At 34.5% G+C, this 47,840-nt stretch carries 45 protein-coding genes; 10 read left to right on the top strand and 35 right to left on the bottom strand.

Translation table 11 applies throughout. From position 1 onward, the window contains the following. Window positions 1-136: 136 nt before the first annotated feature. The gene (locus DOK76_RS10870) at window positions 137-1,489 is read right to left on the bottom strand and encodes a glucose-6-phosphate isomerase (protein WP_206967690.1); all 1,353 of its coding nucleotides are present in this window, start codon (window positions 1,487-1,489) and stop codon (window positions 137-139) included. A 122-nt stretch (window positions 1,490-1,611) separates the two neighbouring features. Next, entirely contained in the window at window positions 1,612-2,961 is a 1,350-nt protein-coding gene (gene gdhA, locus DOK76_RS10865; protein ID WP_206967688.1) for an NADP-specific glutamate dehydrogenase, read from the bottom strand. A gap of 139 nt (window positions 2,962-3,100) precedes the next feature. On the opposite strand from gdhA, the gene DOK76_RS10860 reads away from it, so the two are divergent. Then, the gene (locus DOK76_RS10860) at window positions 3,101-4,375 is read left to right on the top strand and encodes a BaiN/RdsA family NAD(P)/FAD-dependent oxidoreductase (RefSeq protein WP_206967686.1); all 1,275 of its coding nucleotides are present in this window, start codon (window positions 3,101-3,103) and stop codon (window positions 4,373-4,375) included. A gap of 82 nt (window positions 4,376-4,457) precedes the next feature. On the opposite strand, the gene ybaK is transcribed toward DOK76_RS10860, so the two are convergent. Genes ybaK through DOK76_RS10845 form a run of 3 tightly spaced genes read right to left on the bottom strand, consistent with a single transcriptional unit; the run spans window position 4,458 to window position 6,932 of the window. Then, window positions 4,458-4,943: a Cys-tRNA(Pro) deacylase gene (gene ybaK, locus DOK76_RS10855; RefSeq protein ID WP_242542290.1), complete on the bottom strand. Its 486-nt coding sequence runs from the start codon at window positions 4,941-4,943 to the stop codon at window positions 4,458-4,460. Then, entirely contained in the window at window positions 4,921-5,718 is a 798-nt protein-coding gene (aroD, locus tag DOK76_RS10850; RefSeq protein ID WP_206967682.1) for a type I 3-dehydroquinate dehydratase, read from the bottom strand. Before aroD ends, ybaK begins: the two co-directional genes overlap by 23 nt. Window positions 5,719-5,750: 32 nt before the next feature. Further along, the gene (locus DOK76_RS10845) at window positions 5,751-6,932 is read right to left on the bottom strand and encodes a class I SAM-dependent rRNA methyltransferase (RefSeq protein ID WP_206967680.1); all 1,182 of its coding nucleotides are present in this window, start codon (window positions 6,930-6,932) and stop codon (window positions 5,751-5,753) included. A 216-nt stretch (window positions 6,933-7,148) separates the two neighbouring features. Between DOK76_RS10845 and DOK76_RS10840 the strand changes: the two genes are divergently transcribed. The 4 genes from DOK76_RS10840 (at window position 7,149) to DOK76_RS10825 (ending at window position 11,326) form a co-directional block, all read left to right on the top strand. After that, window positions 7,149-9,296, top strand: coding sequence for an LTA synthase family protein (locus DOK76_RS10840; RefSeq protein WP_206967677.1), 2,148 nt, complete (start codon window positions 7,149-7,151; stop codon window positions 9,294-9,296). 98 nt (window positions 9,297-9,394) lie between these two features. Further along, entirely contained in the window at window positions 9,395-10,189 is a 795-nt protein-coding gene (locus DOK76_RS10835) for a hypothetical protein (protein WP_206967676.1), read from the top strand. Beyond that, window positions 10,186-10,737, top strand: coding sequence for a hypothetical protein (locus DOK76_RS10830; RefSeq protein ID WP_206967674.1), 552 nt, complete (start codon window positions 10,186-10,188; stop codon window positions 10,735-10,737). The genes DOK76_RS10835 and DOK76_RS10830 overlap by 4 nt, the downstream gene beginning before the upstream one ends. 145 nt (window positions 10,738-10,882) lie before the next feature. Continuing rightward, entirely contained in the window at window positions 10,883-11,326 is a 444-nt protein-coding gene (locus DOK76_RS10825; RefSeq protein WP_206967673.1) for a MaoC family dehydratase, read from the top strand. 37 nt (window positions 11,327-11,363) lie between these two features. On the opposite strand, the gene rlmD is transcribed toward DOK76_RS10825, so the two are convergent. Genes rlmD through pcrA form a run of 7 tightly spaced genes read right to left on the bottom strand, consistent with a single transcriptional unit; the run spans window position 11,364 to window position 21,360 of the window. After that, window positions 11,364-12,740 carry a 23S rRNA (uracil(1939)-C(5))-methyltransferase RlmD gene (gene rlmD / locus DOK76_RS10820; protein ID WP_206967671.1) on the bottom strand — a complete coding sequence of 459 codons (1,377 nt, stop codon included), beginning with the start codon at window positions 12,738-12,740 and terminating at the stop codon, window positions 11,364-11,366. A 20-nt stretch (window positions 12,741-12,760) separates the two neighbouring features. After that, entirely contained in the window at window positions 12,761-13,783 is a 1,023-nt protein-coding gene (locus DOK76_RS10815; RefSeq protein ID WP_206967669.1) for a diacylglycerol kinase, read from the bottom strand. Window positions 13,784-13,808: 25 nt separating this feature from the next. Continuing rightward, a complete protein-coding gene (gene gatB / locus DOK76_RS10810; RefSeq protein ID WP_206967668.1) occupies window positions 13,809-15,239 on the bottom strand; it encodes an Asp-tRNA(Asn)/Glu-tRNA(Gln) amidotransferase subunit GatB in 1,431 nt (476 codons plus the stop codon). Next, window positions 15,239-16,708, bottom strand: coding sequence for an Asp-tRNA(Asn)/Glu-tRNA(Gln) amidotransferase subunit GatA (gene gatA / locus DOK76_RS10805; RefSeq protein ID WP_206967666.1), 1,470 nt, complete (start codon window positions 16,706-16,708; stop codon window positions 15,239-15,241). Before gatA ends, gatB begins: the two co-directional genes overlap by 1 nt. Next, window positions 16,708-17,013, bottom strand: coding sequence for an Asp-tRNA(Asn)/Glu-tRNA(Gln) amidotransferase subunit GatC (gene gatC / locus DOK76_RS10800; RefSeq protein ID WP_206967664.1), 306 nt, complete (start codon window positions 17,011-17,013; stop codon window positions 16,708-16,710). Before gatC ends, gatA begins: the two co-directional genes overlap by 1 nt. A gap of 49 nt (window positions 17,014-17,062) precedes the next feature. Next, the gene (gene ligA, locus DOK76_RS10795; protein WP_502361286.1) at window positions 17,063-19,084 is read right to left on the bottom strand and encodes an NAD-dependent DNA ligase LigA; all 2,022 of its coding nucleotides are present in this window, start codon (window positions 19,082-19,084) and stop codon (window positions 17,063-17,065) included. Between the two features lie 14 nt (window positions 19,085-19,098). Then, window positions 19,099-21,360, bottom strand: a complete 2,262-nt coding sequence (gene pcrA / locus DOK76_RS10790; RefSeq protein ID WP_441006655.1) for a DNA helicase PcrA — start codon at window positions 21,358-21,360, stop codon at window positions 19,099-19,101. Between the two features lie 151 nt (window positions 21,361-21,511). On the opposite strand from pcrA, the gene DOK76_RS10785 reads away from it, so the two are divergent. Further along, entirely contained in the window at window positions 21,512-21,907 is a 396-nt protein-coding gene (locus DOK76_RS10785) for a DUF4430 domain-containing protein (RefSeq protein ID WP_206967662.1), read from the top strand. Continuing rightward, complete coding sequence (locus DOK76_RS10780) at window positions 21,894-22,400, top strand: ECF transporter S component (RefSeq protein WP_242542289.1); 507 nt, start codon at window positions 21,894-21,896, stop codon at window positions 22,398-22,400. The genes DOK76_RS10785 and DOK76_RS10780 overlap by 14 nt, the downstream gene beginning before the upstream one ends. Before the next feature lie 42 nt (window positions 22,401-22,442). Here the strand turns inward: DOK76_RS10780 and DOK76_RS10775 are convergent, their stop codons facing one another. The 7 genes from DOK76_RS10775 to DOK76_RS10745 all read right to left on the bottom strand — a co-directional run bounded on the left by DOK76_RS10775 (window position 22,443) and on the right by DOK76_RS10745 (window position 28,774). Next, complete coding sequence (locus DOK76_RS10775; protein WP_206967660.1) at window positions 22,443-23,063, bottom strand: YgaN family protein; 621 nt, start codon at window positions 23,061-23,063, stop codon at window positions 22,443-22,445. 95 nt (window positions 23,064-23,158) lie between these two features. Beyond that, window positions 23,159-24,997, bottom strand: a complete 1,839-nt coding sequence (gene typA / locus DOK76_RS10770) for a translational GTPase TypA (protein ID WP_206967658.1) — start codon at window positions 24,995-24,997, stop codon at window positions 23,159-23,161. A gap of 137 nt (window positions 24,998-25,134) precedes the next feature. After that, window positions 25,135-25,899: an inositol monophosphatase family protein gene (locus DOK76_RS10765; RefSeq protein ID WP_206967656.1), complete on the bottom strand. Its 765-nt coding sequence runs from the start codon at window positions 25,897-25,899 to the stop codon at window positions 25,135-25,137. After that, the gene (locus tag DOK76_RS10760; RefSeq protein WP_206967654.1) at window positions 25,899-26,183 is read right to left on the bottom strand and encodes a UPF0223 family protein; all 285 of its coding nucleotides are present in this window, start codon (window positions 26,181-26,183) and stop codon (window positions 25,899-25,901) included. Before DOK76_RS10760 ends, DOK76_RS10765 begins: the two co-directional genes overlap by 1 nt. Before the next feature lie 100 nt (window positions 26,184-26,283). Next, window positions 26,284-27,717: an ATP-binding protein gene (locus DOK76_RS10755; protein WP_206967652.1), complete on the bottom strand. Its 1,434-nt coding sequence runs from the start codon at window positions 27,715-27,717 to the stop codon at window positions 26,284-26,286. Further along, window positions 27,717-28,439, bottom strand: coding sequence for a winged helix-turn-helix domain-containing protein (locus tag DOK76_RS10750; RefSeq protein ID WP_206967650.1), 723 nt, complete (start codon window positions 28,437-28,439; stop codon window positions 27,717-27,719). The genes DOK76_RS10755 and DOK76_RS10750 overlap by 1 nt, the downstream gene beginning before the upstream one ends. 2 nt (window positions 28,440-28,441) lie before the next feature. Next, on the bottom strand, window positions 28,442-28,774 hold the full coding sequence (locus tag DOK76_RS10745; protein ID WP_206967648.1) for an SdpI family protein: 333 nt from the start codon (window positions 28,772-28,774) through the stop codon (window positions 28,442-28,444). 244 nt (window positions 28,775-29,018) lie between these two features. On the opposite strand from DOK76_RS10745, the gene DOK76_RS10740 reads away from it, so the two are divergent. Further along, a complete protein-coding gene (locus DOK76_RS10740) occupies window positions 29,019-29,174 on the top strand; it encodes a hypothetical protein (RefSeq protein ID WP_206967646.1) in 156 nt (51 codons plus the stop codon). A 93-nt stretch (window positions 29,175-29,267) separates the two neighbouring features. Here DOK76_RS10740 and DOK76_RS10735 read toward each other — a convergent pair whose 3' ends face one another. The 11 genes from DOK76_RS10735 to DOK76_RS10685 form a co-directional block, all read right to left on the bottom strand. Next, the gene (locus tag DOK76_RS10735) at window positions 29,268-29,774 is read right to left on the bottom strand and encodes an FUSC family protein (RefSeq protein ID WP_206967644.1); all 507 of its coding nucleotides are present in this window, start codon (window positions 29,772-29,774) and stop codon (window positions 29,268-29,270) included. A 120-nt stretch (window positions 29,775-29,894) separates the two neighbouring features. Further along, window positions 29,895-30,245 (bottom strand): DUF2200 domain-containing protein, encoded by a 351-nt coding sequence (locus DOK76_RS10730; RefSeq protein WP_206967643.1) that lies wholly within the window; start codon window positions 30,243-30,245, stop codon window positions 29,895-29,897. 2 nt (window positions 30,246-30,247) lie between these two features. Continuing rightward, window positions 30,248-30,538: a DUF1905 domain-containing protein gene (locus DOK76_RS10725; RefSeq protein ID WP_206967641.1), complete on the bottom strand. Its 291-nt coding sequence runs from the start codon at window positions 30,536-30,538 to the stop codon at window positions 30,248-30,250. Window positions 30,539-30,543: 5 nt separating this feature from the next. Continuing rightward, window positions 30,544-30,993: a DUF1801 domain-containing protein gene (locus DOK76_RS10720; protein WP_206967639.1), complete on the bottom strand. Its 450-nt coding sequence runs from the start codon at window positions 30,991-30,993 to the stop codon at window positions 30,544-30,546. 102 nt (window positions 30,994-31,095) lie between these two features. Continuing rightward, complete coding sequence (locus tag DOK76_RS10715; RefSeq protein WP_206967637.1) at window positions 31,096-32,118, bottom strand: DUF1002 domain-containing protein; 1,023 nt, start codon at window positions 32,116-32,118, stop codon at window positions 31,096-31,098. Window positions 32,119-32,296: 178 nt separating this feature from the next. Then, complete coding sequence (locus DOK76_RS10710; RefSeq protein WP_206967635.1) at window positions 32,297-33,373, bottom strand: WxLIP family cell surface protein; 1,077 nt, start codon at window positions 33,371-33,373, stop codon at window positions 32,297-32,299. Between the two features lie 129 nt (window positions 33,374-33,502). Next, window positions 33,503-35,836 (bottom strand): WxL domain-containing protein, encoded by a 2,334-nt coding sequence (locus DOK76_RS10705; RefSeq protein WP_206967633.1) that lies wholly within the window; start codon window positions 35,834-35,836, stop codon window positions 33,503-33,505. 290 nt (window positions 35,837-36,126) lie between these two features. After that, window positions 36,127-37,233 carry a non-hydrolyzing UDP-N-acetylglucosamine 2-epimerase gene (gene wecB, locus DOK76_RS10700; RefSeq protein WP_206967631.1) on the bottom strand — a complete coding sequence of 369 codons (1,107 nt, stop codon included), beginning with the start codon at window positions 37,231-37,233 and terminating at the stop codon, window positions 36,127-36,129. An 84-nt stretch (window positions 37,234-37,317) separates the two neighbouring features. Continuing rightward, window positions 37,318-38,064 (bottom strand): prolyl oligopeptidase family serine peptidase, encoded by a 747-nt coding sequence (locus tag DOK76_RS10695; protein WP_206967629.1) that lies wholly within the window; start codon window positions 38,062-38,064, stop codon window positions 37,318-37,320. 16 nt (window positions 38,065-38,080) lie between these two features. After that, window positions 38,081-38,614: a GNAT family N-acetyltransferase gene (locus DOK76_RS10690; RefSeq protein WP_206967627.1), complete on the bottom strand. Its 534-nt coding sequence runs from the start codon at window positions 38,612-38,614 to the stop codon at window positions 38,081-38,083. A gap of 18 nt (window positions 38,615-38,632) precedes the next feature. Next, complete coding sequence (locus DOK76_RS10685) at window positions 38,633-39,535, bottom strand: Gfo/Idh/MocA family protein (protein WP_206967625.1); 903 nt, start codon at window positions 39,533-39,535, stop codon at window positions 38,633-38,635. Window positions 39,536-39,687: 152 nt separating this feature from the next. Here DOK76_RS10685 and DOK76_RS10680 point away from each other — a divergent pair, with 152 nt between their 5' ends. Together DOK76_RS10680 and DOK76_RS10675 are read left to right on the top strand one after the other, a co-directional pair. Then, window positions 39,688-40,368 (top strand): DUF2238 domain-containing protein, encoded by a 681-nt coding sequence (locus DOK76_RS10680; RefSeq protein WP_206967623.1) that lies wholly within the window; start codon window positions 39,688-39,690, stop codon window positions 40,366-40,368. 78 nt (window positions 40,369-40,446) lie between these two features. After that, window positions 40,447-40,623 carry a hypothetical protein gene (locus tag DOK76_RS10675; RefSeq protein WP_206967621.1) on the top strand — a complete coding sequence of 59 codons (177 nt, stop codon included), beginning with the start codon at window positions 40,447-40,449 and terminating at the stop codon, window positions 40,621-40,623. A gap of 135 nt (window positions 40,624-40,758) precedes the next feature. Here DOK76_RS10675 and pulA read toward each other — a convergent pair whose 3' ends face one another. The 5 genes from pulA to DOK76_RS10650 form a co-directional block, all read right to left on the bottom strand. Further along, window positions 40,759-43,848 (bottom strand): type I pullulanase, encoded by a 3,090-nt coding sequence (pulA, locus tag DOK76_RS10670; protein WP_206967619.1) that lies wholly within the window; start codon window positions 43,846-43,848, stop codon window positions 40,759-40,761. Window positions 43,849-43,999: 151 nt separating this feature from the next. Further along, window positions 44,000-44,461, bottom strand: coding sequence for a GNAT family N-acetyltransferase (locus DOK76_RS10665; RefSeq protein ID WP_206967617.1), 462 nt, complete (start codon window positions 44,459-44,461; stop codon window positions 44,000-44,002). 355 nt (window positions 44,462-44,816) lie between these two features. Beyond that, the gene (locus tag DOK76_RS10660; RefSeq protein WP_206967615.1) at window positions 44,817-45,257 is read right to left on the bottom strand and encodes a universal stress protein; all 441 of its coding nucleotides are present in this window, start codon (window positions 45,255-45,257) and stop codon (window positions 44,817-44,819) included. An 81-nt stretch (window positions 45,258-45,338) separates the two neighbouring features. Further along, window positions 45,339-46,094 carry a hypothetical protein gene (locus tag DOK76_RS10655; RefSeq protein WP_206967613.1) on the bottom strand — a complete coding sequence of 252 codons (756 nt, stop codon included), beginning with the start codon at window positions 46,092-46,094 and terminating at the stop codon, window positions 45,339-45,341. Window positions 46,095-46,413: 319 nt separating this feature from the next. Next, the coding region (locus DOK76_RS10650) for a hypothetical protein (RefSeq protein WP_206967611.1) at window positions 46,414-47,840 on the bottom strand (1,427 nt) is incomplete at its 5' end.

The following is a 47,840-nucleotide window of genomic DNA, read 5'->3' as shown; positions in this document are numbered from 1 at the left end:
CATGCAGGGCACACCAAAAAGACACAGTAAACCAAAAAGATTTACTGTGTCTTAGTTGTAGTACCAAATGTACCACCACGATCATTTTAATGCCTACATGTTTTGATTACCATGAAACCAAAATACATGCTGAAATCTATTTACCTAGGCGTTCGTTTAATTCTTTAGCTAATTCTTCAAATCCTGGTTTACCAAGTAAAGCAAACATATTTTTCTTGTAAGCTTCTACTCCTGGTTGGTCAAATGGGTTAACACTATTTAAGTAACCTGAAATACCTACTGCAATTTCAAAGAAGTACATTAAGTAACCTAATGTATAAGCGTTTGTTTCAGGAATTGTAATAACAAAGTTTGGTACATCGCCATCTGTATGAGCTAAAAGAGTTCCTTCAAATGCTTTTGTATTAACAAAGTCAATTTCTTTTCCTTGAATGTAACCTAAACCATCTAAATCTAATTCCATTTCAGGAATCGTTAAGTCATGACGTGCTTTATCTACTTTAATAACTGTTTCGAAGATATTACGACGACCTTCTTGAATGTATTGACCTAATGAATGTAAATCAGTTGAGAAGTTAGCGCTTGATGGGTAGATACCTTTTTGGTCTTTACCTTCAGATTCGCCAAATAACTGTTTCCACCATTCAGAGAAGTACTGTAAGCTTGGCTCATAGTTAATTAATAACTCAGTTACTTTTCCTTTACGGTATAACACATTACGTAATGCTGCATATTGATAAGCTTCATTTGTTGCTAAATCATCTGAACTATAAGCTGCACGTGCATCTGCTGCACCTGTCATCAAGTCATCAATGTTAGCGCCAGTTACAGCGATTGGTAACAATCCAACAGCCGTTAAGACTGAGAAACGTCCTCCAACATCATCAGGAATAACAAAAGTTTCCCAATTTTCAGCATCAGCTTCTACTTTTACTGCTCCGCGTTCTTTGTCAGTAGTTGCGTAGATACGTTTGTTTGCTTCTTCTTTACCATATTTTTTAACGAGTAATTCTTTAAATACTCTAAACGCAATAGCTGGTTCAGTTGTTGTACCTGATTTAGAAATGACGTTAACTGAGAAATCACGATCACCAATGATGTGAATTAAATCAGTTAAGTATGAAGAACTAATACTGTTTCCTGCAAAGAATACTTGTGGTGCTTTTCTTTCTTCGTTATCTAATAAATTATAGAAAGAGTGGTTTAGAAAATCGATAGCAGCTTTTGCTCCTAAGTAAGATCCTCCAATACCAATGACAACTAATACTTCTGAGTCTGATTGAATTTTTTCAGCGGCTGCTTTGATTCGGCCGAACTCTTCTTTGTCATAATTAACAGGTAAATCGATCCATCCTAAATAATCACTACCTGCTCCTGTACCCTCTTTTAATGATTTATGCGCTGCACTAACTTCAGCTTGCATGTATCCTAACTCGTGTTCACCAACGAATTTACCGATGTTAGAATAGTCAAAACTAATATGTGACATAGCCATCCTCCTATATTTTATGTGTTTGTTCATAATAATACATCAACATTCTACCATTATTTCAGAGTTTTCACATCAAATTTTCTGAAATAATTCAATTCTGTTACTTGTAACTAACTTATCTATACCAATCCTTGACTAACCATTGCTTCTGCCACACGTGCAAAACCAGCAATATTAGCTCCTGCGACTAAATCAAATTCGCCCACATATTCTAATGATGTTTGACGAGATGTTTCGTAAATATTTTTCATAATTTGATTCAGTTCTGCATCAACTTTTTCAAAAGTCCAAGGTAAACGTTGTGCATTTTGAGCCATTTCTAAAGCTGAAACCGCAACACCACCAGCATTAGCTGCTTTACCAGGGCAATAGATAATTTTGTTTTCTTTTAAGACTTCTAAGGCTTCTAAAGAAGTTGGCATGTTAGCTCCTTCTGCAACAATTGCCACACCATTTTTAACCAATTGATTAGCTAATTCTTTTGAAATTTCATTTTGAGTTGCACAAGGTAGAGCCACATCATAATCAAACTCTATGTCCCAAATATTTTTACCTTCATAAAACTTAGCATTCGGATGTTGTTCAAGATATGTGTTGATTCGCTCTCTTTTAACTTCTTTAATGTCTTTGATTAAATCTAAATCAATGCCATCTGGATCAATTAAGCTACCTGATGAATCAGAACAGCCATAAACACTAGCACCTAATTCTTGTGCTTTTTCAATAGCATAAATAGCCACATTTCCGCTACCAGAAACTAATACTTTTTTACCTTTGATGCTATCATTGCAATCATTTAATAAATGTTCCACAAAGTAAACTAAGCCATAACCAGTTGCTTCTTTTCTGGCTAAACTTCCCCAATAAGCTAATGGTTTTCCTGTCAGAACGCCTGCTTGGTAACCATTTAGACGTTTGTACTCACCAAACATATAACCAATCTCTCTTGCTCCAACCCCAATGTCTCCTGCTGGAACATCTTCATTTGGTCCAATGTATTTTTGTAATTCTCTCATTAAACTTTGACAAAAACGCATGATTTCTCCGTCTGATTTTCCTTTAGGATCAAAATCACTTCCGCCTTTTCCTCCACCAATTGGTAGAGAGGTTAGACTATTTTTGAAGATTTGCTCAAATCCTAAGAACTTAATCACACTTTGATTCACAGTCGGATGGAATCTCATACCACCTTTGTATGGTCCAAGAGCAGAGTTATATTGAACTCGGTAACCTGTATTGATTCGCCAAGCACCTTTGTCGTCCATCCAAGGAATTCGAAACTCAATGATTCTTTCTGGAATTAAAAGCATCTCTAAAATATTTTTTTCCATAAATTCAGGATGTTTTACTAAAAAAGGCTCCACAGTTCCTACGAACTCTGCAACAGCCTGTAAGTATTCGGGTTGATTAGGATACTTTTCCCTTTGATTTTCTTCTAATTTAACTAAATACTCTTTGACATTATTCATTGCATCACGCCCTTTATTTTTAATAGATTCAGTATAGCCTAAAATTTTCAAATATCAAGAATTTTTCTTAGAAGCTTTTTTCTATTTTTATGATTAAACTGTGATAGAATAAGAATCGACTAAACAAGGAGGCTTATAGATGACAGATTTTGATGTGATCGTGGTAGGTGGTGGAACAAGTGGTATGATGGCTGCTGTTTCTGCTGCAGAAAACGGGGCAAAAGTTGCCATTGTAGATAAAAACAGAATGCTAGGTAAAAAATTACGACTAACAGGTGGTGGACGTTGTAACGTCACAAATAATCGCCCACCTGAAGAAATCATCGATTTCATTCCTGGTAATGGGAAATTTTTATATAGTGCTTTTTCTCAATACAATAATTATGACATTATGGAATTTTTCGAATCAAATGGTGTCCCTTTAAAAGAAGAAGATCATGGTCGTTTATTTCCTGTAGCCAATCAATCTAAAGCCATTATTGAAGGCTTACAAAAAAAACTAAAAGCACTTGGTGTGACGTTTATTATGAAATCAACTGTGTCGGCGGTTTCAACAGAAACTGGACAAGTTACAGGCGTGGTGACGACTGAGGGACAGGCTTATTCTTCTCATTGTGTAATTTTAACAACTGGTGGAAAAACGTTCCAATACACAGGCTCTACAGGCGATGGCTATAAATTAGCAAAAGCATTAGGGCATACAGTTACGCCACTTTTCCCTACTGAATCCCCTATTAAATCAAGAGATTCTTTTGTCCAACAAAAAACTCTCCAAGGCCTTTCTTTAAGAGATATTAGACTCTCTGTGATGAATCAAAAAGGCAAAGAAATTGTCGGACATGAGATGGATATGTTATTTACTCACTTTGGTGTATCTGGACCAGCCGCATTAAGATGTAGTATGTTTGTTAACAAAGAACTCGAACTTGGCTACGGCGATGTGACTTTAGTGTTAGACGCTTTACCTAAAATGAGTATAGCTGATTTAATTAAGGCTATTGATGAACGAATAGCAGATCAAGGAAATAAATCCATTAAAAATGGCTTAAAACACTTATTACCAGAACGTTATTTAGAGTTTTTATTAAAAGAGTTAAACATCGATGATAATAAACCATTGAAACAACTGACAGACGAAGAAAAATTAGCATTCTCAGAGTTAGTCAAAGGCTTTATTATTACAGGTTATGAAACCTATCCACTAGACAAATCATTTGTTACAGGTGGTGGGATTGAACTAAAAGAAGTGAAACCAAAATCCATGGAAAGTAAACTAGTCGACGGCTTATTCTTTGCTGGTGAGTTACTAGATGTCAATGGTTATACTGGTGGTTACAATATCACCGCAGCCTTTGTTACTGGACATGTTGCCGGAAAACACGCTGCAGAAATTGCAAGTTACTTTAACTACTAAAAATAGAGTAGGTCAAAAGTCGTTTTGCTATTAGAGAAAAATAAAAGACTAAACATTGTTTTTTTTAACAATGTTTAGTCTTTTATTTTGTCAACTCTTCAAAGCTACCCCTTAATAAAGTGACTAGGACTTTCGGATCAATCTCAAGCTGTAAACCTCGCATGCCTGCTGAACAATGAATCGTGTCCAACTCTTTTGCCTCAATAGCAAAAAAAGTAGGAAATTGTTTTTTCATGCCAACTGGAGAGCAACCACCATGAATATAGCCTGTTAAAGGTTCTAATTCCTTCATCGGTAACATGTCTACTTTTTTATTCCCACTAACTTTAGCAATTTTTTTTAAATCTAATTCTTTATTTCCTGGAATCACCGCAACTAACGGACCTGTCTTATTCCCCACTGCTACTAACGTTTTAAAGATTGTTGATTCCTCAATCCCAAGCTGTTTCGCTGTGCTTTTAGCTCCTAAATGATCCTCAGAGTATTCATATTCAGATAACTTAAATGAAATTTTTTTCTGTTCTAAAAAGCGAACAGCATTTGTTTTAGCGACTTTTTTCTTCACCAAATAAAGCACCTTCATTCTTTTTCCCGATAATATCTAAGCCTTGCCTTAATTCAGGTATTTTCATTTGTCCTGGAGCTGATTCGTATTTTCCAGAAGACGCAAAAGTTAAAACAGAGCCAAATAACTCTCCTGTTAAGCGAGTTAAGCGTCCGATTTCTCCCATTCCAACTAACACAAAGGGAATCTCTTCTCTTTCTTCTTGAATATGGTTGGCACTTGATAATATATCAAGTACATCTGACATAGAATGAGGCATAACTGCCATTTTACACAGGTCTGCTCCCATATGTCTCATATCAAAGATTGTTTCAGTTAACTCACTTTGACTAGGCGTTTGCTCAAAATCATGAGCTGACAGCAAGACTTTGACGTTATTCTTTTTAGCGTATTGAACCACATCTGTTTCGTTATCTACTAACTTAGCTAGTTCTAAATCAATGATATCAACTAATCCAGTATGAACCATATAGCGATTTAGCTCAAAATAATAAGGTATCTCAATGTCTTGACCCCCACCTTCATCTAGTGTTCTGAAAGTGAAGATTAAAGGCTTATCTTCAATGGCATAACGGATAAAATAAGCTGCTTTTCTCATAAACGAAATATCATTGACATACATAAAATAATCCGCACGCCATTCTATTACATCGCAATCCATCTTACTAATTCTTAATGCTTCGGCAAACAACTCTTCAAAATTGCTAGCAATTAAAGAAACACAAACTTTAGGTTGTCCTGTTCCTAATGTTAGATTTCTGACCTTTAACTTAGACATCTGCATCTTTCCCATCTCTTAAAAAATTCTTCTTAAATAATCTCATAAACAAGTACTTTTAAATAATTACCCTCAGCGAAGTGTTTTGAGACAACAAAATCTTCTGGCAATCTAAATTGTTTGATTGGTTTATATCTTCTTTGACCATTAGTAATTCCTTTTTCAACCATTTTCTCAAAACGGTCAAAAGAAACATTAGCTGCATTCGTTGAAGCAATTAACATACCATGTGGTTCGATAATTTCAACTGCTTCTGTAGTCAATTTACTGTAATCTTTTGCTACAGAGAACGTTTTTTTCTTATTTCTAGCAAAACTTGGTGGATCTAATACCACTACATCATAGCTTAACTCTTTCTTCTTAGCGTATTTAAAATAATTAAACACATCCATAACAACAATTCGTTGTTGATCTAAATCCATGTCATTTACTAAAAATTGTTCCTGTGTTTTTTCTAAGCTTCGTTTAGCTAAATCAACACTAGTTGTTTGGGTAGCTCCTCCACTGACAGCTGCAACAGAAAAAGCTCCAGTATAACTAAACATATTTAGTAAAGTTTTTCCATTAGCTAGACCTGAACCTAATAAGCCTCTGACTTCTTTTTGATCTAAAAAGATTCCTGTCATCAAACCTTCATTTAAATAGGTAGCGTATGAAACACCATTTTCTTTAATTATTAAAGGTTCTTGTGCTTCTTCTCCCCAAACAAATTGAGACTCAGGTAAAGAATCATCTTTAAAACGTCTTTTCTCATAAATCCCTTTTGCTTCAGGTAAAGCACTCTTGATTTGTTCTAATAGCATTTCTTTAAAAGAATAGATAGTGTCATTGTACCATGAAATGACTAGAAAACCTTGATACCAGTCAATGGTCATACCACCAAAGCCATCTCCTTCACCATTAAACAAACGAAAAGCTGTCGTTTGTTCATCAGAAAAAAAGTGTTTTCTTCTATTAAATGCCTTTACTAATATTTGTTTGATTAGACTAGGTGTGATTGTTTCTTTCTCTTTAAAACTAAGAACCCAACCAAACCCTTTATTTTGACTTCCTAAATAGCCGTAGCCTAAAAATTGGTTGTCTTCACTTTTGAACTCAACAAACTCATTGGCAGGGACAAATGTTTCTCCTACTAATAAGTCTTCTTTATGAATTAATGGAAATTGTTGATTAAATTGTTTTTTTGCTTTATTTCTTACTTTAATTTGTTTCATTAAAAAAGCCCTTTTCTCTTTCTATTTACACTATCTACTATATCAGTTTCTTGAAGTTGCTTCCACACTTATTTATCTCATGCCAAAGTCTGAATTTTTGAATTTTTACTCATAACAATTGACACAATTTTTTTTTGAAGGTAAAATATATTAGTATGTTTATATTAACTACAGATTTAATAAACAAGGGTTGGAATATAGAAAGGAAGTCTATCTGTGAAACATAATTACTATAAAAATATACTAAACACGAGGTTAGGATTCTTTGGGCTATTAGCTATCCTATTGTGGGTAAAGAATATCTTTGCTTACTTAGTAGATTTTAACTTAGGAATTGAAAATGCTTTTCAATACTTCATTTTATTCCTAAGCCCTATACCTACTACGATTTTTCTTTTATCCGCAGCATTATATGTTAAAAGACCAAAAGCAGCCTATATCTCGATGATCGTTATCTCCATGCTAACGACACTTTTATTATTCTCTAATGTTATTTACTACCGAGAATTCACAGACTTTATTACTGTAAACACCATGCTAGGTGCAGGTAAAGTTTCATCAGGTCTTGGAGAAAGTGCCTTGAGAATGTTCCGTCCATACGACATTGTGTATTGGATTGACTCAATCGTCATCATAGTATTGCTTGCAACTAAAAAAATCAAAATGGATGAGCGTCCAGTTCGCGCAAGAACGTCACTAGCTATTACAAGTTTTTCAGTGTTCTTATTCGCAGCTAACTTAACATTAGCTGAAATGGATCGTCCAGAATTACTAAAACGTACTTTCTCACGTGATCACATTGTAAAATATTTAGGTATGAATGTTTTTACTGTTTATGACGGTGTGCAAACTTACCATGCTAATCAACGTCGTGCTCAAGCAAGTGAAAATGATTTAATTGATGTTCAGAATTATGTAAAAGGACATCAATCAGCGCCAAACCCAGACACGTTTGGAATGGCCAAAGGAAAAAATGTTATCTATATCCATTTAGAAAGTTTCCAACAATTTCTAATTGATTATAAGTTGAAAGACGAAAATGGTGTGGAACATGAAGTAACACCTTTTATCAATAGCTTATATCATTCAAATGAAACCTATAGCTTCAGTAACGCTTTCCACCAGGTTGGTTCTGGTAAGACAAGTGATGCTGAAACAATGTTAGAAAATTCATTCTTTGGACTAAGTCAAGGTCCTCTGTTTACTCAGTTAGGTGATAAAAACACCTTCCAAGCAGCTCCTGATATTTTAAAACAAACACAAGGATACACAAGTGCAGTCTTCCATGGTAATGGCGGTGCTTTCTGGAATCGTAATGAAACTTATAAACACTTAGGTTATGATTACTTCTTTGATGCTAGTTACTATGACGTGACTTCTGATAACTCTTTCCAATATGGCTTACACGATAAACCGTTTATGGAACAATCAGTACAATACTTAGAACATTTACAACAACCGTTCTATTCTAAATTTATTGCAGTAACTAACCACTACCCTTACTCTCAATTCAAGGGTGATGAAGCTGGTTTCCCAGTTGCTAATACACCTGATCCAACGATCAACGGTTACTTCGCAACGGCAAACTACTTAGACAAAGCTGTTGAAGAGTTCTTCACTTACTTGAAGAAAAGCGGTCTTTACGATAACTCAATCATTGTTATGTACGGAGATCACTACGGTATTTCAAACTCAAGAAATAAATATTTAGCTGAATTAGTTGGCAAATCTAAAGATGATTGGAACGAATTTGACGACGCTCAAATGCAACGTGTTCCTGTTATGTTCCATATCCCTGGTCAAACAAATGGTAAAGTTTCTGATACTTATGCAGGTCAAATTGATATCTTACCTACTCTTCTTCATTTATTAGGTGTTGATACAAGTAACTACATTCAATTAGGTCAAGATTTATTATCTAAAGATCACGATCAAGTAGTAGCCTTTAGAAATGGTACTGTGGTAACACCTAAGTACACGATTATTGGTCAATCTGTTTACTTAAACGAAACTGGTGAATTATTAAATGAGTTGACTGACGAACAAGCAGCTGAAGTCGAAAAAGCTCGACAAGCTTCTAATACACAATTAACCATGTCTGACGCTTTGACAAATGGTGACTTATTAAGATTCTATACTGAAAGTGGTTTGAAACCTGTTAACCCAGAAGATTATGACTACAAAAACGGTCTAGAAAAAATGACAGCCATTGAAAAAGAAAAAGGCGATAAATCAACAAGTGTTTACTCACAACATGGTAATAAATCAACTCAAGATATGTATGAAACAAAATCATATCAAGAGTATTATGGACCTAAGGAAAAAGAGACAACACAAACCTCAACATCTGAAAAAAGTGAATAAATATTAACGAAAAAGACTTTAGTTTTCATGCTAAAGTCTTTTTTATTCATATTTTTTTCACAACTACTCGGTATAATTTTCCTATGGAGGTAAAATTGATGACAAATTTAAAACAATCTTTTAAAGCAGCAAGATATCATAAAAGAATGAGCATTAGCTTATTTGTTGTCTTTTCACTTTTTTTAATGTGTCTTGCCTTCCTTTCCCAATTACTTGATACTCAAAAAATGACCTTAAATTATTTATTAGGCAAGTGGGATCAACTCAAAACAATCCTGCCTCAATTTGATACAGAATTAAACAAGCATTTGCTAAAGAGTAATGACCTGATTGTGACATTCTATGATCACATTAGACTGATCATTCTACTAACATCATTTATCGCTTTCTTTTTACTAAGTGTTTACTTTACGAAAGAAAGAAAAGAAGAGCTTTATTCCCTTTCTTATATTGGAATAAAAAGACGCGAGATGTTACCTAGACTTTTACTTGAGTTAATTTTCCCAGTGATTATTAGCCTACCTGTTATTCTATGTGCTTTTTTAGTTTTTCATAATCAAATTATTAATGAGAGTATTCAGACTAACCAAAAAGTCATGAATCATTATTTCCAATCGGAGAAACTTGTGAAACGAAAAGATGACCTTTTCCCTGATACTAAAGAAAAAGAGAAAGAAGATCATGTTGTTTCCCTTAATTCTGATAGGACACTTCTTCCTTACAACCGAACATCAATACTTGATGTCAAAGTGTCTACCCTCTCATTTAATCATGTGTTTTCAACCCTAATAGCTAATTTCTGCCTTCTTTTTATTAATATGATAGTCGCTTACTCAGCCGGTTTTTATTGTTACACAACCTTTGCATTTAAGAAAAGGAGATTTGCTTCATGATAGATATTAATCATAAACATTCAGATTTTGATACAAGTTTTTTCTCAAGTAAAATTACATTAATCTATGCCCCAACAACTAATAAGCACCAAGAACAAATGATGTCCTTACTACAAGAATCAGAATCAAATGCCTACTACGGCATTTTAGGTAGAGAAAATAACATGATTCCTTTCTTATCGATTCAAGATAATTTACTCCTTGGGATTTCTAAAAAAGATAAACAATGGTTTATTTCAGAACTCTCTCGTTTACTTTTTCAGTTTAAACTTCAAGGATTAGACTTAGAAACAACTGCTATGACCCTTTCTAAAAATGAACAACTTGTTTTACAAATGCTCCGAGCTATTGTGTTAAAACAGACTATTTTTATCATTGATCCAATAGATTCTTCAGAAAAAACAAGTCAATTTTTATTTAATTTGATGCCTATTTTGAAACGTGTTGCTCAATTACAAGAAGCATCACTAATTATTTCATCTCATAGCTCACTTGTTGCTGAGAGTCCTTACTACGATCATTGCTTATTAATCAATAATATTATCTAAAAGAAACAACTAGTAATTTTCACCTGGTTGTTTCTTTTTTTACTACCTATATTAATATGGCTAATGAAGCAACTCATTTCTGTTTTAAACGGTTTCATATTATACTAATAACATAACAGTTAATTATTTTTGGAGGTTTTTATCAATGACAGATGTTAAAAAAATGAGTGCAGATGAATTTAAAGTAGGACAAACGTTTATAAGTGAAGAGTATCAAATTCCTTTAGACGAAATTATAGAATTTGCTACAAAGTATGACCCACAACCTTTCCACGTTGATGAAGAAAAAGCAAAAGACTCTTTCTTCAAAGAGTTAGTGGCTAGTGGTTGGCATACAGCTAGCGTCACAATGAAATTATGGATTGACAGTATTCCCTTTGAAAAAGGTGCTATTGGCCTTGGCGTTAACTTAGAATGGAATAAACCGGTTAGACCTGGAGATACGCTACACGTAGAAAGCACCATAAAAGAAATCAATCCTTCTAAATCACGACCTGACCGTGTCTATATGAAAGTAGAGTCAAAAGCCATTGATCAAGATGGTTTAGTTTGTGAAACAATGACTGCTAATTTAATGACATTTAGATAACAAAAAACAGACTATTTGAGTAGTCTGTTTTTTTGTTTTATTTAGTTAGGACTGTCACACATTCTACATGAGATGTCTGTGGGAACATGTCGACTGGTTGTACGTAATCAGGTGTATAGCCTAATTCATTGTAAATGCTTAAATCTCTTGCAAATGTTGCTGGATCACAAGACACATATACAATTTTTTCTGGGTTCATTTCCACACTTGCACGAATAAAGCTTTCGCTTAATCCTTTTCTTGGTGGATCTACAATGATAACTGTTGGTTGAATCTCTTCTTTTAGCCACTTATCAAAGATTACTTCTGCTTTTCCAACTTCAAATGCCACATTACTAATGCCATTTATTTCAGCATTTTTCTTCGCATCTTCGATAGCATCTTCAACCATCTCAACACCGTAAACGTGTTTCACTTGTTTAGCTAAAGATAAACCAATTGTTCCAATACCACAATAAGCATCAATCACCACGTCTTGTTCAGTTAACTGAGCACGGTCAATGGCCTCTTGATATAATATTTCAGCTTGTTTTGTGTTGATTTGATAAAATGATTTAGCAGAAATTTGGTATGTATTACCTAGTAATTGATCTTCAATGTAATCTCTACCATATAGAGTCACAAATTCTTTACCAAGAATCACATTATTATTTTCAGTATGAATACTTTGCATAATTGATGTGACATTAGGTACTGCTGCAACAATCTCTTTACAGATTTCTCCAATTTTGAAGATTTTTTTCTTTTTCGTCACAAAAACAATCATTAATTCATTAGTGTAATGACCTTTACGAATAACAATATTTCTTAAATGTCCCGTTTGTTTTTCTTCATCGTATGGTTTAACATTGTAATTTTCTAGGATTGGCTTAATGGAGATTAATGCTTCATCAATAGCTGTTTCTTGGATATAAAAGTCTTCAATCGGAATCAAATCATGACTATTTCTTCTAAAGAAACCTAGTTCCAAACGATCATTTATTTTACGAACTGGGATTTGCGCTTTGTTACGATATTTGAAAGGAACATCCATTCCTTTTGTTTCTTTTACCTCAAGATTGTCAAAACCGCCAATACGCTTAACAGCTTTTTCAACTTGTTGTTGTTTAAAAGCTAATTGAGATTCGTAACTCATGTGGTGTAGTGGAGCAATTCCTGTACGAATTAAATCAGAATCAATATCTTCTACGCGGTCAGCACTTTTTTTCTTCCACTGTAAGACTTTTCCATAAGCAAACTTTTTCGTTGTCTTCAATACTCTAACTTCGACTTCTTCTCCAACAATCGCATTTTCTACAAATATAGGATAAAAATCAACTTTACCAACACCACGGCCATCATGAGTCATATCCTCAATTGTTAACCATAGCTTATCATTTTTTGCAACCGGTACTTCTTTTTTTAATTTTGTCATTAGTTTCTTCCTTTTTATGTTTACTTATCTCCTGAAATGACGCCATCTCCATCGATGTCTTCACTCGTTAATTGTTCTAATTCTTTAATAAAGTAATCTGAAGCCTCTTCCATATCACCTGAAACAGCAGAATCTGGAATCTCATCTAAATTAGCATAGATTTCAATATGTTGTTTCAAGTTTTCAAATGTCATCGGTGCATCTCCACCATACTCACCATCTAAGTTAATCATCATTCTAAAATCTTCATCTAAAGATTCAGCATATAATTTAGACGTTTTCGTGTAAATTAAACGATTATCATTTACGTGTTTACCACCGTTCATCATTAAACCAATCAAATGCATGATTTCTAAAATATTAGCTGTTTTAACAATAATCAATGAGAATTTACCATCATCTAGTTGAGCGTCAGGTGCGATTTGCTCAAAACCACCAATTGAATTTGTTAATCCTAAGAAAAACATAGAGGCTTTGCCAATATATTCTCCTTCATCGTAAACAAGCTTCATATTAATAGGTTTCACTCGAGGTAACATTTCTGCTCCCTTAACTAAATAAGCCAAGTAACCAAAGACACTTTTTAATTGTGATGGTACTTCGTAAGTTAACTCTGTTAAGTTCCCACCTGCAGCGATATTCATAAAGTAAGTATCTCCTGCTTTACCAATATCCGATTTGATAGTTTGATTTTTCAACATGACTTCTGCTGCTTTAACGACATTGTCCCTTGGAATGTGAAGAGCTCTAGCAAAGTCATTAGTTGTTCCTCCTGGAATAATACCCAGTTTAGGACGATTTTCAAGTGGCGCGATACCATTAATAACTTCATTAATGGTACCGTCCCCTCCTGCTGCAACAAGTAAATCAAAACCAGCTAAAGCACAACGTTCTGCCTCTTTTTTGGCTGAAAAAGGTTCAGGTGTTGTAGCATAGGCACTGGATTCGTAACCTGCTTGTTCCATCACATTTAAAATATCAGCTAGATTTTTTTTAAGGATTTCTTTTCCTGATGTGGGGTTGTAAATTAGTCTTGCTTTCATAGCGTTACTCCTTCGTATAAACGGCTTATCTCTTCTCTAACTCTTCAGTTAACAGTTTGTTGACAACACCAGGGTTTGCTTTCCCTTTAGTTGCTTTCATAATTTGTCCGACTAAGAAACCATGAGCACGACCTTTACCGTTTTTAAAGTCTTCGATTGATTGAGCATTACCATCTAAAATTTCATTAATAATGGGTAATAATTGAGCTGGATCTGATAATTGAACCAAACCTTTAGCTTCAACGACTTCTTTAGCTTCTCCACCATTTTCAATTAACTCTTTAAAGACTTTTTTAGCAATTTTAGAACTAATTGTGCCATCCGCGATTAAGTTAAGCATTCCGGCTAAATTACTTGGCGTTAATTTTGTTTCTAGTAATTCTAGTTTTTCACTGTTTAAATAAGCTGATACTTCACCCATTAACCAGTTAGATGCTTGCTTAGCATCTGCGCCTTCTTTAAGAGTTGCATCAAAGAAATCTGACATATCACGTGATAAAGTTAATACCATAGCATCATACTCAGGTAAACCTAATTCATTTACGTAGCGGTTTCTTCTAGCCGCTGGAAGTTCTGGTATACTTTGACGTACTTCTTCTACCCACTCATCAGAAATTTCAATACGAGGAACATCTGGTTCTGGGAAGTAACGATAATCACTTGCGCCTTCTTTAACACGCATTAAAATCGTTGATTTTGTTGCTTCATCATATTTTCTTGTTTCTTGTTGAATTAGCCCACCAGATAATAACACTTTAGCTTGACGTTTTTCTTCATGAATCAAGCCCATTTTCACATTGTTTAGTGAGTTTAAGTTTTTAAGTTCTGCTTTAGTACCAAATTCTTCTTGACCATAAGGGCGTAGAGAGATATTGGCATCACATCTCATAGAACCTTCTTCCATCTTCACATCACTCACACCAGAAAATTGGATAATAGAGCGAATCGCTTCTAAATAAGCATAAGCTTCTTCAGGTGATCTCATATCAGCTTCTGATACAATCTCAATTAAAGGTGTTCCTTGACGGTTTAAATCCACATAAGAGTAACCATCTGTTCCGTGAATATTTTTACCTGCGTCTTCTTCTAAATGAACGCGTTCGATACGAATTCTTTTTGTTTTACCTTCAACTTCAATATCAATCCAACCATCATGACCGATTGGCTCATCTGCTTGAGAGATTTGGTAAGCTTTTGGGTTATCTGGATAAAAATAATTTTTACGATCAAAGTGAGTTGATTGTGAAATCTCACAATTTAGAGCTAAAGCTGCTCTCATTCCAAATTCTAAAGCACCTTTATTCATGACAGGTAATACCCCTGGCATACTAAAGTCAATCACGTTAGTGTTTGTATTAGGATCTGCTCCGAAGTGGGCAGCTGACGTTGAGAAAATTTTTGATTCTGTTTTTAACTCAACATGGACTTCTAATCCAATGACTGTTTCAAAATTCATTATGCGTTACCTCCTAAAATCACAGGTTTTTGTTTGTGAAATTCTGTAGCTTTTTCAAATACATCTGCCACTTGATAGATTTTTTCTTCTTCAAAATAATTACCAATTAACTGTAAACCAATTGGCATTCCTTCTGAAAATCCACATGGTAAACTAATCCCTGGAAGTCCTGCTAAGTTAACTGGAATTGTTAAAATATCTCTCATATAAGCTGTAACAGGATGATCTTTATCTGCACCAAAATCATGGGCAATTGTTGGAGATGATGGTCCTAAAATCAAATCATAATCATTGAATACTTTTTTGAAATCTTCAATGATCAATGTTCTAACTTGACCAGCCTTTTTGAAATACGCATCATAAAAGCCTGAACTCAATGAGAAGGAACCTAACATAATACGACGTTTCACTTCTTCACCAAAACCTTCTGAACGTGAATTAACATAAACATCTTCTAAATTAGTGATGTTTTCTGAGCGATAACCGTAACGGATACCATCAAAACGTTGCAAGTTAGATGATGCTTCAGATGAAGCGATAATGTAGTACACTTGTACTCCGTATTTAGAATGAGGTAAGCTTACTTCTTCAACTGTTGCCCCTAAATGACGTAACGTTTCAATAGCTTCTTCAATTGATTTTCTAACCTCTGAATCTACACCTTCTGACATAAATTCTTTTGGCACACCAATCTTCATTCCTTTAATATCTTGACCAATCAAACTTGAAAAATCTGGAATGACTTGTTTTGAGCTTGTTCCATCTTTAACATCGTGTCCTGAAACAGCATTTAACACTAATGCATTGTCTTCTACAGTTCTTGTCATTGGACCAATTTGGTCTAAACTTGAAGCAAAAGCAATTAAACCATAACGAGAAATACGACCATATGTTGGTTTCATTCCCACAATTCCTGTATAAGAAGCTGGTTGTCTAATACTTCCACCTGTATCTGATCCAAGTGATACTGGGACTTGACCTGATGCCACACTGGCAGCTGATCCACCTGAAGAACCACCTGGTACTTTTGTTTCATTCCACGGATTCACTGTTTTTTTGAAGTATGATGTTTCTGTTCCTGACCCCATAGCGAATTCGTCCATGTTTAATTTACCAACTGGAATCATGCCGTTTTCATATACTTTTGTCATAACAGTTGCATCATAAGGTGGGACAAAATTATAAAGCATTTTACTTGCAGCTGTTGTTAGTAGGTCTTTAGTCACGATATTATCTTTAATTCCAATAGGAATACCAGCTAATGGTTGCGCCTCTGAAGGACCCTTTTCATCTAATTCTTTAGCTAAAGCTAATGCTTGTTCTTCGTTTAATGTAATAAAAGAACCAATTGCTTCATCTGTTCCTTGAATTCGTTTGAAAGAATCTTGTACGACTTCTGTCACAGATACTTCTTTACTTTGGATTTTTTTTGATAACTCTTTAACACTTAATTCATATAAGTTACTCATTATGCTCCTGCCTCCCCATTATCCATAATCGCAGGAACTTTAATAAAGCCATCCTTTGTCTCTGGTACATTGCTTAATAATGCTTCTCTAGATTCACCTTTAAGAGCCACATCTTCTCTTAAAACATTGATTTCTGAGGCCACATTAGAAGTAAATGGAACACCTGTTGTATCCACTTGTTCTAATTCTTCTACCATGTCGATGATATTTCCCATTTGTGCTGTAAACATCTCTAAGTCTTTTTCATCAAAAGACAATTTAGAAAGTTCTGCAACACGCTTTACTTCTTCTTTTGTAATTGCCATATTTTTTCGCTCCTTAATCTACCTATCGTTTTCATCATATCTTACTATTTTAGTTAAGTTCTGTACTATTTTCAATGGCTTCTACCATTTGCGCTTCATTCCATATAGTGATTTCTAATTTTTCAGCCTTTTCTAACTTGCTACCAGCTTCTTCACCTGCCACTACAATATCTGTCTTTTTAGACACGCTACCAGTCACTTTACCACCCAAAGCTTCGATTCTTTCTTTTGCTTCGTTTCGATTAAAGTGAGTTAATTTACCTGTTAAAACAATGGTTTTATCTTTAAAAGGTGAGTCCACATTAGCTATGTCAGCTGCCGTTTGCCCTAGATAATCTGTATTGACACCAGCTTGTTTCAACTCAGCTATGAGTTCTTTAACTTCATCATTTGAAAAGTACTTAACTAGGCTATCAGCAATCACAGGACCAATTGTATCTATAGCACTAATAGCTTCTTGTTCGGCTGCCATAACTCCTTCAATTGATTGGAAGTTTTCTGAAATTAATTTAGCTGCTTTAGCTCCAACATGGTGAATTCCTAAACCAAAGAGTAATTTTTCTAATGAATTGGTTTTACTGTTGCTAATCGCTGTTAAGATATTGTTGGCAGATTTTTCTTTGATTTTATCCAAAGTTAATAGCTCTTCTTCTGTTACCACATATAAATCTGCAACATTCTTAATAATACCTTTGTCATACATTTGCTCTAAAACCCTTGGTCCCAAACCATCTATGTTCATCGCATTTCTCGAAACAAAATGGTTCAATCCTTCTTTGATTTGAGCTGGACACATAGGATTCATACATCTTAAAGCAACTTCTGATTCGATTCGTTCTAATTCTGATTCACAAGTTGGGCAGTGAGTTGGAAATTCATAACTAACACTTGTATCGTCTCTTTTTTCAGTTAAGACACGTGTTACTTCAGGAATAATATCTCCTGCTTTATGAATCATCACATGGTCTAGTAGACGAATATCTTTCTCCATGATTAAATCCATGTTATGCAAACTTGCTCTAGCGACAGTTGTCCCAGCTAGTGAGACAGGATCCATCACAGCAGTTGGTGTCACAACACCTGTTCTTCCTACTGTCCATTCAATATCTCTGATAACTGTTTCTGCTTCTTCTGCAGGGAATTTATAAGCAATTGCCCATCTTGGTGCTTTCACAGTATATCCGATTTCTTGCTGAGCTTGAAAATCATTTACCTTGATAACAATTCCATCAATTTCGTAGTCAAGTTGATGGCGTTTATCACGGAAATTCTCAATATAATCCCAGACTTCATCAATGGATTGGCACAATTTTCTTTCAGAATTAATGTTAAAACCAGTCTTAGCTAAATCAATTAACGAGTCATTTTGTGTCTTAAAGTCAAAAGCTTCAGGAGAAGCAACTGTATAGATAAAAGTACTTAAATTTCTCTTAGCTGTTACCTTTGAATCTAATTGACGTAAACTACCAGCTGCTGCATTTCTTGGATTGGCAAAGACATTGTCTCCATCTGCCTCTCGTTGCTCATTCAATTGAATAAATGATTGCTTAGGCATGTAACACTCGCCACGAACCTCAATATTAAGAGGTTCTTTTAGTTTTAAAGGTATTGATTTAACGGTTTTTAAATTCTGTGTAATATCTTCACCAATAACCCCATCACCACGAGTTGCGCCTTGAACAAATTGACCATTGACGTAACGTAAATTAATAGCAAGTCCATCAATTTTAAGCTCCACCATGTAATCAATGTGTCGATCAGTCAACTTTTTAATTCGTGTATCAAAATCAAGCAAATCATTTTTGTTAAAGGCATTATTCAAACTCATCATTGGAATTTGATGCGTTACTTTATTAAAACCTTGAAGAACCTCGCCACCTACTCGCTGAGTGATCGAGTCAGCCAGAATAAAATCTGGGTTAGCTTGTTCTAAAGTAACTAATTCGTGATACATTTTATCATAATCAGCATCAGATACTTTAGGTTGGTCTATTACATAGTAATCATGAGCCCAATCCGTTAATTGTTTATTTAATGCTTCCATCTTTATTTGAATATCTAGCTTGTCCACTTAATTTCACTTCCTTAATCAACTTTTGTTATTGGCGCAAAAGCTGCTAGTAATCGTTTAATACCTTGTTGAGGAAATGCAATATCTAACTCTAAGTCTTTACTTGTTCCACTTACTTTTACAACAGTACCGACGCCCCATTTTTTGTGTTCAGCTTTATCTCCAGCTTTCCATGAGCTTGCTTCGCCACCGGTTTGCACTTTACTTGATACAACTTTAACATCTGGTTGGACATATGTTTGACGTGCTTTTCTTTCACCAATTGGACTTTGACGTTGAACTTTATTTTCTTGACCATACTGAGTCATCACACTCTCATCAATTTCACCTAAGAAACGAGAAGCACGATTATACTGTGTTCGTCCGTAAAGAGTTCGACTAAAGGCATTGGTTAAGAATAACTGCTCCTCTGCCCGTGTAATACCCACGTATGCCAAGCGTCGTTCTTCTTCTAACTCTTCTTCAGAATCCATCGCACGACTTAAAGGAAAAATACCTTCTTCCATTCCCATTAAGAAGACATATGGAAATTCTAACCCTTTAGCTGCATGTAGGGTCATGAAGGTTACTTGACTTTGGTCATCTTCCAAACTGTCAATATCTGAAACAAGAGCCAAGTCATTTAAGAATAACGTCAATTTATTTGGTTGTTCTTCATCTGAATCAGAGTCATCAGTCACTTCATACTCACCATTTTCAAATCGTTTATCGAATTCTTGTGTCACTGATAAAAACTCATCTAAGTTTTCTAAGCGAGAATGAGCTTCAAGTGTATTTTGTCGTTTCAGATCAGCTTTATAGTCACTTTTTTCTAAAACCTCTTCCACTAATTCCGTCACGCTTAGAAAAGGTATCATTTGTTTAAAGTCTTGAATCATAGCACCAAAACCAGCTAACTCATTACGAGCTTTTCCAGTAATATTGGCCAAATCAACATCAATCGCAGCATGTAATAAAGACCATTCATGCATATTGGCAAAATCACGTAATTTTTGAACTGTTCCTGGACCAATCCCTCGTTTAGGCACATTAACCACTCGTTCAAAACTTAATGAATCCATTTCGTTTGAAATCACATTTAAGTAAGCCAAGATATCACGAATTTCTTTTCGATCGTAAAACTTATGCCCTCCAACCATTTTGTAAGGGATGTTGGCTTTTAAGAACGTTTCTTCAATCACACGACTCATCGCGTTTGTTCGGTATAGAACACAAAAGTCACCGTATTTCTTCCCTGATTCTTGAACTAATTTCTGAATCGTCCCCACAATAAAACGAGTTTCTTCACGTTCAGTATCACCACGGTAATAGATGATTTTCTCACCTTCGTCATTATCTGTCCAAAGGTCTTTTTTCTTACGATTGCCATTGTTTTCAATCACACTATTAGCTGCTTGTAAGATATTTTTAGAAGATCGATAGTTTTGCTCTAACAAAATGGTTTTAGAATCTGGATAATCCTTTTCAAAATCTAAAATATTTTGCATATCCGCACCACGCCAACCATAAATACTTTGGTCAGCATCTCCTACGACACATAAATTATTGAATCGCTTAGCCAGCATGTTAACTAATGTATATTGAGCGTGGTTGGTATCTTGATACTCATCCACATGAATGTATTGAAATTTATTTTGGTAATACTTTAATACATCAGGACTCGTCTCAAACAAGCGAATTGTTAACATAATCAAGTCATCAAAATCCATGGATTGGTTATGTCTTAATTCTTTTTGGTAACGTTTATAACAAGTCGCTACTATTTTTTCAAAAAATCCATTGTAGCGTTCTTCATATTTTTCTGGTGTTAGTAATTCATTTTTTGCATTACTAATCGCACTTAAGATACTTCTTGGATCGTATTTTTTTGGATCAATGTTTTCTTCTTTTAAAATACGCTTCATTAACGTTTGCTGATCACTGCTATCTAAAATCGTAAAGTTACGATTATAACCAATCACATCAACATCACGGCGCAACATTCTCACACACATCGAGTGAAATGTTGATACCCAAACATCCTCGCCCTGTGATCCTAATATTGTCACCACACGCTCTTTCATCTCTCGAGCTGCTTTATTCGTAAAAGTAATCGCTAGAATGTTCCATGGATTAACGTCTTTTTCATTAATGATATAAGCGATACGATGAGTTAACACACGTGTCTTCCCACTACCTGCTCCTGCCATTATTAAAAGCGGTCCCTGGGTATGCATGACTGCTTCTTTTTGTTTTTCATTTAGACCTTTAATCAGGTCCTTGGCATGATTCATCATGTACGAACACCCTTTCTTATCAAATCCTTTCTATTATAGCAAAAAATCCTCAAAATATCTTTCAAAATGAGAAGAAAATCAAGATTTGCAATAACTTAATTCTTTCGCTAAAATGATGAAGACTTATATTTATTTTGGAGGAATTATTATTATGAAAAAACTAATTTTAGGTTTTATCTTATCATCATTTTTAATGGTTGGAGCTGCTTGTTCAACTGATACTACACAAACAACGGCAACAAGTTCAACTGAACAAAAACAACAAACAATAACAGTAACGATGACACTCATTGAAGATGACAAAGAAATTACTTCTAAAGAAATCACCGCTGACAAATCAGCAACTGTTTTAGATATCTTAAAAGCTAATTTTGATGTCAAAGAAGACAAAGGTTTTGTTACATCAATCGATGGAAAAGAGCAAGACGCTAAAGCTAATAAATACTGGATGTACTACATCAACGATAAAGAAGCCGATAAAGGTGCAGGTGAAATGACTGTTGCTGATTCAGATAAAATTGAATGGCGTTTAAATGCATTTAAATAAATCTGTTAAATGGCTAACGACCGCGGCCCTCATGAGCGCCGCAAGCTTTACCGGTAGACTTCTTTTTCAGGCTATTCCAAATGTTCAACCTCTAACAACAATTATTATCATTTGTACCCTTGTTTTTGGTTTTTACTTTGGCAGTACCGTGGCTGTTTTATCAATCGTCATTTCTAATGTATTTTTAGGTATGGGAATTTGGACACTAGCGCAGTTAGCTGCTTTTGTATCTATCTGTGCTTTCACCTACTTCTTAACACCCTTTCTCAAAAAAAAGCCTTTAATTATTTTAGCTATTTACGCCGGCTTAATGGGCTATTGGTTTGGATTTATTATCTCTCTTGTACAAGCACCTTTTTTTGGTATTCAAACATTTTGGGTGTATTACTTACAAGGTGTTCCTTTCGATACTTTTCACGCCATTGGGAATTTTATTTTTTTCCTGATTCTTTATCCTGTATTAACACCACTATTAAAAAAAGTAAAACTATAAAACATCCCATTGAAATCCTAAGACTGATTTCAACGGGATGTTTTATTTGAATTCAATATATAACTGTACTAATTTATCATTTTTAGCTATTTTTTCTTTGTTAAATTCTTCAGAGTCATCCGTATATGCACTCATACTTTGACTTTTATCATTTACCCATTTATACAATAGGTATTTACTACCCACTTTGATTTCTCTTTTATTATCCGCAGCTGAGCTTCCTGACATCCACCCCTCTTCATCTTTTAGCCAAAAAACTTCCGTCGTATTCGATATGGTGCTACCACTATTAGAAGCCAAAGCAATTGTCAATAATTCATCATCTTGGCTAATTCCCCAAACTAAACGTCCCTTTAAAGATTTCTCTTCCTGAGAAAAAGCTATCACAGAGTCATGTTTTTTTAAATCTCCTTGTTCATAATAATCTAAATACACAGTAACCTCTTTTGCTTTAGTATTTAGATCAACAGCTCCGCTATAATTAAAAAGTAGCGAAACATCCGATAACGAACTATCTGCAATTTTCAAGGTTTCTTTATTTGTATCAGGGATTATCCCGTTATCTTTTGGCGGAATCAAACACCCAACTAAAACACCTAAAGAAAAAAGCACGCCCCCTACTATACCAAGCAACCATTTTACTTTTTTATTTCCACTAGTCATCTAACACACCTCTTTCTTATTATAATTATTATACCTTTAAAAAATGAATATAACAAAAAACCAAGGCGAGTATTCACCTTGGCTCTAAGAATTAATTATTCAGCTGATTTTTTCTTTTTAGCAGCTTTTTCACGTTCTGATTTGTTTAAGATTTTCTTTCTTAAACGGATGCTTTCTGGAGTTACCTCACAGAATTCGTCGTCATTTAAGAATTGTAATGATTCTTCTAATGAAAGAATTTTTGGTTTTTTGATAACTGAAGTTTGGTCTTTATTTGCAGAACGAACGTTAGTCATTTGTTTTGCTTTCGTGATATTAACACCTAAGTCATTTTCACGAGAGTTTTGACCAACAATCATACCTTCATATACTTCAGTACCTGGAGCTACGTAAACAGTTCCACGTTCTTCAATACTCATGATACTGTATGTTGTTGCTTTACCTTGGTCGATAGAAACTAGGGCACCATTACGACGACCACTTACTAAACCAGAAATAACTGGTAAGTATGAATCGAATGTATGGTTCATAATTCCGTATCCACGAGTTAATGACATGAATTCAGTTGAGTAACCAATTAATCCACGAGCAGGAGCTAAGAAGATTAAACGTACTTGACCGTTTCCGTTGTTAATCATATCTTGCATTTCAGCTTTACGAGTACCTAATGACTCAATAACGCCACCCATGTATTCTTCTGGAGTATCAATTTGAACTCTTTCAAATGGCTCACATAAAGTACCATCGATTTCACGGTAGATAACTGTAGGACGAGATACTTGTAACTCAAATCCTTCACGACGCATGTTTTCGATTAAGATTGATAAATGAAGTTCCCCACGACCTGAAACAGTCCATTTATCTGGTGAATCAGTTTCTTCAACTTTTAATGACACATCTGTTTGTAATTGGTTTTGTAGACGTTCTTCAATTTTTCTAGCTGTTACGTATTTACCTTCGCGACCTGCAAATGGTGAATTGTTAACTAAGAAAGTCATTTGAAGTGTTGGCTCGTCAATAAATAATACTGGTAAAGCTTCTTGATGTTCAACTGGTGTAACAGTTTCTCCAACGAAGATGTCTTCCATACCAGAAACGGCAATTAAGTCACCTGATTTAGCTTCTTGAATTTCAACACGTTCTAATCCTAAAAAACCTAATAATTTAGTAACACGGAATTTCTTCACTTCGCCATCAAGTTTCATTAAGGCAACTTGGTCACCAACTTTGATTGTTCCACGGAACACACGTCCAATACCAATACGACCAACATAATCGTTGTAGTCTAATAATGATACTTGGAATTGTAATGGCTCATCACTATTATCAACTGGAGCTGGGATATGATCTAAGATAGCATCATAAATATAGTCCATTGTTTCTTCTTGATCTGCAGGGTTGTCAGATGGGCTAGAAGTTCCGTTTACAGCTGAAGCGTAAACAACTGGGAATTCTAATTGGTCATCATCTGCGCCTAATTCAATTAATAACTCTAATACTTCATCTACTACTTCTTCAGGACGAGCAGTTGGTTTATCAATTTTGTTAACAACAACGATTGGTGTTAATTTTTGCTCTAAAGCTTTTTTCAATACAAAACGTGTTTGAGGCATTGTTCCTTCATAGGCATCTACGACTAAAACAACTCCGTCAACCATTTTCATAATACGTTCAACTTCTCCACCAAAGTCCGCATGTCCTGGTGTATCTAAGATGTTGATGTGTTTATCTTTGTAGTTGATCGCTGTATTTTTCGCTAAAATTGTAATACCACGTTCTTGCTCAATTTCACCTGAGTCCATGGCACGTTCTTGAATTTGTGTGTGTCCATCTAATGTATCTGATTGTTTTAATAACTCGTTAACCAATGTTGTTTTACCGTGGTCAACGTGGGCAATAATTGCCACATTACGAATATCTTCTCTTAATTTCACTATTGTAGATTCTCCTCACTCTTATAAAAGCAATTAGATAAACGATTTTATCTAATTTTACCGACTAGTCATTATAACAAAAAAAAGCAATGAAAAAAAGTGAAAAGTTTTCATTTCCTCACTTTTTTTTGAAAAACTTAAAGATTAAACATATCTTCGTAAGCTTTTTTTGTTGCAACGACAAAATATTGACGCTCTCCTAATATATCATAAGCTTCACCATTTAGCTTGGAATGTACTAATCCAAGGGGTTTTCCTAGAGCAACTCCTGCTGCAAAGTCCCAAGGTGAAAGATTAGATAAATAAGCGACTTGTTTGCCTCGAAGCACACTTAAAAAATCTAAGCCAGCACAACCAAAAATTCGAACACCTACAGCTTCTGAGCCAATTTTTTGTGTGTTCAAAATATCTTTAGCAAACATGGTACTATTTGTTCCAATCAAACCATCTCTTAAGCCTAAGTTCGGTACAGGAGGCAATACTTCTCCATTTAGAAAGACACCTGTATCTGCTCCACCGTAGGCAAACTCATCTTTGATTACATTATAAATAAACCCTAATACTGGCTCATTATTTTCGAATATACCAATCATGATACAAAAATTTTCTTGTTGTTTGACAAAATTTAGTGTCCCATCAATAGGGTCAATAATCCAAATACGGCCATCTGTTGATTCTAATGTATCACCTAAGCCCTCTTCACCTAATATCTGATCATCAGGGTAATGGGTACGGATTTTCTCGACTAAAAAAGCTTCTGTCTCTTTATCAACATTCGTCACTAAATCATGGCGATTGCTTTTTTCTTCAACAAACACCTGACCCTTAAGTTTTTCTTTGACTTGTGTTGCAGCTTCTTCAATCCACGACTTAACTTCTTCCATTAACGCTTTTTGACTCATTAGTTAAAATCCTTTCCGTTTAACCAACCTGTTTTTTGTTGACGCGCTTGTTTGACTACATGATAAAGAGAATAACCTGATACCTCTTCAAATTCTCTGCCTAATTGACGCTCTTCACCAATGCTTTTAACAACTGCTTTAAACTGAGTATACGTTTTAAGAAAATCTTCTGCTTTCACTTTTTTCTCGTACGCTTCTTCTAACACGCTCCACATGTTAACGACTGAAATCATCTCTTCAGTGGACCATTCAGGATTAAGCGGATAATTGTAATTGTCTGACATAACTTCACCTGTTCTTCTTTTAATAATAAACTATACCAAGTGTATCAGACAACGAAAAAGTGAGCAATCATTATTGATTACTCACTTTAATCTATTTCATTTAATCAGGTTGTTGATCTGGAAAACTAATTGTGAAGGTTGTTCCTTCATTGACTTGACTCTCCACATGAATCGTTCCTCCATGAAGGCGTACCAATTGATCAACAATAGATAAACCTAAACCCGATTCACCATATTTCGTATTTTTACGAGAAGGATCAGCCTTATAGTATCTGTCCCAAATATTTTTAACTTGGTCCTCAGTCATACCAATACCTGTGTCAGAAATACTCACAACGGTTTCCATGTAGCCTCTTGAGACATTAATCGTCACTTGACCATCTTCTGTAAACTGGATAGCATTTGTAATTACATTAACCATCACTTGAACAAACCGGTCATAATCAGCGTACACGTCAACAGGCTCAACTGTTTCTAAAACAAGTTTATCATTTTTATCATTTGCCTTATTCGTTAATTGTTCTACGATTGTTTCTAAAATTTCTGTCGCATTTAATTTTTGAATCGCAATTGAAATCTGATTCGTCAATATTTTCTCATAATCGAGGTTTTCGTTAACTAATCTGATTAAGCGTTTGGTTTCGTTTTGCATCAAACTAATACAACGGTCTTTTTGATTTTCAGGGATCGCATTAAATGCTAGACCTTCTAATAAACCATTAATTGTTGTTAAAGGCGTTCTCATCTCATGAGCCACATCTGCCATAAAATTGCGACGCCGCTCTTCTTGCCGCTCGATCTCAATATGAGACTCTTTTAGTACCACAGCCATCTGATTAAAGTCTTCAGCTAAATCATCTAGTTCATCGTTATTTTTCACTTCTAGGTGAACATCAAAGTTCCCTTCAGCAATTTGTTTAGTCGCTTTTCGCATGCGGTTAATTCGATTAACCTGGAACTTAGCTAAAATATAACTAATAATTAACGCGATAACCGTAGAAATAATAAAGCCTTTAAATAAATTCTGAGTTAAAAGTCCCACACTTTCTTCAATACTACTATTTGGCTGCCAAACAAGGAGTAACCCTTCAAAAGCTAAGTTAGGTGTTGAAAAAAGCGGTTGGATATGAACAGCCATAGAGGTTTTCTTTTCACCAATCGTACTATTGACTACTGTTTTTTTAATCGCTTGACCACTTTCCTTCATATCTTTTAACTCTTTGTCTGAAATCACACTTTTTAAGCTTGCTCCTTCAATATCAGGAGGATAAGTCGCTACTCTATCTGGTGTCAGTAAGTAGAAGAAAATATTTTGATTTTTAGCCACAGCGCTTGTTGTGTCTAAAGATTCTTTTAAATTCCAGCCGTAATCACGCATGTTGTTGGTGACAGTATCTGAATATTTTTCTAATTGCTCATAGCTCGTTTCCTTAACTGTAGTTTTGGTGAACTGAGTAAAGAACATCCCAAAAATAAGTAGTACAGTCAAAATGATTGCAAAAAAAGCAATCATTTGCTGAAGTAGATAGCGCATTAGGCACCGACTCCAGAATCATCAAATTTATAACCAACGCCCCAAACTGTTTGGATCACTTGAGGACCGACTTTTTCGATTTTTTGGCGAAGTTTTTTAATATGAGCATCTACTGTTCGCTCGTCACCAAAGTATTGATAATCCCAAACAAGTTCTAATAATTTTTCTCTTGAAAAGACTTGACGTGGTTTTTTAGCTAAGGTTAATAATAAATCGAATTCTTTAGGTGTTAACCCTTCAACAAGCTTGTCATCTAAATAAGCTTCTCGTGTTTTTGTATTCATTTTAAAATGTTCAGTCACAACATCAAAAGCTTCATCAATTCCATTAGCAGCTTGAGGTGACTCATCAACTAATATCGCACGACGATGCAACGCTTTAATTCTGGCAATTAATGTGATAGGACTAAATGGTTTAGTCACATAATCATCAGCTCCCATTTCTAGTCCAATAATTTGATCACTTTCTGAATCTCTGGCAGTTAACATAATAATCGGCACAGATGGAGACACTTTTCTAATTTCACGACAAACCGTCACACCGTCCATTGTTGGTAAATTCAAATCTAATGTAATCATATCCCAACTTTCTGGAGCAGTTAAAAATTCGTCTAGTCCGTCTTTGCCATCATATTTAAAGGTAACATCCCATTCTTCATTTAAAAAAAACATTTTCATCATTTCTGATACTGATTCATTATCTTCAATCATTAACAATTTCATTTTTATTTCGCTCCTTCTTCTTGATCAATAAAAATCTCTAATTTTTTTTCAACCATGTAAAATACTCGAGTGATAGGAATAATAATTAAAAACAACTCAATAATAAAGAATTGTAATAGACCTAATTGTTTCAGAGTAAACCCAATGGCAAATGTAATCAGCCCAATGATTAAAAAAGCTTTACTTGCTTCCTTTTGAGCGTAAGCAAAACTAGCATCGCTAAACTTTGCTCTTGGCGTTCTATAGCCATATTTATTACTTCTCTTTTGTGAGGGGAAGATCAAATAAAGAGCTCCCACAACTGTTAAGATTAATCCAATAAAATAAAATATCATTTTTACACCAACCTAATTTAATACTTCTATTATACTATTTATTCGTCACTTCTGAAATAAAGATTTCTCAAAAGATTAACTATCTGTTTTACATAATAATAAACAAATATGAAATTTCCATGAAATTATCATAGTTATTACTTGATATTAAGAAAACGATGTGGTAAATTAACTGTAGGAATTTTGTTACCATGAGAGTTTATGCCTTTCTTACCAAAAGAAACAATCGAAAGGAGAATGTATTATGGTATTTAACAATCAAGCAATTCAATATCGTATTACCTTAGACACTGAGGCGAATATTTTTGTTGTATTTGATGCTAACAATGAAAACATTTCAGCTCAAGGCAATACTATTGAAGAAGCAAAAAACAAATTAAATCAACTAGTTAAGGAGTAATCAACTGTGGAAGATTCCAGCTATTGACGAAGGTATTCAAACATTTCAGTATGTGTGGATACCTTTTTGTTATGCAAAAAAACAATTTTAAGGTTAATCTTCCTTAAAATTGCTAATTTTTTTCCGCTTAGAAAAGCGACTGTATTTCTTATAAGGATACGGTATAGCACGGTTAATACCAAATGCAATCAACATACCAATAAAACTATCCACGACACGATCAAACGCATAAGCATAGGATTGTGACTCAGGAATCATGAAAAGAATCGTCAGTAAAGTCGCACACGCTCCAACAGTTCCCTCATAATTTTTAGTCGATGATAAAATGCCGATTAACAAAATAATTAACAACGGAATGGCGATTAATTGAACTAACTTGCCATCACCAAACGTCTTAAAAATAAAAATCGCCACAACCGAAAATAATGCCCCCAAGACATTACCTACTACACGATGTCTACCAAACTTCACCGTATTGTACATATCCTCACGCAACGTAAAAATAGCCGTAATAGACGATACCACATAAGTTTCTCGATTAAAGATGAAACTTATCAAGATACAAAAAAAGACACTCAAACCGGTCTTAATGGTTCTCATACCAATTCTCAACTAAATCCAAACCCTACTTTCTTGAATAAATAAACAGCCAACTCCTAAAAGATGACTGTCTTCTAACTCATATTCTAATCCTTAGTGAAAAAAATTGCAAACGAACTTTTAAGCTCTTAAGATTTTCTCCATCTTTTTCCCTTTTGCTAATTCATCAACCAGTTTGTCCATGTAGCGGATTTTTTGCATAAGGGGATCTTCTATTTCTTCGACTCGGCAACCGCAAATAACACCAGTAATCAACGACGCGTTCGGATTTATTTTAGGTGCCTTGTCAAAAAAATCACGTAAACTCTCCCCCGATGTCATAATACTCTCTAATCCCTCTTTATTAAAACCCGTCAACCAAGTAATCACTTGATCTAATTCTTGTTGATTTCGACCTTTTTTCTCAATTTTAGTCAGATACAAGGGGTAGATACTTGCAAAAGACATAGAAAACACTTTATGTTCAGTCATAATTAGTCCACTCTCTCTTTCACTTGAACAGTGACTTGATCACCAATATCCTTATTCAGTGCTTTTCTGATATCTTTTCGAATCCCTATGATGTAACAAATACTGCCATCTGGATGTTTGACACCCATATTAACAATACTTCCTTCATAAGCTTCTGTATCAAAAAGAACACTCACTTTCACTCGTCCTTTACCAAACTCTTCTCGAATGTCATAAGGAAATACCACATAGGCTCCACCTTTTCCAATCTCTGAAGCCACGATTTCTGTTGTGTAGGTATACGTTTGAGACAAAAGACTCACCCTTTCTTATTTTGGAACTTTTGGTAGCTTTCAATCCACTCTTCCATAGACATTTTAGAAACTAATTCTCCGATTAACTCATAAGGGATATGCTTTACATTAGTCATTCGAATACAGCTTTTTCCCATGTTTAATTTCGTTGGAACAACTTTAGCATATTCTTCTTGAAACCATTGAAGTAGCTCTTTATTCCCCATAATACCTAAATGATATAGAGCTAAATGCCTCTTCTGTGCACCTAGAGAAATAAAGGGTAACGGTTCATCGACTCGATTTAGATAACCTTCTGGAAAAACATCTAGAGGTACAGCATAAGTAATCATGCCATATTGAAACACTTCCTCAAAGCCTTCAGGGATATTCTCCCTAACCACTTCCACTAATTTATTAAAAGCAACTTGTCTATTTTCATCTATCCCTTGAATATATTCTTCAATTTCCGACATACGTCACCCAACCTTCTATATTATTCATATGATAAATATAGCATGAAACATCAAAAAAGTAACAGATTACTTTTTCAAGAAAAATAACCTGTTACTCCCATTTTATTTAAATAAGTTTGAAAAGAAGTCCTTAATTCCTTGCCAGAATTTTCCAAAGCCACTTTTTGCTTTTTCTACATTTTCATCTGACAACAAACTGTCTTTGAACTCTTTTCCATTTTTTACTAAATCATCTTTAAAACTAGACAATTGCTTAGCCATCTCTGAATCATTGATACCATCTGTATGAGTAAATGCAACCATGTTGTTAACAATGTCTTGTTGTTGCTCTGGAGAGATTGCTTCTGTTAACCCATTGTTATTAATTTGTTGAACAACAACAGTTTCAACTTCTTTGACACGCTCATTTTCACTCATTTTACTTAATTTATCATTTATTTTTTGAAGCTCTAATTGAATATCTGCTAGCATTACTAAGATATTTTCTGATGAATAATTTTTGTTATCTTGATTAGCAGCATCAATCCCAGCAACTACTTGCATTTGATCTTGAGCTACTTCTCTTTTTTCATCACGGCTTTTTTGATCTGTCGCATCACTTGCTGGGTCTACTTCATCGTAAATTTTGTAAATCCCTGCTAAAGCACCGCTTCCGTCCATAGTACGAACACTCCCAATACGAATATACGCATCATAAACACCACTAGTAATAGCCGCTGAACGGTACATCGCTTCTGTTCGTGATGTAATGTTTTCTGGTGTGACAATATCCACTGTTACACCTGTGCCAGATTTTGTACGAGCAATCAAAGCACTTGAGTATGCTTTTGAATTACTAGTGAATTCTGGAATATCTGTCACATATTTCACTAAATCATTACCATCAACTACATAATCATTATGCTTAGTTGTATCCGTCCCTTTTAATTCTTTTACTTTATCCAAATCTTTCATTAAGATTTCTTTTGTCTTAGCTTGTTCCGCTTCTGTTAACCCATTACCTAAAGCGATATTGGGTACGTCCCAACCTTCGTCTTTAGCTTTCTCTTCAGCAAACGACTGAGATGCCCAGCCTAAACTACCAAAAAGCATTAATCCTAAGGTTATTAGTTTAATTTTTTTCATAAAAACCTCCATTAAATATCTTTAATACAAGTTCATTGTATCAACCAAGAGTTATTTTTGCATCCGACTGAAGTAGGGTTTTAACAAAAATTCAGATTATTTTAATAAAAACTAAAGGTTTTTTAGTTACTTACTCAAAAAAACAGAACCTATTTTTCTAGGCTCTGTTTTAGTTTAGTTATTTTTTCTTTTTACGACGTTTCTTTCTTTTCTTTTTACTAGCTTTTTGTTTCTTCACGACAAACAGTATGATACCACCTAAAACGATAACATTTAGGGCAATCAATAACCAAATCCACCAACTTAATCCTTGCTTTTCAGGCAACTGTGTATCTGTATCATTTAACTTTTTAGCTTCTTTATTATCTACGGTAAAGTCAGCAGTCAAGTCCCACTCCTGCATATCACCATCATCAGCTGAACTTTTACCTGATACATGAGCACGGTACTCATAATCTCCTGGTTTTAACTTCTCACCATTTAAAAAAACTGGAAACTTCATTGTGGAATTCGGTGCCATTTGCATATTTTCTTTCTTCATTTGAAAGGCTACTTTTTCTGATTTCTTATCAACAATATCAACACTAATTGCCATATCGTTCAAGAAAATACCCGCAACATTTCGAATCTCTGCTGAGATAGCACTTTTTGAATTCAACTGAGTTGGAGCAACTTTTCCAATAGCTAGTTCAGGTTCAAGTAAAATTTCCGAATCTTGTTGCACGAGTAGCGCTACTACATAAGAAAATTTATTTTTGACACCTGTTTGGCTAGTTAGAGCTTTTGTCCCACCTGGATTTTTCTCTTCAAAAGTCAATCCACCAGCCACTATCCCTTCCATGCGAGCTTCAAGCATTGCAACTTCTATATCTACAGTTTGTTCTGATTTTGGAGGAAGTTTAATGTCTTTTTCCATCTTCACCATATCGGCTAAATCATATTGAAGTGACGCATCTGCATCGCTTTTATTATCGCTGTAATCAACAACTCCATTGACATTCGTTTTAGCACTTGAAACCCAAGCGCTAAGTTCAACTTCTGTGTCTTTTGTATTTTTAAGTTTAACTTGAATCGTCTGTTTTTGCCCTTCTTTCATCAATAGATGAAAATAACCGCTTGATTGATCTAATTGATTTTTAGGGAAAACAGGCTCTACTGAAAAACCAACTTCATTACCATGAGCAGTAACACCTGAACTTAACAAAGAACCAATCAACACTGCCATTACGAGTAAAGACTTCTTAAAAAAATTCATTTTTTCTTCCTTCCACTAATAAAAAATTTAACACATTTTTCTCTTTTTAGATTACCTGTTTTGATAGGTTTCTTCAATAAAAAGAGTCTGACAAAAAACGTCAGACCCTTTCTTAACTGTCCTCTTTGATTAAGGTGCAGGAACCATTGATAATCTGTAAGTTAATGTTGATTCATAACTTGAAGATGTTGCATTTGATGAACTTGGAATAGATAAAATCACAGAAGATTTACTTGGGTTATTGTTCCCAACTAAACCAATGTTGTTATCTTTTGTTTGACCATAAGATAATGTCCAAGTTCCGTTTCCTTTTCCTTTATCAGCAGACATGATAATACTACTTTGTCCTGGGATTAACTCTAATCCACCTGTGACTTTGTCTGTTGTTGCTGTTAATTGTTTAACTAAGTTAGTTGGTGCAGTTTCAGGTAAGAAACTTTCTTCTAACATACTTGGCGAGTTAAGCGAACCGTTACCAAGATATAGTTTTGCCCCTGTTAACTCTTCATTTGCCGCTGTTTTAAATTGTTCATTTTGAACGATACTCAATACCCAACCAGCATTCGATCCACGACGATCACTTACTTGAACATAGTTTCCTCTTGTTAAATCAGAATCTTTAAATTGTTGTGGTTGAGCTCCGTAAAGCACACCTTGATTTTCGATTGCTTGTTTACCAAATGAGAAACTTGATGCGTAGTCTACTGATAATAAACCACCAGCCGGGTTATTTGGTTCTGACCCATCAGGATTAATTGGTCTTGTGTTATCTTTTGGATTTTCAGGGTCAATTGGTTTAACTGAGCCATCATTTTTTTCAAAAGCAATCTTACCAGTTACGTCGTAGTTTGCTTCATCTTTTGGTGTTTCTGGTACTTCAGGATCTGTTGGTCCTTCTGTTTCAGAAAACGGTAAAATCGTAATCGGATTTGTTACTAAGTTATCTTTATTTTGTTTCACACGAATGTTGTAGTCACCCTCTGCTTGAACGTTAAAGTAAACTACTTGTTCAGCGTTACCGTTAGCATCAGCTGTTACGCTGAATTTTTCTGAATAACCAATTGGTAACCATTCACCGTCACCAACTTTTGTCTTAGCTACTTGAGAGCCTTGAGTGAAGCCATTTTGAGCAACAGGAGTGTATAAACCTAATTGATAGTTATCTGCTTTTGCGTTTGGAGCAAGTCCTGTTACTTTCACAACTGCTTTGTTATCTCTTTTGGCTTGAGGTTTTTCTTTCAACTCAATCGATACTTTTCCTTCTGAAGGAACTTGTACTGTTGAAGTTGTTCCAAAACTTCCTGGTGCGAACGTACTGTTATCATACCATTTGAATCCAGCTGCTGGAGCTGCCCATGGTTCTTTTTGAGGTTCAGTACTTTTTGCTGGGTCTTCAAAGTCATGTAAGACCGTTTTTGAAGATAACTGTATACCCATTTTGTCAAACGTATCATAGTCTTCTTGTTTACTTAACCAGTCTACTAATTGGACTAATACTTTTGCATCGTCTTTTTCTTTGTAGCCATCATAAGTTTTTTTAGATTTGCCGTTTTCATCTCTCATGTATTTTGGAGATGCATCTTCAACCATTGATGTGTCTCCGATGAAAGCAGCTTTACCTTTATCTTTTTTACTGATTGCTACATAAGCACCTTCTTCAACACCGCCACCATTGTAAACACCTTGGTCTACAGATGGACCCCATTTGTTAGCTGAACTTGTTAAACCAGATGGTGGGTAAATAAGTCCTTTAGCACGTGTTGGATCCATAATTGCAACAGTTGAACCAGCATGTAAACCTACTGAGTTAACACCATCTAAAATACCAAAAGCATCATTCATTACCCATTTACTGCTGTCACTAATATTATCAATTCCGTTATATCTAAAACGAACGCCAAATGTTTCATTTAGCCAATCGCTACTTTCAACGCCTTGCATTGCTTCAGAATTTTTTTCTGCTTCAGACATATCTTTTGTCATATCTGTGTATGCACCACGACGGTAGCCGTTAAATGCTTCAGATGCATCAATTCTATTTTTGTTACGGTCTGCATTGTAATGGTCACTGATATAAAACACAGATCCACCAGCAGATACATAATCTTCAATTGCTTGTTGTTCTGACACTTTGTAAGGAATGTTCGCTTCTGGTAAAACAAACACATCGTATTCTTTTAGGTCATCTAGTGTGATAGGTGTTGTTTTACGCAACTCTTTCACGTAATAACCATTGTTTGCTAGGCCTTGTCCAAAGTCAGAAAAAGCACCATCAATTACCCAGTCAGCTGCTCCTGCAGTCTGCGCGTGAGTATTGTCAAACAATACTTTTTGTCCATTTGGTTGGCTCGGTTTTATCTCTGGAGCAGGGTCTGAAGCGTTTTCCGCTCCAACTGGCACTGTAAATAAGACAGCACCTGAAATGGCAGCAAGTACCAATTGATGTAACTTAATTTGTTTCATTCTATTCTCTCCTTTTATTTGATACAAGCAGAAGTATAGCATAGAAGTGTAAACAAGCTGTATAGTTATTGTAAAATTAAAAAATATTTGTTATATAATGTATAGATTACGAAAATTCTTTATATTAAAAAAATGTAATCGTTTCACTGTTCGTATTTAGCTTTATCAATATTTGTATTTTTTACCAAAATTAAGCTTAACCATGTTCATTAAGTTCATAAACTTATGGGATAAAACAAAAAAAGTCACTCCTCACAAAAAGATAATTCTTATTGTGGAGTAACTTTTTCTTATAAGGTTTCTTTTAAAATAGCAACTATTTGTTTAGCAGCATCCCCATCACCATATGGGTTACTCGCTTCAGACATTTGCTGATACAAGGTATCTGAATCAAGCAATTCTTTAAAATGACGATAGATAACTTCTTCATCTGTTCCTACAAGCTTCAAGGTACCTGCTTCGATTCCTTCAGGTCGTTCAGTTGTGTCTCTCATAACCAAAACAGGTTTCCCTAATGAAGGTGCTTCTTCTTGAATCCCACCACTATCCGTTAGAATAATATGGCTTTTAGCTAATAGATTGTGAAAATCCACTACTTCCATTGGTGGAATAATCTTCACTCGATCCGTATTCTTAAAAATCTCATCAGCCAATTCTTGAATCATCGGATTCATGTGAATAGGATAAACAACTTTAATCTCAGGGTGTTCATCTACAATACGTTTCACCGCTTGGAACATATGTCTCATTGGTTCGCCGTAATTTTCTCTTCGATGAGCTGTTAAAACAATTAACTGACTCCCTTTAGCCCAATCAAGCAAGGGGTGTTGATAGTCCGCTTTAACCGTTGTGTTGAGGGCATCAATGGCAGTATTTCCTGTCACAAAAATACTCTCTGGTGCCTTCCCTTCATCTAATAAATTTTGTTGCGCTTTTTTCGTTGGGGCAAAATTCAAGGTTGAAAACAAACCGACTGATTGACGGTTAAACTCTTCTGGATAAGGTGAGTAGATATTATGTGTTCTAAGACCTGCCTCCACATGTCCCACTGGAATTCTTAGATAAAAACTGGCTAAACCTGCAGCATACGTCGTTGTCGTGTCTCCGTGGACAAGTACCATATCAGGTTGCTCTTTTTCTAAAACAGGCTTAATTCTTTCAAGTATATTAACTGTTACATCAAATAAATCTTGCTGATGCTTCATAATTTCTAAGTCATAGTCTGGTTTAATATTAAAAATTGGTAACACTTGATCTAGCATTTCACGATGTTGACCTGTGACACAAACTACAGTATCAATATCATCTTGTTTTTTTAGCTCCATGACAAGAGGTCCCATTTTTATGGCTTCTGGACGCGTCCCAAAAACTAACATCACTTTTTTATTTTGCTTCATGATTTCCCTCTTTTCTTTCACTCATACTTTCTATTGTACTCAAAACAGATGTCTTATGACAATCATTAATTTGAATAAGATTTCTTACAAGACTCTAGCGAAAAATGCCGCCATTTCAAGTGTGATACTATATGGTACTTTATGGCCATCCTCAGTTGTCGTAAAAGTCATATTAATCCCTGTGTTACTTTCTTTCTGAGTCGTATAGAAATCAAAGGTTGGTTGATATGGAACCATCTCATCTTTTGTCCCATGCCAAAAATGAAAATGTCTACGAGCGACTCTCTCAGGTGTTAAAGATAAATCGTAAGCCTTCAATTTGCCTAGCTCTGCTTTAAAATCAATTGGTAATTCTTCGAATCCATAAGCTTTTTTAGCAATACTTACTATAAAATCATGAAAATTAGGAGCTCCCATTAAGCAATCAGCTGCTTTAACTTCTGGATAGCGATTCATGATAGCACAAGTTGTGATGCCTCCCATAGAAAGACCAGTCACACCAATTCTTGTTGAATCAATCGGACGCCTCTTCATTAGATGAGTTAAAATAATATCAAATTCATCAACACTACTCATGACAATAGACGGAAATTCTTCAAAATGATCCGTCGTTGGTTTATCATCACGTCGTTCACCGTGATAAATAGCATCTGGAATGATGGCTCTCATGTTTTGTTGAGCAATCTCATAGCCATTGACTAAAACTGTCTCTTTACAATTAGTCCAACCATGATAGAAAAATACAGTGGGAATTGTCTTCTTCATTAAGTTTTCTTTGACGACTTCTAAAAAAGTTAAACCATTTACTTTATGTCTTTCAATTACAATCATTCTTTAACTTCCTTCCCTATTGATGATTTACATAATCTTGCTTCAGGATAGACATAATCACTTCATCAAAAAAATGATCTTCGAATTTTCTCGTTTGTCTTAATGTCCCTTCCTTAACAAATCCTACTTTTTTATAAGCACGAATGCCTCGTTTGTTATGACTAAAAACTTCTAACTGCAAACGATTCAGCTTAAGTTCTTCAAATACATAAGAAATCATCAAGCGTAATACTTCATATCCTAACCCTTTTCCTGTGTGCTCAATGCTTGTCATGGAGATTCGAAAGCCTGCTGATTCATCCTCTTCATCTATATCTAGAATCGATAATTCCCCAATAACTTCATCTGTTTCGTTTAAACAGATAGCATAATCTTCACGAGAATCGTCCTTTGTGATTGATTCTATATGTTGCTCTATCACATCAAGACTAAAATGAGCCGTTGTTCCAGTCATATATCTAATTTCTTGATCTTGTGAACTCTTTAATAGATAGCTAGCATCTGCTACTTGTAGTGGTCGTACGTAAATTCTTGATGTTTTCATTCTCATAAGTGACACATACCTCCATTAGTTTTCTTGTAAAATCTTATGACAAATCTCATGACTTAATAGCACATTTTCTTGTCTTAATTCAGACGTTTCTCCTGTTGTTAAAAAGTGAAGAAAGGCTTTTATCATACTGTCAAAGCCACGTTCGACTAAAGTTGGTGTCCAATCATACTGCGCTATTTTCATCACGCCCTTTGGTGTTTCTTTTGTTGTTTGACCTAAATTATTGATAGTGACTACGCCTTCTGGACTTGTGCTGCGAAAAACTTCTGTATGCGCACCACTCTTCATATCCATGGAAAGAATCGCCAGAGCATTATCTGCCTCTAACTGAAGCGTCGCGTATTCCAAAGTGTCTGTCCCTAAAACTGTTGATGAGACAATGTTAATGTTTGGACTGTCTAATAAATATACGGCTGTATCAACTAAATGTAAAAACATGTCATTAATAGCAAACTTTGGTGAAAATTCGGCTAGCGCTCTGTTTTTCTCCAAATAAATAAGGCGTTTATCAGCTAAACCTTTGATATGCTCCAAACTTGGGACAAATCGGCGATTAAATCCTGTCATTAAGTACACGTTATTTACTTCTGCTAAACGAAACAACTCCTTCGTTTCCTCAAATTCCTCGCTTAATGGTTTATCCATAAACACGTGAATCCCTTTTGTTAATAAGGTTTTAGCTACTTCAAAATGAGCCACAGTTGCGGAATGGACAAAACAAGCTTCTATCTCACAAGCAATTAGCTCGTCGATTGTTTCGCAAAAATTGGTAAAACCATATGTTTGTTTCAACATCGTTTTTGTTTCTTCATTACTGCTAGAAAAATAATAATCAAACCCGTCTCTATTTTCTGAGATAACAGGTAAATAGGCTTTCTTAAAAATACCACCTAATCCAATAATACCGACTTTAATCATCTATGTACCTCCTAATAGTTTCAAGTGAATAGGTTAATTCTATCATTAAAAGGTTGGATATTCTATGATGGAACATGGAGTTTTATTTTCAGTAACTTTCTTGGCATAAAACCAACAATTGTGGCATAATATTAAAAAAAGGGGGCTTTTTCATGACTAAATTATCAAAAAGAAAAGACCTAAATGTGTTTTATCTTATTTTATTAATCGGACTCATCATTGCTATTTATCTTTTTTTCAAGGGATTTAAGTATCCTGAAAAAGCAAGTAATATATGGTTTCTTGGCATTCAAGTCGTCCTTGGTATGATTATTTCTTGCTTACCTTTTGGACTAGAAGCCTTATTCAAATTTAAAGCACCTATTGCTCTTAAGAATTTGTATTGGCTCTTTATTTTGTTTGCAGTCTCATTAGGAACAGGACTTTCATTTTATGGAAAATTCTTTTACTGGGACAAATTTTTACACTTTTCTAGTGCCATGCTTCTAGCAACTCTTGGTCTAGGTATCTTGAGTTTACTCATGCCAAAATTTCAGCATTTAAGTGTCGGGACAATTGTCTTGTTTGGCTTCTTCTTTGCTATGACAATGGGCGTTTTTTGGGAATTTTATGAATTCACATTTGACGGTCTACTAGGACTAAACATGCAGCGTTTTGCAACAAGCTCAGGAAAAGATTTAGTAGGTCGAGCTGTTTTAATGGATACTATGGGTGACTTATTCACTAATACAGCAGGCGCAATCGTTTTTAGCGTGGTTTGTTTTATCAAAGGTAAACAATCACCTGAATGGTTACAATTGTTTGCCTTTACACCAAAACAAAAAAATAACTAACGAAGCGTTTTCATTTGTTTTTAATCCCACATAGTCTTATAATATAAGTATCAAAGATTAAACGGGAGGCGTGATAGGATGAAAGAAAAAATTATTCATTTTGTGAACGAAGCAAAGAAAGAAGTAGACCGTTTAGAGGACAACCGTGAAAAGCCACTTGGTAACTCAATTAATTTCATTGAAAATGAAATTCAAATCCAACGTTTGCTTGCAGAAATTGAAGCTTACCAAAAAGTGTTAGATTTAATCGACTAATAAAACAGGAGACCCCAAAGTATTGATGGCAACATCTCAATACCTTGGGGTTATTTTATTGAGTCAACCAAAACCCTTACTGAAACGTAAAAAAACAAGAGCACTTTTTCGCACTCTTGTTTCATTTAATGAATATTAAAGACGTTTTCTTAAAAAGAAAATGCCACTAGCCAAAGTTAACAAACCGATTGCTGCAAGGATTGTTTTCTTTTCACCTGTTTTAGGTAATTTTTTCTCACTAGGTTTTGTAGTTGAAGATTCGTTAGTACTTGTTTTTGTTTCTTTACTTGAATCTTCTGTCTTGTCTTTTTCCTTTGTTTCTTCCGTTTCACTAGTTGTCGTGTCAGTTGTTTCTAAAGTCTTTTCATAAACTGTTAAGCTTAAAGGTAACATGCTCTCCTTTGTACTAGTTTCTGTCGCCAGTTGGTTAGATACCACTGCTTTAAATCCATTTGTTAACTGACTATCTACTTCTTTTTCCACTTCATTAGTATTAATAGCAACAAGTAGTTCTTTTTCAGCATCTTTCAACTCATAAATAATGATATTATCTTCTGCTTTAATCAACTTAGCTTTATTGTTAATCTCATCGTAACTGGCTAATCGAAGAAGCGGCTGAGATTTTCGATAAGATACTAACTCTTTAAAAAATTCTACAGATTCCTGATACAATTCTGGACGATTCCAATCAAATTGATTTATGCTATCTGGTGATTTATAACTATTATGATCTCCATCTTTTGTACGTAAAAATTCTTGTCCTGCATGAATAAACGGAACTCCTTGAGACACAAGCATCATACCAGTCCCTAAAGAATGGCGTTTCATTCGTTGTTCATTCGTATCTGCCGGATTTGTTAAACTTAACTTATCATATAGCGTTAAATTATCGTGGGCTTCAACGTATTGAATAACTTGAGCAGGACTTGTGTAACCTTCAATGCCATTAGCACCTAACATATTTTGAGCCACTAGTTGTTCTAATCCTGGTTTGCCATTAATCATCCCTGGCTCTGTTCCTTCAAACACACTTCCTTTGACCGAATCACGGATTGAATCATTAAAGTGAGCAATTCCCGGCATGATATTAGCATTTTTCTGAATCGCTTTTTTAGAGTCATCTAAAGGCGTCCCCATGTTCCAACCTTCTCCTAAAATAATAATAGAAGGATCAATTTTATCTAATTCACTACGAACTAAATTCATGGTTTCAACATCTAGAATTCCCATCAAATCAAATCGGAAGCCATCTAAATTGTAATTTTTAGCCCAGTACGTCACACTATCAACAATATATTTTTGAGCCATTTTACGTTCTGATGCCACATCATTTCCAACACCTGTCCCATTTGCGTAACTGCCGTCCTCATTATATCTGAAGTAATAACCAGGTACAGTTTTATTAAAAGCATGGCTGCCCGCTTCGTAAACATGGTTATAAACCACATCCATAATGACGCGAATATTATTGTCATGAAGACCTTTAACCATTTGCTTCATCTCTACAACACGTTTTGTCGGATCTGTACTGTCCGTACTATATGATCCCTCAGGCACATTGTAGTTTTTAGGATCATAACCCCAGTTGTACTGCGCGTCACTTGGACGACTTTCATCTACTGTTTGATAATCATACATCGGTAAAAACTGAACATGAGTAACGCCAAGTGATTTGATATAATCTAAACCAGTTGGCTGACCTGCTTTATTTGTCGTTCCCTCTTCAATCGCACCTAAGAATTTACCTTTATGCTGAATCCCACTATCAGGAGAAATAGATAAGTCTCTAATATGAGCTTCATAAATAATAGCGTCTACAGGATTTGTAAATGGTGCCATTCGATCAAAGTTTTCTAGGCTAACGGCAGCGGGATTAACCACCACTGAATGATTCCCGTTAACGATTGCTGAAGTGGCATATGGATCAGTGGATTCATTTACTTTGCCATCAGGGAATGTCAAACGATAGGAATAAGCTGTTCCAGCTTGGTCACCAGAAACACTTGCTCTATATGTTCCTTTCTCCCCTTTTTCCATCACGATACTTTCTTTTTCAGCACTTGCTTCTGTTTGATCTTGATAGAGAATTAACTCCACTTTACTTGCTGTTGGTGCCCATAAAACAAAATCAGTTTTATCACTAGAGTAAAGAGCACCTAGCTGACCATCATAAGTATAAATCTCATCAAACTCAGGTGTTCTCACAACACCCCCTAGACTCACTGGTATTTTTTCATCTCCAAATTGAATAGAATATTCCTGTTGTAAATCAATCATATCAGTTGTCTCAATAGATAAACGATTAGTTGGCTGTTCTGTATTTCCTGTGATATTTTTTATCGCCAGTTCTTTACCTCCGGAAAATAGTTTTAGCTCATTTTTTTTCAATGCTTCTAACGCTTCTTTTTTTCTGAAGGTCACATCAATTTGAGACATCTTCTCAACGGTTGCTCCCTTAATCCCTTGATCTTTCACAATAAAATCAGGTGTTCCATAAACTGTTTTATCGCCTTCCATTAGCCAAACCTCTACTTCTTTTTGATTTTGAGACACATAAACCAATCGGTCGTCTCCATCTTTTTCTTCCCATTCATTAGTCTCTGAACTCTTTCTGACTAAAAAATGAACCTTCGAAAAAGCGTCTTCTTTTATTTTAAACTCTGCAACTTGGCCAAAAGCATCTGTGTCAGTAAACGCTGCTTGTTTGCCATCTTTTCCTTCTAACCAATACCATACATTCCAATGATCATAATCATTAGCACTTCTATAATAGTGAACCTTCACATTTAATTCTTCTGTTTTAGGAGCCGTCTCCTCATTTTTTGGTTCATATGATAGTTTGCCCTCTTTGTCTAGCCACACATGAACTTTCCCACTAGACGTATCAACCCATTGATCAGGTGATTGATAAGACCAATCTCTTTTTGATTTAATTAGAAAGCCAACTTTTTCATGAATTCCTGGCACACTAACCTCAGCATACTTACCAAAAGCATCTTGATCAGTAAAGGCTAGTTCTTGTCCCGCTTCATTATCAGCCCATAACCAAATCGACCTGTCTAAATCTTTTTCATTCTCTGGTGCTTCATAGTGAATAACAACCTTAGTTTCAGGCTCTGCAGCTTGTGAGTGTGGCGTCACACCTATTAATAAAAAAAATAAAACCAAAACAAATAAACGAAAATCTAAAAACATTTTTTCCCTTTGAAAATCTTTCCCTATCAAATTTTACCACTCCTTTATATAACTACCTATAGATATAACAAACTTAAGAAAGCGCTTCAACATGTTATCGGTAACAATCTTAGGGAATAATTCATTTAGATTAAATAACCTCTATATAAAAAACACCCCCATAGATTGAGGGTTTAAGTATTTAATCATCATTAGTTAAGGATTTTTCAAATAAATTTTCAGAGTCTCCATGTATCGTAGAACAATTTCTGATTTTTTTATAACCGTATTTCTCATACAAACCTACTTCACCACTCACAATATAAACAATCTTAAAGTTTTGGCTTCTAAGGTAATCCTCTGCCACTTTTAACAATCTTTCTGATAACCTTTTTCCTCGGTAAGCTTCCTCTACAAAAACATAAGCGATAAACGGCGAAATGAATTCGTCAATTAGACCGTCCTTTTTACTCACGACACAAAAAGAAGTTAGTTTACCCTTACTATTTTTTCCAACTATAACTTTCTCCCAATCATTAAAATCATTCAGATACATTTTATCTGCTAAAAATTTCCCTGCTCGCCAAGAGACTTGAGAAATTTGATCAGCGATTGTGGTCCAGTCATCACTATTTTTATCTAACAATTCAAAAAATATTGACATTACTATCTCCTTTTATCCTATAATACGACTAAACTTATTAGCTTAATCAAAAAAATGACACAAAAATAGACTTAACAAGTAATTTTCGACATCTAGATAGTCATCATTGAGGTCCTTAGATCCTCATTACATTCACTTAATTACTTGTTAAGTCATATTCAGTTGGTAAGAAATCTTTCAAATTCCCACATTCCTCTCTTTTTGTGTAGATCCTACTTTTAAAGTATGTCATTCTACACTATTCTTATAAGCAGCCGCCTTTTTCAAGGTTTCTTCTAACTGCTCCATTGGGAATTTACCATTCCTTACACTCATAATATACCACAAAAAGATAACGCTTACAAATAATACGACTTTATTTAACTACTAAAACCTGACAAGGCGCTTGATTCACAACAAAAGATGTTGTTGAACCTACCACTAACTTATTGATTCCATGAACCCCAGTTGCCCCCATCACAATTAAATCAAATTTTTTCTTTTCCGCATATTCAACGATAGTACGTTTTGGTGAGCCTTCTTGCACAATAACATTAATCTTATCAGTGTCATTGTAGACAAAATTAGCATTCATTTGATCTTGTGCATATGACATTATTTCTTTTTGTCGAGCCGCTAAATCAGAATAAATATAAGTATCAGGAAGATAGAGAAAATAATTAACTGAAGGAACTACTTGGAGAACTGTTATCTCACTATCATTCAAGGTTGCTAGCATTTTTGCCTGCTCAAAAGCCAATTGTGATTGTTCAGAACCATCATAAGCAACAAGGATATTTTTGTATGTAACACTCATTTTAATCGCCTCCTTTTCCTTTATTTTAACATAATTAGTCCTTTTTTGTCATATCCTACAAGTGATAAATCTTTCTTCAAATTAGTTAATTATCCTCTTATATTTAACCGGGACAGATAAGCCACCTGGGATATCTTCTTTTAATATATCGTCATTAGAATAAGCCCCTACTAATACAGTCAACTCATCTTTATTGTTAAAAGTAAACATATAGCTAGATGTTTTATCTTCTGATAATGCAACAATTGAGTTCTCCGTCATTTCTTCGATTGTTAAAGTTTGACTCTCTTTCTTTTCCACATTATCAGCATATTGAATCAATCCTTCAGATACTGGTTCTATCAATAGATAAGAATTACTGGATTCTTCTATTGATTGCCACTCACCGTATAAATCAGTAACATCAATCATGACTCCATCGTCTCTAACAAATTCCATAGGTGCTAGTGATCCACCCACCATACCTTCTGGAACTGGATACGAAGGATAAACCGTTAACTTTTCCTTATTGATTTTAAAATCATAGAAAAAAGGAGACTCTTCATCTGTTTGAGTAAGTACTACATTATCGATTGTGTCATAAATCTGCAATTTCTCGTCTCCAAAGTAGATGTAACAATCCTTTTCTGTTATCGTTCTCTTTCCGTAACCTGCATAATTTCCATTCCCATCTCCTATCCAATCACCAACAAGACTATTTACCAGCTCTAGATTGATTTCAGAAGAAACCTCTCTTTTATCACTGAAGGATTCTTCCTCTAAACCCTTTTTATTTGAACAAGAAATCATTATAACTGTTAAAGACAAAATGAAGCTTAACCAAATAGTTTTTTTCATCGTCGTTCTCTCCTTTTTGAAAAAGCTCCTACACAGTTAGTTGTAGGAGTTAAAATTTAGTTTTAATCAAAAAAACAAATGAAACTCTACAAAATTATATAGCTACTGATAAAAATAGCTATCTTGTCAATGCTCCAGATTAGTTTATTAGGAAATCATAAATTCTGTGGTAGAAATGTTAGTCTTGATATAATTTGAATGGAGTAAAAGAAAATTGTATTCTCATTTTTGTTATAGTTGGAAAAATTTATGATTTCAAATTTAAGTATTCTAAAACTAAATTCCTAAACAAATTTTTATTTTCCTAATTTACTAACCTTCATTCTTCTTCAAAATAATCCAACTCCTCATTGATTCTAACAGTATATAGGAGTAGTACCAGTAATAACTCTAAATAATAGTTCTTATACTCACACTCTTGCTTATTAGCAAAACTCCCGTGTGTAATCTTATTCCGAATAAATAATCCATTGCTGAATTTTTTATTATCCATTACAAAGGAGATATAATCACTTTCCTGCTCTGAAAAAAGAGTGCTCTCAGTTTTTAAATTACCTTTGAATATCTCTGATTCTATTATTTTTTTCATATCTTCAGGTACAGATAATATTGACACGTAACCTTTATCCCATAACAACCAATATAATTCTATTAATTTTCTATTCACTATAAATAGGTTATTTTCATCACTAATTCCTAATATTTCTTGTTCAATTAGTAACTTTAGCATATCTTTTTGGTAAGGATAAAAATCTTCTATTTTTATTCCAGAAATAAGATACTCATAAAAGCTATTTTTATTTTTTTTATGTTCTGGGAAAGACAATAACGATTGTGAGTTAAAGAATAAACTGCACATTTTTATTGTTTCACTAGAATTAATGTAGATAAATTTTTTATTTTCCAATGATTTAATGTCTCTGTATGAAGTATTTTGAGATTCTAATTCAAATAACTCAAGATCAATTTTTCCATACCTCTGTAGAAAATCAAATTGTTTCAATAAACTGTCCATTTCAGGAATTAATATTTTACATCTTTCATAATAGGTATTTCCTTTTGAACTAGGATTAAAGAAAAATTCTGAAAAGCCATAATCTTCATCAAGTAAATTATTATAATAATATGAAAAAACCTTTTCTAAGTCTATTTTTTTTGAATCTAAATACTCATAATAAGATAAAAAAGTTAATTTATGAAAATTTATTCCCAAATCAGCTGTATAAGATTGTTTATAGTAGTACTTAGACTTTGTTCGAAACAAATCTGTGAGGTTTCCTTGTTCATAAGGTGATTCAATCATTGAAAATTGAAGTTTTGAGTTAAATAACTCGAAAAAATGTATAAAATTATTAAGAATAGTTGGATAATCCTGATTATCATCTAGCCAATCTTTATTAAAAATGACAACCATCTTCGTTTTGTTACTTTCATCAAATTCAAAATTATTACTTAATCCATTTTTTAAAATTACTCCTACTCCCCAACCAATACCTTTATTATCTTTAAATACTTCTTCTATCATATCTTCGTGTGCTTTTTTAGCTTTCAATTTCACTGTTGAGTCTAATTTCACTTCGTGATGAAGACTCCATTTTGATATTTTTTCAAGATGCTTCAATTTTGCGTCTTTCAAATCACAATATTTTTCAGCCCATTTGTTTATTTCTTCTTGAGAAATATTATTAGGTAAATAGAAATTCGGATTTTCAACTGAGTCGTATTTATCAATTAATAATTCAAATC

This window comes from Candidatus Vagococcus giribetii (assembly GCF_017316185.1).
In the GTDB taxonomy this organism is placed as follows: Bacteria; Bacillota; Bacilli; order Lactobacillales; family Vagococcaceae; genus Vagococcus; species Vagococcus giribetii.
Note: the sequence above shows the minus strand (reverse complement) of the source record. Positions and strands in the feature narration are given on the sequence as shown.

Bases quoted from the DNA above. Each gene is read 5' to 3' on its own strand.
- DOK76_RS10870 (WP_206967690.1), bottom strand. From the start codon at position 1,489: ATGTCACATATTAGTTTTGACTATTCTAACATCGGTAAATTCGTTGGT.
- gdhA (WP_206967688.1), bottom strand. From the start codon at position 2,961: ATGAATAATGTCAAAGAGTATTTAGTTAAATTAGAAGAAAATCAAAGG.
- DOK76_RS10860 (WP_206967686.1), top strand. From the start codon at position 3,101: ATGACAGATTTTGATGTGATCGTGGTAGGTGGTGGAACAAGTGGTATG.
- aroD (WP_206967682.1), bottom strand. From the start codon at position 5,718: ATGTCTAAGTTAAAGGTCAGAAATCTAACATTAGGAACAGGACAACCT.
- DOK76_RS10845 (WP_206967680.1), bottom strand. From the start codon at position 6,932: ATGAAACAAATTAAAGTAAGAAATAAAGCAAAAAAACAATTTAATCAA.
- DOK76_RS10835 (WP_206967676.1), top strand. From the start codon at position 9,395: ATGACAAATTTAAAACAATCTTTTAAAGCAGCAAGATATCATAAAAGA.
- DOK76_RS10830 (WP_206967674.1), top strand. From the start codon at position 10,186: ATGATAGATATTAATCATAAACATTCAGATTTTGATACAAGTTTTTTC.
- DOK76_RS10825 (WP_206967673.1), top strand. From the start codon at position 10,883: ATGACAGATGTTAAAAAAATGAGTGCAGATGAATTTAAAGTAGGACAA.
- rlmD (WP_206967671.1), bottom strand. From the start codon at position 12,740: ATGACAAAATTAAAAAAAGAAGTACCGGTTGCAAAAAATGATAAGCTA.
- DOK76_RS10815 (WP_206967669.1), bottom strand. From the start codon at position 13,783: ATGAAAGCAAGACTAATTTACAACCCCACATCAGGAAAAGAAATCCTT.
- gatB (WP_206967668.1), bottom strand. From the start codon at position 15,239: ATGAATTTTGAAACAGTCATTGGATTAGAAGTCCATGTTGAGTTAAAA.
- gatA (WP_206967666.1), bottom strand. From the start codon at position 16,708: ATGAGTAACTTATATGAATTAAGTGTTAAAGAGTTATCAAAAAAAATC.
- gatC (WP_206967664.1), bottom strand. From the start codon at position 17,013: ATGGCAATTACAAAAGAAGAAGTAAAGCGTGTTGCAGAACTTTCTAAA.
- pcrA (WP_441006655.1), bottom strand. From the start codon at position 21,360: ATGATGAATCATGCCAAGGACCTGATTAAAGGTCTAAATGAAAAACAA.
- DOK76_RS10785 (WP_206967662.1), top strand. From the start codon at position 21,512: ATGAAAAAACTAATTTTAGGTTTTATCTTATCATCATTTTTAATGGTT.
- DOK76_RS10780 (WP_242542289.1), top strand. From the start codon at position 21,894: ATGCATTTAAATAAATCTGTTAAATGGCTAACGACCGCGGCCCTCATG.
- DOK76_RS10775 (WP_206967660.1), bottom strand. From the start codon at position 23,063: ATGACTAGTGGAAATAAAAAAGTAAAATGGTTGCTTGGTATAGTAGGG.
- DOK76_RS10765 (WP_206967656.1), bottom strand. From the start codon at position 25,899: ATGAGTCAAAAAGCGTTAATGGAAGAAGTTAAGTCGTGGATTGAAGAA.
- DOK76_RS10760 (WP_206967654.1), bottom strand. From the start codon at position 26,183: ATGTCAGACAATTACAATTATCCGCTTAATCCTGAATGGTCCACTGAA.
- DOK76_RS10755 (WP_206967652.1), bottom strand. From the start codon at position 27,717: ATGCGCTATCTACTTCAGCAAATGATTGCTTTTTTTGCAATCATTTTG.
- DOK76_RS10750 (WP_206967650.1), bottom strand. From the start codon at position 28,439: ATGAAATTGTTAATGATTGAAGATAATGAATCAGTATCAGAAATGATG.
- DOK76_RS10745 (WP_206967648.1), bottom strand. From the start codon at position 28,774: ATGATATTTTATTTTATTGGATTAATCTTAACAGTTGTGGGAGCTCTT.
- DOK76_RS10740 (WP_206967646.1), top strand. From the start codon at position 29,019: ATGGTATTTAACAATCAAGCAATTCAATATCGTATTACCTTAGACACT.
- DOK76_RS10735 (WP_206967644.1), bottom strand. From the start codon at position 29,774: ATGAGAACCATTAAGACCGGTTTGAGTGTCTTTTTTTGTATCTTGATA.
- DOK76_RS10730 (WP_206967643.1), bottom strand. From the start codon at position 30,245: ATGACTGAACATAAAGTGTTTTCTATGTCTTTTGCAAGTATCTACCCC.
- DOK76_RS10720 (WP_206967639.1), bottom strand. From the start codon at position 30,993: ATGTCGGAAATTGAAGAATATATTCAAGGGATAGATGAAAATAGACAA.
- DOK76_RS10715 (WP_206967637.1), bottom strand. From the start codon at position 32,118: ATGAAAAAAATTAAACTAATAACCTTAGGATTAATGCTTTTTGGTAGT.
- DOK76_RS10710 (WP_206967635.1), bottom strand. From the start codon at position 33,373: ATGAATTTTTTTAAGAAGTCTTTACTCGTAATGGCAGTGTTGATTGGT.
- DOK76_RS10705 (WP_206967633.1), bottom strand. From the start codon at position 35,836: ATGAAACAAATTAAGTTACATCAATTGGTACTTGCTGCCATTTCAGGT.
- wecB (WP_206967631.1), bottom strand. From the start codon at position 37,233: ATGAAGCAAAATAAAAAAGTGATGTTAGTTTTTGGGACGCGTCCAGAA.
- DOK76_RS10695 (WP_206967629.1), bottom strand. From the start codon at position 38,064: ATGATTGTAATTGAAAGACATAAAGTAAATGGTTTAACTTTTTTAGAA.
- DOK76_RS10690 (WP_206967627.1), bottom strand. From the start codon at position 38,614: ATGAGAATGAAAACATCAAGAATTTACGTACGACCACTACAAGTAGCA.
- DOK76_RS10685 (WP_206967625.1), bottom strand. From the start codon at position 39,535: ATGATTAAAGTCGGTATTATTGGATTAGGTGGTATTTTTAAGAAAGCC.
- DOK76_RS10680 (WP_206967623.1), top strand. From the start codon at position 39,688: ATGACTAAATTATCAAAAAGAAAAGACCTAAATGTGTTTTATCTTATT.
- DOK76_RS10675 (WP_206967621.1), top strand. From the start codon at position 40,447: ATGAAAGAAAAAATTATTCATTTTGTGAACGAAGCAAAGAAAGAAGTA.
- DOK76_RS10665 (WP_206967617.1), bottom strand. From the start codon at position 44,461: ATGTCAATATTTTTTGAATTGTTAGATAAAAATAGTGATGACTGGACC.
- DOK76_RS10660 (WP_206967615.1), bottom strand. From the start codon at position 45,257: ATGAGTGTTACATACAAAAATATCCTTGTTGCTTATGATGGTTCTGAA.
- DOK76_RS10655 (WP_206967613.1), bottom strand. From the start codon at position 46,094: ATGAAAAAAACTATTTGGTTAAGCTTCATTTTGTCTTTAACAGTTATA.